This window comes from Shimia biformata (genome assembly GCF_016888515.1).
Taxonomy (GTDB): domain Bacteria; phylum Pseudomonadota; class Alphaproteobacteria; order Rhodobacterales; family Rhodobacteraceae; genus Shimia_A; species Shimia_A biformata.
The window spans coordinates 54,798-111,972 of the sequence record NZ_JAFEJK010000004.1 but is presented as its reverse complement, the minus strand read 5'-3'; the positions used below and the strand labels follow the sequence as shown (position 1 = coordinate 111,972).

Genomic DNA, 57,175 nt, shown 5'->3' with positions numbered 1-57,175 from the left:
TCGGCGCTGGCACGGTGCTAACGACCGTTGAGGTCGACAAGGTCGCCGCGGCCGGGGGGCGGCTTATCGTGTCGCCCAATTGCGATCCCGAAGTGATTGGCCACACGGCCGCGCTGGGGCTGCAAAGCTGGCCCGGGGTGTTTACCCCGACCGAGGCTTTTTCCGCGCTCAAAGCTGGGGCGACAGGTCTTAAATTGTTCCCCGGCACAATGGCTGGTCCCGAGGGATTGAAAGCGATGCGGGCTGTGCTGCCCAAAACGACCGAGGTCTACGCAGTTGGTGGCGCGGGCAGCGATAATTTCGCGACGTGGATCGCCGCGGGCGCGGACGGGTTTGGCATTGGTTCGGCACTTTACAAGCCCGGCCTGTCGGTGGCTGACGTCAGCGCACGGGCAAAAGAGATTGTGACAGCTTATGATGAGGCAACGAAATGACCGAAGCGACCGTATTTGACGACCGCCGCTGCACCCTGGGCGAAGGCCCGCTTTGGCACCCCGAACGCGGGCAACTGTTCTGGTTCGACATCCTTGGCAAGAAGCTGTTGACGCGGACCGAAGAAGGCCCTGCCGAATGGTCCTTTGACGAATATGTCTCGGCAGCGGGCTGGGTTGATGCCGACACGCTGATCCTGGCCTCTGAAACCGCGTTGTGGCGGTTTTCGATCGCGGACGGGTCGCGCCAGAAGCTGGTCGATCTTGAAGCGGACAATCCTGTCACACGGTCGAACGATGGCCGGGCCGACCCGCAGGGCGGATTCTGGATCGGCACGATGGGGATCGAGGCCGAACTGAAGGCCGGCGCGATCTATCGCTATTACAAGGGCGAACTGCGGCAGTTGTTCCCCGGTATTTCGATCCCGAACGCGATCTCATTCGCGCCGGATGGCAAGACCGCCTATTTCACCGACACGCTGACGCAGCAGGTGATGCGTCAGGCGCTGGACGGCGACGGCTGGCCGATGGGAGAACCGTCGGTCTATCTGGATTTGAAGGCGGACAAGCTGTTCCCTGACGGCGCGGTCGTCGATGCGGATGGCAACATGTGGCTGGCGCAATGGGGGGCGAACCGGGTCGCGGCCTATGCGCCCGATGGCACATTTCTGCGCGCGGTCGCTATCGGCGGGCGTCACTCTTCTTGTCCGGCCTTTGGTGGAGCGGATGGCACAACCCTGTTCTGCACGACTGCCGCGGTTGACCTTTCGCCCGAAGTGCTGACGGCCGAGCCCGGCAATGGGCTGGTCTTTGCTGCACCGGATATTGCCAGGGGGCAAACCGAACACAGGGTCATTCTGTAACAGGCGCGGAAGTCTCTGCGCTGTCGCCCTGCCCTTCGGCAATCGCGTTGGCGACGGCGCGGCGGAAAAGCTGCATCAAGGGCGTGTCCGGCAGGTCCGGGCGCGTCATCAGTCCGACCGGTCCCAGCGTGATCCCGGTCTCGACCGGCAACGGCACGAGGAACCCGTCGGCAATCTCATTTGCCACCACGCCTTCGGAAATGAACCAGACGGAATCGGTGCGGCGGGTATGGACCCGGCCAAAGGCCCCTGAGACGGTCTCGATCTGGTTCGGCAGATCCCCGACGCCGTTGGCAATCAGAAATCGGTCCACAAGAGACCGGATCGCCGCGCCTTCCGGCGGGTAAATCACTGGCCAGTCTGCCAGCCGCTTTAGGTCGGGATCATCAAGCAGCGGATGCCCCGCCCGCACGATCAGGGCCACCCGCTCTTCATAGAGCTGCGTAAATGACAGGCCCTGCATCATCTCGGGCCTTCCCAGTCGCCCGATCACCAGATCAAGCCGCCCCTGGCGCAGCTGTTCGATCAGATAGGCGACTGGGCCATCAATGATCCTGAGCCGTGCCTTGGGCGCCAGCCCCGCGAATTCCCGCGCCGTATCCGGCATCAGACGCGCCGCGACCGAAGGCAGCGCACCGACCGACAGGGTTTCGGCCCCGGCATCGCCCAATTGTTCGACTCCGGCCAGACCCTGCTGCAGCGACGCCAGCGACATCTGCGCGAAATGCAGGAATACCTTTCCTTGCTCTGTCAGGCTGACCCCTGCCCGGCTGCGGTTCAACAGCTTGGCATCAAGGATTTCCTCCAACTCCTTGAGAGTTTTGGAAATTGCTGGCTGGGTCAGGAACAGTCGATCCGCCGCCTGTTTCAGGCTTTTTTCTCGGCAAATTTCGACGAAACACTGGATATGGCGGAACTTGATGCGTCGGTCGATCATATACTTTCCGTTTCCAGCAAGATATCCGCACGATATATCAATTTCATTTACCGAAACAAGCATGCATGGTCGCCGCAGGAGGAATTCCACAATGCGGACACAAGTTGCAATCATCGGTGGCGGCCCATCGGGTCTTCTGCTTAGCCAGCTTTTGCACAAACGCGGAATCGACACGATCGTCCTTGAGCGCAAGACGCGGGATTATGTGCTTGGGCGCATCCGCGCCGGGATCCTTGAAACAGGGTTCGTCGAATTGATGCGCGAGGCCGGAGTCGCCGACCGGATGGACCGGGAGTGCTTTGTCCACGATGGCACGGTGATTTCCTACGGCGACAATGAATTCCGTATTGATTTTGTCGAACACACCGGCACCCCGGTCGTGGTCTATGGCCAGACCGAGGTCACGCGCGACCTGTATGATGCGCGTGAAGCGATGGGGGGCAAGATCGTCTTTGAAACCGAGGACGTCACCATCCACGACGCCGACAGCGATGCCCCTTATGTCACATACACCACTCACGGACAGGAACACCGCATCGACTGTGACTTTGTCGCGGGCTGTGACGGGTTCCACGGGGTCAGCCGCCAGACCATCCCGCTGACAGTGCGGCGAGAGTATGAGAAGGTATATCCCTTCGGCTGGCTCGGCATCCTCTCAGAAACCCCACCCGTCCATGAAGAGCTGATTTATGCCGGGTCGGACCGTGGCTTTGCCCTGTGTTCAATGCGCAATGCCAATCTCAGCCGCTACTATATTCAGTGTTCCCTGTCCGACAGCCCCGAAGACTGGACCGACGCGGCCTTCTGGGACGAGTTGAAGCGCCGACTGCCCGCCGAACATGCCGAAAAGCTGGTCACCGGCCCGTCGATTGAGAAGTCCATTGCACCGCTCCGGTCTTTCGTGACCGAACCGATGCGCTGGGGCCGCCTGTTCCTGTGCGGGGACGCGGCGCATATCGTGCCGCCCACAGGTGCCAAGGGGCTGAACACCGCCGCCAGTGACATTCACTATCTCTATCACGGCATGGTGCAGCACTACTTGGATGGCGACGACAGCGGACTTGACGGCTATTCGGAAAAGGCGCTGGCGCGGATCTGGAAGGCCGAGCGGTTCAGCTGGTGGATGACAAACCTTCTGCACCGTTTCCCGGACCAGTCCGAGTTTGACCTCAAGATGCAGCAATCCGAGATCGATTTCCTGCGCTCCAACCGCGAGGCGCAAAGCGTGCTTTCGCAGAACTATGTCGGCCTGCCCTACTGATCGGCGATTGACCAAGAGGAAGACCAATGAGTGACCGTTTCGAAAAAGGCATGGCCGTGCGCCGCCGCATTCTTGGCGATGCGCATGTCGACCGCGCCGAGGCGGTCAAGACTGACCTTGACCAGCCTTTTCAGACCCTGATCACCGAAGGTGCCTGGGGCACCGTCTGGGCGTCGGACGGGATCAGTGACCGGGAACGCTCGATGCTGACGCTAGCGCTGCTGGCCGCGCTTGGCAATTTCGAAGAGATCGCAATGCACGTCCGCGCCACCGCCCGTACCGGGGCCAGCAAACAGGATGTGCTTGAGGCTTTCCAGCATGTCGCGATCTATGCCGGGGTTCCACGTGCGAACCAGGCGTTGAAGATCGCGCGGGAAACCTATGCGGAAATGGAACGCGAGACAGGGCCGCAAACGCGGTAGTATGCAATCAAGGGATTACGAGGAGAGGACAGCATGTCGACCCAAGGCCCCAAACCGGGCGAGTTCTATCAACGGGACCGGACCTGGCATCCACCTGCTTTCGCAAGGGATTACAAGACCAGCGTCGCGCGCTCGCCGCAGTACTCGCTGATCAGTCTTCAGAACTCGATGAGCGAAATCACCGGCCCGGTGTTTGGCCACAACGATATCGACCCCATCGACAACGACCTGATCGCGAATTACGCCAAACCCGGTGAAAGTCCCATCGGGGAACGCATCATCGTGCATGGCCGTGTTCTGGATGAAAACGGCCGCCCGGTGCCCAACACGCTGGTCGAGGTTTGGCAGGCCAATGCGGGGGGACGCTATCGCCACAAGAAAGACACCTACCTTGCGCCGATCGACCCTAACTTTGGCGGCTGCGGCCGGACCCTGACGGATGAAAACGGCTATTACTATTTCCGCACCGTGAAGCCGGGCGCTTATCCGTGGCGCAATTGGGTCAATGACTGGCGGCCGGCGCATATTCACGTTTCGGTTTTCGGTTCGGGCTTTGCTCAGCGCCTGATCACCCAGATGTATTTCGAGGGCGACCCGCTGATCGCAAGCTGCCCCATTGTCAATACCATCCCGGACAAGGCTGCCATCGGTCAGTTGATCGCCGCTTTGGACAGGAACGCCACGATCCCGCTGGACACAATTGCCTACAAGTTCGACATCGTGCTGCGAGGGCGCCGGTCCACGCTGTTTGAAAACCGGCTTGAGGGGAACTGAACATGGTCCAGAAACTCGACTATCTGAAAGAGAGCCCCAGCCAGACCGCAGGGCCTTATGTCCACATCGGACTTGCCCCCGGAGCGGCAGGTTTTGATATCTATCGTCAGGAGCTGGGTTGGGACATCGCCGGTCCCAACGCCAAGGGTGAGCGCATCCGCGTTGAGGGTATTGTCATCGACGGCACAGGCAACCCGGTCAAGGACGTGCTGCTGGAAGCATGGCAGGCCAATGCCGATGGCATCTATGCCCACCCCGAACACCCCGGAGACGTCGAAGAGGGGTTCCGTGGATGGGGGCGCGTCATCACCGATTTCGATACCGGCGAATGGGGATTTGATACCATCAAGCCGGGATCGGTCATGGGCCGCGACGGTCGCCCGATGGCCCCGCATATCAACCTGTGGATCGTTGCGCGTGGCATCAATATCGGCCTCAACACCCGGCTCTATTTCGACGACGAAGCCGAAGCCAACGCCAAGGACCCGGTGATCAACCTGATCGAGTGGGAAACACGCCGCAAGACACTGATCGCAACGCGGTCAGACCGCGACGGGGTTCCGGTCTATCGTTTTGATATCCGTTTGCAGGGCGACGGCGAGACCGTCTTTTTCGACATCTGACAACTTTGGCGGGAAACTTCCTGCGAACGATTTTCTGTAAGCGGACGCCGGGTTCTTGGCAGGAAACGGCCGGGCGCGCGAACATGCGCGCCCGCTTTTTTTGACCATATGATTTCTTCGGCAACGCGTTCGACACTCTATTCCTTGCTGCGTTGCCGAATATCCGATAGTCTCGTTGAATACTAAGGTGCATTGCACGAGACATAGATGTTCAATCTTTCGGAACTCCCAAATCTGCCACGTTCCACGAAACGCACCATCTACCTGGTCGCAGATACGCTTCTGATTCCCGTTTGCCTTGTGCTTGCCTACCTGATGCGCTTCGGCGGACTTCCACCGATTGACGGCACGTTCTGGTTGTTTCTTGCGGTGATGACCCTGGGCGGTTCCGTCCTTGTACACCTTCTGCGCGTCCCACAAATCCGGCTGCACGCATTCGAAAATCGTGCGATGGCCCAGATCGGGCTTCTGGCGTTGAGCCTGATGGGGCTGGCAATTGCTGTCGGGCTGGTGCTTGGGACATCGAACCCGGTTTCGCTGGCGCTGATTTTTGCCAACTCGTTCTTCCTGTCCTCCGTCGCGATGCGGATCATCGGGTTGTTTGTGCTGCGATTTCTCGCGCAGGACCACACCGACCGCCAGAACGTGGTGATCTATGGGGCGGGTGCGGCCGGAATCCAACTGGCGTCGGCGCTGCGACAATCACGCGAAGCCCGGCCAATAGCATTCGTCGATGACAACCAGAACCTGCGCGGCCTGATGGTTGCCGGTCTGCCGGTGCATTCGCCGCGTGACCTGCCAAAGCTCCTGCAGCGCCATCAGGTTGAACGCGTACTGCTGGCCATTCAGCAAATCCCGGAATTGCGCCGCAAGAAACTGATTTCCGACCTCACCGCGCTTGGTGTCGAGGTCCAGATCCTGCCGTCATATGTCGACATGATGGCGGGCAATGGCGCAGCCAAGGCACTTCGCACCGTGACACCAAGTGAGCTTCTGGGCCGCGACTCGGTTGATCTGGATGTGCCTGAAATGGCCCGGTCATTTGCCGGACGTGTGGTCATGGTAACCGGCGCAGGGGGCTCGATCGGAGCCGAGCTGTGCCGACAGCTGATCCACTGCAACCCCGCCGAAATCGTGCTGTTCGAGCGCAGCGAATTCAACCTTTACAAGATCGATCAGGAATTGCGCCCACTGGCAAGCGCAGCCGGCATCGTCCTGACGACCCGACTGGGTTCGGTGACCATTGCCGAAACGGTGCGCCACATCATCGAGGACCGCAAGGTCGACATCGTTCTGCACGCTGCGGCCTACAAACACGTGCCGCTTGTTGAGCATAACGAACTGGAAGGCGCGCGGAACAATGTGCTTGGCACACGGGTCGTGGCCGAGGCCGCGTTGGCCGCCGGGATTGAACGCTTCATCCTGATTTCGTCGGACAAGGCCGTGCGCCCGACGTCGATCATGGGCGCGACCAAGCGCATGGCTGAGCTGGTGATCCAGGACCTTCAGACCCGCAGCGACAAGACCAAGTTTGCCATGGTCCGTTTCGGCAACGTGCTGGGATCCTCCGGCTCGGTCCTGCCGCTGTTTCAGAAACAGATCGAGGCCGGCGGCCCGGTCACCGTAACCCATCGCGAAATCACCCGTTTCTTCATGACTATCCCCGAGGCGGTCCGGCTGGTATTGCTGGCAGGCGCCTATGCACGTGGCGGCGACGTCTTTGTTCTGGACATGGGTGAACCGCAGAAAATTATCGACATTGCTCACAGCATGATCCGACTCGCCGGTCGTACGGTCAAAGACCCGCAAACCGGCAGGGGCGACATTGCGATCAAGATCATCGGGCTGCGCCCCGGCGAAAAACTGTTCGAAGAGCTTTTGATCGACCGCGGCCAGATGACCGGAACGGCGCACCCGAAGATCTTGCAAGCTGAAGAAAACATGCTCTCCGAGATCGAGGTCGCGGCCATGCTGAAAGAACTTCAGGCGTGCCTGCGAGACTGCGACACCGAGCGGCTGCGCCAGCTGGTGATGACGCGGGTCGAAGGGTTCCGCCCTCAGGCCAACCGCGCACCGATTGCCGGCTGACCCCCCAGTATCCCAAAAAATTCAAAGCCCGCATCACTGGATGCGGGCCGTTTTTGCTACGAATTGTGACGCGGGATGGATTACGTCCAGTGGACAAGCCGCGCTTCAGGGAAAGTGGCAATGCTGGCCTCGGCCGCGCCGCGCTCCAAGAGGCAACAGGCGGTCGACAGACCATCTGCAACAGCCGCTGACGGCGCCGCCACCGAGACGACACGCGCCGCATCGACATGCCCCCCGATAGGAGACAGGATATGCAGCAGCCCATTACCCCCCATCCGCATGCCCGACGGAGATGACGTCGCCAACGCCTGATCGGACAGCGCAACACGGGCCACAACCTGACCACCCTGCCCGGCTATTCCCACTGTCCAGTCACGCTGCGGCCCAGCCTGCCCGAGGGCAACAATCTCGCCCATGTCGACCAGAACATTTCTCAGCCCGTGCCCGCGCAACAGTCCGGCGATCCGGTCAGAGACATACCCTTGAGCGATCCCGTTCAGCGTCAGCGCCCCACCCTTGCGACCCAGGTTTATCCGGGCCGGCGAAATCTCAACCTGGTCCCAGCCGACTCGCGCCCTGGCTTCTGCGATGTTGCCGCCGGTGGCATGGGCCTGCCACAAGGGTTGCACGCTGGGGTCAAAAGCGCCGCCAGATGCAGCATGGATCCGGTCCGCAAGCGACAGAATCTCGACCATCTCAAGGGATGGCGCATCCAGATACCCGTCCCGGTTCAGGCGCGAAAGTTCAGACGTGTCACGATAAAGGCTGAACACGTTTTCCAGCCGCGAAAGCTCGGTTTCGACTGTGGCAAACAGGGGCCCAGCGTCCACTTGCGCCATGCCAACAATTTCCATCCGCGCAGACGCGCCCAGCGCAACTCCGCGCCAATGGGCGCTTTCAGATGCGGCGTTGGCGGGGGTCGAGCCAACAGCGGCGACTGCGGCTGAAATCGTCAGGAAGCGGCGGCGGCTCAAGGACAAGGTCATGCGGGCGTCTCCAGTTCTTCTTCAAGGTCGACAGGGCCAATGGCCGCGTCGTCCGGTATCTGTTCCAGAGTCAGCACGTCACCGCCATATTGCGCCACAAAGGCGTCTGCCCCGGCTTGGCTGGCAAAGGGCACGATCTCGGGCGCGCCCATGCCGCCCTTGACGCCGGCTCCGACTACAAAGACCGCTGCGTTGGCGTCGGTCCAGTTTTCGATGCCGGGCGCGTCCCAACTGGGAGCGACGCCCATGTCGCTGACATAGATCGCGGTGATCTCGGCGTCGCGCTCGGGGCTTTTCAGATAGGCGACCAGATCGCGCACCTGCGCAAAGAACAGGGGCGCTGGCATGCCATCAAGGTGGATCTGCCCCTTGGGGCCACCATGTTCGGCCACGCCCATCTGACAGAAGTAACTCAACGCCTCTTCGGTCAGCGCCACGGGCTGTGGCGGGGCTTCGGCCACATCTTCCTTGCAGGCGGCAAGGGAAGTGGCTGCGATGAGGGCGATCAGGGCAAGACGGTTCATGGCTCTACCCTGCGGAATGCGGCCCGGGCCAGAAGGAAACCCGCCACCGGCCAGATCACAAGCGACAGGGGCGCGGCCCAGCCCGGCAAGGCGCTGGCTGCGCCCGCCATGCCACTGGTGATCGCAACCGAATCCGAGGCGGCGATGTTCCATACACGGAACGCGTCAGCCGGGTTTGCAACCATGGCCCAAGGGAAGATCTTTTGCGTGAAAACACCCCCGGCGTCCATGACCACGGCCCCGAGAAGCCCAAGATCATAAAGCACGACGAAGACCAGCCACAAACCCGCCGACAAGCCCGCCGCGCCGGTGGCGCTGCCCGACAGCGCCGACAGCGCATAGCCCAGCACAAGGAACACCGCGCCCAGAAGGACAGAGGTGCCGATCAGCCGCAACAGCGACACCAGGCTTTCCGCCCCGGCCCCACCGTAATAGGCCGCGACCGCCCCGGCGGTGCCAAAGCCGATGGTCATGGCAAAGCCCAGCGCGGCGAGATGGGCCAGGAACTTGCCAAACAGCAACTCCCCGCGTCCCGCCGGATAGGACAGGATCAGGGACAGCGACCCCCGGTCACGGTCGCCAGCAACGGCATCAAAGCTCATCATCAGCGCCAGAAGCGGGGCCAGATAGACCGACAACGTGGTCATCGACGCAACCGACACGGTCAGCATGTCGACACCCAGCGACCCTGTCGGCGCAGAGCCCGCGAAGGTCAGCGCCAGCGCGAACAGAACCATGATCAGCGTGGCCATGAACAGCCAGCGGTTGCGACGCAGGATCAGCATCTCGGCGCGGGCAATGGCAAAGGAACGAGGCGTCATCATACCCGGCCCTCCTTGGCGTAATGGCGATAAAGGTCTTCAAGACGTGGCGGCGTCATCTCGATATCCGCCACCGTGTCGCCCATCGCGGCGATGCGGCGCAGTTCGTCCATCTTCTGGTCGGGGCCGCAGGTGATTTCGACCGACACACCATTGACGCGGGCACCGCCGGTTTCGGCGGCGATCTGGTCGGCACAGCCGCTTTTGGCAACGACGCGCAGTTTGGTGGGAAGCCCGGCAGCGGCCGAGAGATTGGCCAGCGTGTCATCAGCCACTTTCACCCCCTTGCGTAGGATGGCGATACGGTCGGTGCGCGCCTCGACCTCGGTCAGCGCGTGGGACGCGATTAGGACGGCGGTGCCATTGGCGGCCAGTTCGTCGATGATAGCATAGAGATCCTGGCGTGAAATCGGGTCAAGCCCGCTGGTCGGTTCGTCCAGCAGCGCCACCTTGGGACGGCCCAGAAGAACCTGCGCCAGTCCCAGCCGCTGCCGCATCCCCTTGGAATAGGCGCCGACGCGGCGGTCGATGGCATCACCCAGCCCGACACGGTCCAACAAACCCGCAATATCGGCGCGTTTCTCACCCGAAAGACGGGCGAACATGGTCAAAAGCTCACGCCCCGTCAAAGCAGGATGAAAGCTGACGGCTTCGGGCAAGAAAGCGGTCGCCTTGCGCGCGGCGGCACTGCCCGGTTTTGCGCCGTCGATGCGGATCTCGCCACCGCTCATCGGTGTGAGTCCGAGGATCAGTTTCATCAGCGTGGATTTCCCCGCGCCGTTGTGCCCCAGAAGGGCCACACGCTCGCCCGCGGCGACGTCAAGGTCGACGTCACACAGGGTCTGCGTCTTGCCGCGCAACTTGGATGCGCCGCGAATGGTGAGGACTTTATCCGTCATGGGTGAACCTTCTCATATGCGTCAGGTTTGACGGGTTGCATCAAGGGATTGCTGTCGATCACGCCGCCCGGCAACAGGGCCGGGAACGCCGATTGCGACCAGCGCACCAGCTGCACGGCAGGTGAACCGAGCAACAGTTTGGCCGAAGGTTGTGTCCAAAGCACGTGATCCATGCTGTCGTTGGGACGATAGGCGCTGTCGGCGATACCATTGCCGTCAACGTCGAAGGCAGCGAAATCCGACCAGAAATTGCCGCTGCCGTTTTCGGACCATTCATGCCAGCGGGTCGAGACCAGCTTGACCTGGGTCCGGTTGCCGATGAAGGCATTGCCGACGATCCGGTTGTTGTCCGAACCGGTGAAATGGATGCCGATGCCACAGCCCTCGAACCAGTTGCCGGAAAAATCGTTCTTGTGGCTGTTATAAAGGAACGTGCATTTCTCCTTGGCTCCGCGCACGACGTTTCCCGTGATCTCGGAGTTGTTGGCATAGTTCAGCATCACGCCATGTTCGCGGTCGTCGATCGAGACATTGTCCGCGACGCGCACGAATTTCGAAAACATCACCGCATAGCCAAGATCGTTGCCGATCGAAACGTTGCCGGTGACTTCCGAGTTGTTGGCATACATGTAATGCACTGCGAAGCGCAGGTCGCGGAACAGGTTGTCCCGAAAGATGTTTTTCTTGGACGAGTTGACGAAGATCCCGTCGCGGCCCCAGCGGATGTCGTTCTTTTCCACCAGCGCGCCGGGCGCGTTCCACAGGTAAACCCCGTTGCCGCGGTCATTCATACGGTGATCGGTGCGGCCTTCGATGACATTCTCGGCGACCAGCGCATCCCGCGCGCCATGAATATCCACGCCGTAGAGGTTGCCCTTCAGCACATTGCCGATGACCTGCGGACGGTCCGCCGTCTTGGTCAGCTTGATGCCCGAGTCGATGTCTTCATGGTCCGAGCCAGAGCCGATCACCGTCAACCCGCGAAGAATGACATCATCGCCGGTGACGGTGATCACACTGCCCCTGCCCCCGCCATCGATCGTCGCCTTGCCCGCCCCCTCCAGAGTGACGGACCGGTCCACAATGACGGTTTCACGGTAGGTCCCGGCCCCAAGGCGCAGCGTGTCGCCGTCCTTGGCCCGGGCCAGGGTCTCGGAAATGGCCCCGTCGCGCACCGGCACGTCCCAGTCGGCCGCGTGAAGCGGCACGGCAAGGGCCGCCAGCAGGATCGGAAGGGACCATTTCATCTTGTCACACTCCTTACGAGGCGCGCGGTTCAACGAACATCCGGCCGCGCATTTCCATGTGCAGCGCGTGGCAGAACCACTGGCAATAGAACCAGTGAACGCCCGGACGTTCGGCCACGAAGGTCACCGATGCGGTCGCCTGCGGCCCGATCTCCATGGCGATACCATAATTCGCCATGCAGAAGCCGTGGGTCACGTCATCGACATCATCCATGTTGGTCACATAGACGGTCACCTCGTCACCCTGCTTGACCGTGAATTTCTCCATCGAGAATTCCGGCGCCACCGAGGACAGGTAAACACGGACCTTGTTGCCATCGCGGATCACCTCGTCGTGACCCCAGTCCAGATCGACGCCATCGGCCTCGGCCTGCTTGCGCGCATCTTCCCACAGCGGGTCGTTGCGGTCATAGACGTTGACCGGGTTGACGATGTCGCGGCGGACGATGATCGAGTCATGTGGCTCGGCGAAGGTCGGGCCGTCATGGACCACCTTCATCTTGTCACCCGAAATATCGATCAGCTGCTCGTTCTCAGGCTTCAGCGGGCCAACGTTCAGGAAGCGGTCCTTCGAGAACTTGTTCATCGAGACAAGCCACTTGCCGTCCGCTTCCGCGGTTTCACCCATCGAGGTCGAGTTGTGACCGGGCTGATACTGCACGTCCACCTTGTCGAGGATCGGATCAACATCCGCACCGGCATAGGCTTCGATCGCCTTGGCGATGTCCCATTTCACGACCTGGCTGTCCAGGAACAGCGTGGTGTAGGCGTTGCCCTTGTTGTCGAACGCGGTGTGAAGCGGGCCAAGACCCAGCTGCGGTTCGGCAACGATGGCCGAGCGCGGATCGGCGCCACCGAAGACCTCGGGCAGTTTTTCGACGTCGATCACCGAGACGGTGGGCGACAGCTTGCCGTTGATCATGATGTGCTTCTTGTCCGGCGCCGCGTTCACGCCATGCGGAGAGTTCGGGATCGGGATGTACTTGGTCACATTGAGCGACGAGCCCTTGCGGCCATCGACAACCTTGACGCCTTTCAGCTCTTGATAGTCACCGTTCGCGACAGCGGCTTCGATCGCCTTCAGGTCGAAGACAACGACGTGGTCCATCTCGGACTCGGTCATCTCGGCCAGGTTCATACCCATTTCCGAGTTGTACGAGGTCGAGAACGCATAGTTGCCCTGATAGTCGCAGTCGGTGTTGTCGAGGTTGCCCGACACCATTACCTGCCATGCGATTTCCATCGTGTCACCGTCGATGGCAGTGAAGATGTTCACATACTCATCGGGGTTGTCGAGGATCTTGCCATCGTTGACCAGCGGTGCTTCGTGTTCGCCGTTGGCAAAGACGTAACCGGTGCGCGGGTATTTCTGCGGACGCAGGCCGTGGATGTCATGCGCGTTCGGGATCTCGATGATCTTGTCGCATTTCATGATGTCGCAGCGGACACGGGCAACGCGGGTGTTGGCCTTGTCGTTCATGAACAGGAAGCGGCCGTCATAGGTGCCGTCAGTGAACGACATATGCGGGTGGTGCAGGTCGCCGTTGTCATAGGTGACCTTGCCGTTTGCCGCGAGGAATTCCTTGGTTTCGGGCAGCAGGCCTTCGGTCAGGATCTTCAGCGACTCGTTGGTCTGGCCCCAGCCGGTGGCCGAGCAGCGGTTGAAGACCGGCACGCGCATCAGTTCGCGCATGGACGGCACGCCAAGGATACGAAGTTCCCCGGTCTGGCCCGAGGACCAGAAGCCATAATAATCGTCCAGCTCACCGGGGGCGAGATGGGCGGTGCCTGCTTCGGCCTTTGCGGGCGTGGCCGACATCAGTGTCGAGCCGATCCCGGTCGTGGCCGCAACAGCGCCGGTGGCCGAGGCCGCCAGCATGCCGCGCCGCGACATGGCAAGTTTCTTGAATGCTTCTGACATGGTTCCCTCCTTCAGGAAGCGGTTGAAGTCTGTTTGGCGTTCGGATGGTTCGCCGGTGGACGTCCGGGCACGGTGCCGGTCTTCTCGCGCCGCTTGAGCTGGCGGATAACAACCGGGCATTTTGCGTCGGACTGATAAAGCACCTGACAATGCAGGCAGTTCACGCATTCGTTGGGGTTGATCTCACCCGTCGGGTGGATCGCCTGAACGGGACATTCATTCGCGCAGGTCTGACACGGGCTGCCGCATTCCTTGTAGCGTTTCAGCCAGTCGAACATCCGCATCCGCGCAGGGATCGCCAGCGCCCCACCCAGCGGGCAGAGGTAGCGGCAATAGAAGCGCTCGATGAACAGGCCAGCCGTCAAAAGGAGCAGCGCGAAGACAACGAAAGGCCAGTCGCGAATGAATTTCAGGATGATCGCCGTCTTGAACGGTTCGATCTCGGCATAGGTTTCCGCCATCGGGATCGACACGAAAGAAAGACCGAAGAGTCCAAGGAAGATCATGTATTTGGCGGGCCAGAGCCGTTCATGCAGGCCCCAGGGCAGTTCCCATTGCGGGACCTTGAAGAAGCGGGCGACCTGGTTGGTCAGTTCCTGCAGCGCACCGAAGGGGCAAAGCCAGCCGCAATAGGCCCCCCGGCCCCAGAACAACAGTGCGGCAGCGACGGCGAACCATTGGATAAAGACCAGCGGGTCCATCAGGAAGGCGTCCCAGCTGAACCCGGTGCGCAGGCTGCCGGCAAGCGCCATCAGGTTCACCACCGAAAGCTGCGCATTGGCATACCAGCCGATGAAGACCAGGGTCATGGTCAGGTAACCGATACGGAACCAGTAAAACGCGCGCTGATGCCGGGTGAACTGCATCTGGAAGAAGAAGACACCCGTCAGCACCAGAAGCATCACCCCCAGCACCGCGATCTCGACCGTGCGGTCCTTCCAGATCCGTTTCCAAAGTGCGGCCTTGGCTGCGGCCTCTGCCTCGACATCGTTTTCGACGACCGGTTGCACTTGAGGTAGCAGGAAACGCTCGGGCAGCTTGTAGCCTAGATCGAAGGTCAGGAAGGTCTTTTCGACCGCCCCGATCGCCCGCTGAACCAGAAGCTGCATGCGGAAGGGTTCGGCCGGATCAAACTCGGCATCGGCGGGGATCTTGAAGATGTCCAGCTCGGAAAAGCTAGGGCTGTCCAAGGTTGCGAGGTCCCCAAGGCGGCGTTGCTGCTTATCGAAAAAGCGGACCGACGTGTCGCCCTGGATCAGTTGAATCCGGTCAAAAATGCCCCCGCGCACATAGCCCGAGCCCTTGAAGGAATAGGCACCGCGCCCAAGGACCAGAACCGCATGTTCGCCTTCGTCCAGCCACTTGGTCAGGTTCTCGTATTCATGGTCGCCCAGCAGCGTGCGCCCGATCGACGGCACCGACACCAGCGCCATGTGCATGTCGATAAACGTGTCCTCTGGCGCGCCCGGTTCGGGCCGCTTGATCGCGCGGGCGTCGCCGGTCGCCTCGAAGGCGGCGTTAACCTGACCGATATCCAGCGTCAGCCGCCGGACCGAGCCGTCGCCGGACAAGGTCTGCCAATCGCTGACGTCGGACTTGGCATAGTCGATTTCTCGTTTCGGGCCGGTCTCGACCACGGAAAGCCCGCCCAGCCCCAGCGCGCGCGCCACCTTGATCCCGGCCCGCACGAGGCTGTCGTCGATGACCATGATCGTCACCGTCGCGCCCGAGATGATCTCAAGATCATGGCCCTCGCCACCCGTGGCGGCCTCTACCTTGAGGTCCAGCCCGGCATAGCTTTCGGTCAGCGCAACCATTTTCGAGTTGGGGATACCGATCAGGACGATCGGTTCGGAATGTTTGACCAGTTTCACACCGGTCAGCACGGCATCCGTGTCAATCGCGGCGACCACGTGGATCGGTTTGCCGGAATAACCGGTCGTGCCGACAAAATCAGAAGTCAGGAACGCATATGCGACAGTTTCGCCGCCCTTCAGCACCGGCGCGACGGTCACATCATCACGGATCGGACCGAAGGCATCTGCGCCCTCGACCAGATCACCGGGCGCAAGGTCCGACAGGAAGCTGGCAAGCGAGTCGGCCCTTGCCGCGCCCGGGAGCGCCGTGACCACTGCCAGAATCATCACCATAAGTGCGGGCAGGAATTCTGCTGCGATGCGCCTTACCACGTCGGCGCCCTCCTATTTTCTTTGTTGTTCAATGGTGGCCCACGTGACTGTCGCCAATATTGCGCCGCGGCCGGGAGGCCGGCCTGCTGCGATAGGTGAAATCGCAACGGGCGCTGTTTCGGCGCGGCAACCGACACCTCCTGCGGCAGGATCGACGCGGCAGCGGCGGCACAGAACAGACAGTCGCCGCAATCGGGGCACGCGCCCGAGTCGCCGCCGGGGGTAACACCGTCGATCCGCACTATCTCGGCACCGTTTTCGCCGCAAATCTCGATCCAGTCGCCGCCCCCCATTTGGGTCATGGCAAAGGATTGAGTTGCCAGAATCAGAATCACCACGATCGCCGGAATCAATCGCACAACCGCATGCAGGCGGTCGCTGAGATGCTGATTTTCATGGCGATTGGGGATCAAGGTCTTTGTCCGAACTGGCATTTGCAGGACAGAACCTAGGCGCCCCTCAGGGTCGGCACCTTGACTTATGTCATCTGTCCGAACGATCTGTGAAAAGCCGTATTTCCGGGGTGCCTTTGGTAGAAAAACACGTTAGATTCGGCACAATTGGGGAAGCGCCGAAGGGGAAAACTCCTGCATGGCTTATGAAAAACACAAGGCGGTCGCGCGATCGTCCCTGTTCATGCGTTCCTTGCCTGAACAGCATGTCGAACGCCTGCTCAGCCGTTCGACATTCAAACACTATGAGCGGGGCGAATCTCTGTTCATCCAGGACGAACCGGCCTCGGTCATCCACATCGTTCTGGATGGCTGGGTCAAACTCTACCGCATGGCCCCGAACGGGTCCGAAGCGGTGGTCAGCGTCTTTGCCCGGGGCGAAAGCTTTGGCGAGGCGGTGGCGCTGCGCGGTGTGAACTATCCGGTCTCGGCCGAAGCCGTGACAGCTTGCGAACTGGCGCTTTTGCCCGCCTCTGCGTTGATCTCGCTCATGAAAGAAGACCCGATGATCAGCGTGTCGGTCCTGGCCTCGACATTCACGCACCTTCATTCGCTTGTGGCGCAGCTTGAGCAGTTGAAGGCGCAGACCGGTGCCCAGCGCGTGGCCGAGTTCCTTCTGGACCTGTGCGACAATGAAAGCGGTGCCGCAACCGTCACGCTGCCCTACGACAAGGTCCTGATTGCGGGACGTCTGGGTATGAAGCCCGAAAGCCTTTCGCGGGCCTTTGGGCGGCTCAAGTCGGCCGGTGTCCTGATCAAGAAGAACCACGCTGAAATCAAGGATATCGACATGCTGCGAGACTATGCCGAAGTCGATCCTGCCATTGCCTGGAACAAGAACTGATGTCGAAGCTTGAGACCGTGATTGCCGCCATTGACGCGGCCAATGAAAAGGACCCGCGACTGGACGAGGGCCAGCCCGAGGCACTGCTTTATGGCCAGCGCATGACGTCCGAGGCGACGCGGCTGTTCCCCGATGCGTCCGATGCCTTGCAGATCGCGGCACGCGGCCAGCATATCGAACGCTGGGTTCTGAAACGGGCGGACTATCCCGAGGGGCGTGTCGGCTACCTGAAATGGCGGCGCGACCTTGCGCTCCACCACGCGACGCGCGTCACGGGCATGATGGAAGAGGCCGGTTATGATGCCGACACCATCGACACGGTCGGGCGGATGCTGCGCAAGGAAGGCATTAAGCGCGACACGGATGTGCAGGCGCTTGAGGACGTGATCTGTTTCACCTTTCTCAAGTGGTATTTCGCGCCTTTCGCGGCCAAGCACGCGCCGGAGAAGGTGCAGGACATCGTTGAAAAGACCGCGCGCAAGATGTCACCCGAGGCGCGGGCCCGCGTGCTGGACGAGTTTGACCTGCCCGAAAACCTTGCGGCCGCTTTCCGCGTCTAGGCGCCAGCGACCAGAAACAGCCCCAAGAGAAGCCCGCCGAAGATCCACAGGGTCAGCGTGAAGCCGCGCAACCAGCTGGGCGCTGCGGCCAGATCCAGGTAACGCGCCAGAATCACCCGCGACTTCATCAGGGCCAGCACCAGAATCGCCGTGCCGATCAGGCGGCGGTCAACGCCCTGTCCCGCCAATTCCGCGACAAGAGCCGAGGCCCCCGACAGCGCCAGTAGCGTCAGCCAGGCGCGGCGCAGCGGATCGGGGTTTTTGACGGGTTCATTCATAACTCAGGCCAACAGGTAGATCACCGGGAACAACAGCACCCAGACCAGGTCGACCATGTGCCAGAAGGCTCCGGCGACCTCGATGTTCTTGGCGGCATCCTTCCATGCCACCAGCATCAGGATCACCACGCCAGCGACCACGTGGGCGGCATGGAACCCGGTCAGAAGGTAATAGAAGGTAAAGAAGGGATGCGTGTCCCACGCGATCCCCTGTGCGGCTTTGCCCGCATATTCCGCGCCTTTGATGACCAGAAACACCACGCCCAGCGCCGCCGCCCCGACCAGCGCCAGACGTGCCTTCCTGCGGGCTCCACCCTCGCGCCAGCGCAGCGCCAGCGCCGCAAGGAAGCCGCTTGTCACCAGGACAATCGTGTTCAGCGCCGCGCCGGTTCGGTGAAGATGGTCCTGCGCTTCGGCAAAGCCTGCTGGGTCGGTCAGCCGCACGCCCAGAAACGCGGCCAGTCCCATGCCGAACACCAGAAGCTCGGATACAATCAGCACCCACATCAGAAGTTCGCCGGGCAATTCGTCCAGCGCGGTGGCCTCGCTCATGCGCCGACCAGTTGCCGATAGATCTGCGGCAAGGCGAAGATCAGCTTCTCGGGCTCGGGGATGACGGCGAACCCGCCCTGCCCGAACATGCGCGGGAACCAGCTTTTGCCGGTCTTGTCGATGGTGACACCAAAAACCGAATGCCCGGCCCGGCGTGCTTCCCGCACGGCCATGGCTGTGTCCTCGATCCCGTGGCGGCCCTCGTAATGGTCAAGGTCATTGGGTTTGCCATCAGTGATCACCAACAACAATCGACGCTTGCGGGTCTGGTCGGACAGGTCCGCCGACATGTGCCGGATCGCGGCCCCAAGGCGGGTATAGAAACCGGGGCGCAATGAGCCGATCCGTTCCTCGACAAGGCTGCCCATCGGTTCGTCGAATCCCTTGCACTTCTGGATGTAGACCCGGTGCCGCTTGAGCGACGAAAACGCGTGGATCGCAAAATCGTCGCCACAGGCGTTCAAACCCCAGGCCAGCGCGTCGATCGCCTCGCGTTCGACATCAATCACCGCACGCCCCCCGCCAACCGCGCTTTCGGTCGAGCGGCTGACATCGAGGAGGATCGAAACGGCAAGGTCACGCGCCTCGGGGCGGGACTGCATCCAGACCCGTTCGTTGCCCTCGCCGCTGGCCATGCGGTCGACCTGCGCACGCACGGCGGCCTCGATGTCCAGCACGTCGCCATCCAGATGCCCGCGGGTCATCACGCGCCCCGGGCGCAGCGCCTCGAACTGACGTTTCACTGCGCGGATGCGGCGTTTGGCGCCGGGGTCCTGCGCATAGGCGTCGGCGTTTTCTTTGATCTCGGCATCCGAAGTCAGGACGCTGACGTGGTCAGGCAGATACTGGTTCGTGCGCACGTCCCATTCGGGATACATGATCTTGCCCGACGCCTTCTCGCGGTCGACATCCTCGGGTGCGAGGTCAAGGTGCAGCTTCAGCTTGGTCGGCGGCGCCTTGGAAATCTGGCCCAGCCCGATTTCATCCTGATCGTCGGCGGCTTTCTTGGCGTTCTCCGGGTCGTCATCATCGACGCGGCGGTTCAGGTTCAGGAACTCGGTCCAGCTGAGGATCGCCTCGAACTTGTGCAGGATGAAACTGTCGCTGCGCTCGGCCTGATCGGATTTCCGGCGGCGCGCACGGTGGGTTTTCTTGCTATCGCTCTGGTCGGTATCGCCCTCGGTCTCGGGGTTTTCAACCTCGTGACCTTCGGAAAACATCACGGGCCGCAATTCAGGCCACAACGCCACGGGGCGATAGGGTTGATAATTGCGCGGGGCCAACAGGGCCTCGACGTCGCCCGCGAGCATCGCTTCCCACAGGGGCTGGGCCTCGGCAGGAAGATCCTCGCCCAACATATGACGGACCACCGCTTCGATCTGCGCCTCGACAGGCGGCAGTTTCGGCACGGGGCGATAGTGCAGAATCCCCTCACGGAGCGTCGCGTAAAGCTCTCTCAGTCCAGGGGCCTGGGCAAGTGTCAGCTCAACCATCTCATGGGCGGCTTTTAGCGCGCGCAGGTCGGCGCGCAGTGGATCGGCGTCGTCGATGCGGTCGGGGGCATGGGCGGCAGCCGCCGCCAGCCAGATATAAAGCGCGGCATTGGCTTCGCGGGACGGGAACACTGCCAGTCGCGCGGGAAGCCGCAGGATTTCACCGTCGAACGAGGTGCGCGGCACGGCCTCGACCTCGGTTCCCAAGCGGCGCAGCCAGCTCAGGCGGTGATGGGACACCTCGTCAGAGACGGGGCGCAGCTCGATGCTCGCGCTGCCCCCCAACCCCCTGAAAAGGACTGCCAGCCGCCCGCCGACCTCTTCGAGGTCGACGCCGGCTCCTTCATGCGCCTCGGGCGCATCCAGGCGGCTGGCAAAGTTGTGCCACAGTTTCCCGACGGTTTCTTCGGGTTCCCATGGCTCAAAGTCGATCTTGACCATGGCTGGCCTCACCCAAAGACAGCAGTGACAAGATCGAGGAGCCCGCGTTTGACGTCCTCGTCATCCGTCAGCGGCTCAATCATGGCCGCGCGGATTGCACGATCGACATTCATTCCCTGAGCGATCAGGGTTGCGGCATAGACCACGAGGCGGGTCGAGACCCCCTCTTCTAGGTCCTGCCCCTTGAGGCCGCGAAGCTTGTTCGCCAGCCGCACCAGCGGCTTGACGCGTTCTTCGGACAGCCCGCTTTCCTCGGCAACGACCTTGATTTCCAGCTCAGGCGCAGGGAAATCGAACTCGACCGAGATGAAACGCTGCCGCGTCGACGGCTTGAGCGTTTTCAGGATGTTCTGGTAGCCCGGATTATACGAGGCCACGAGCATGAAGCCGGGTGCTGCCTCAAGCTCTTCCCCCGTCCGGTCGATCGGCAGGATACGCCGGTCATCCGTCAGGGGGTGCAGAACGACGGTCACGTCCTTGCGGGCTTCCACCACCTCGTCGAGATAGCAGATCGCCCCTTCCCGCACGGCGCGGGTCAGGGGACCGTCAACCCAGACCGTTTCGCCACCTTTCAGAAGGTAGCGCCCGATCAGGTCCGCCGCCGCCAGATCGTCATGGCAGGCAACGGTATAGAGGGGGCGACCCAGCTTTTGTGCCATGTGAGCCACAAACCGGGTCTTCCCGCAGCCTGTCGGACCTTTCAGAAGGACCGGCAGACCATTTTCATGCGCGGCTTGGAACACCTCGCACTCGTCACCCTGGGCGAGGTAGAAGGGGGCATTTGCCGCCCCCTCCGTGATGAGAGTGGATCCGTCCATGTTGCTCACTCCGCTGCGACTTTGTCAGCTGCGCCGGGCTCGATCACCTCTTTGCGAGGCACCCAGATGGCGTAGAGGAACAACAGAACGCCCAGGATCACCACCACACCGGCGCCGAAACGCATCCAGTAGAAGATGGCTATCTGGTCCTGCACGTCCATGAAGTAGTCGCCAAGAACCCGTTGCAGGTGGGTCTGGACCGTGCCGGCGAAGGTCAGGACGAAGGTCATGAAGACCATGCCGGACGTCATCAGCCAGAACGAAGCCATGTTCAGCACCTGGTTATAGGGATCGCGGTTGCGCAGGATCGGCATTGCGTAGCTGAAGATCGCAATGTTCAGGCAGACATAGGCACCAAAGAAGGCAAGGTGACCGTGGGCCGCGGTGATCTGCGTGCCGTGGGTATAGTAGTTCACCCCGTGCAGCGTATGCAGGAAGCCCCAGACACCCGCGCCAAAGAAGGCCAGTGTCGCACAGCCCAGGGACCACAGAAGTGCGGCCTTGTTCGGGTGGTCACGACGTCCTTTCCAGACCATGACGAAGGCAAATGCCATCATGGCGAAGAAGGGGATGACTTCCAGCGACGAGAAGATCGAGCCGATCCACTGCCAGTAACCGGGCGTGCCGATCCAATAGTAGTGGTGGCCGGTACCGAGGATGCCCGAGAACAGGGCGGCGGCAACGATGACGTAAAGCCATTTCTCGACGATCTCGCGGTCAACACCGGTCAGTTTCAGCATCAGGTAGGCCAGGATCGAGGCCATGATCAGTTCCCAGACGCCTTCCACCCAAAGGTGAACGATGTACCACCAGTACTGTTTGTCCAGTGCCAGGTTGCCAGGATTGTAGAAGCTGAACAGGAACAAAAGCGCCAGACCCCAAAGACCCAGAAGCAGGATGTTGGTGATCGCGGTTTTCTTGCCCTTCAGCACCGTCATGGTGATGTTGTAAAGGAAGATCAGCGCCGCAACGACGATGCCTGCCTTGACCCATTTGGGCTGTTCGATGAACTCGCGCCCTTCCTTGCCCAGAAGCCAGTTGCCCTGGAACAGGTCGAACGTATAGGTCACCACAACACCCAGCGTGCCAAGCACGAGGATGGCCAGCTGGATATAGGCCAGCGTGGGCGAGTGGATTTCGCGTTCCGCCTCTTCCGGGATCAGGAAGTAGGCCGCGCCGAAGAAACCGAGGATCAGCCACACGACAAGCGAGTTGGTGTGAAGCATCCGCACGATGTTGAAAGGCAGGACCTCGGACAGCGTGTTGGGCGACACATAGATCCAGCCGGCGAGCAATCCGCCCAGCACCTGGACCGCGAACAATGCCATGGCTACCGCAAAGTAGACAAAGGCGATTTTTTGGGTTTCGTATTTCATGGGTGTAACCCTCCTTAACCGGCTTCGTTCGGCGGCCAGCCTTGCGTGTCAATCGTGCCTGTCCACAGGAAGAAATTGGCAAGATCGCGGATCTCTTCTTCGGACAGGTTGAATTGCGGCATCTGACGGCGGCCTTCGATGCCGGTCGGTTGCGACTCCATCCAGGCCGCCAGCGCTTCGACAGCGCCTTCCGGGTCATCCTGGACGCCCCAACGTTCCATGACGTTGCCGACTTCGGGCGCAAAGTATGCGCCTTCGCCGAGGAGCGAGTGGCAGTTGATGCAGGCGTGCTTTTCCCAAACGTGTTTGCCTGCAACCACGCTTTCGGTCAGCGTTTCCACATTTGTCGATGTGGTCACGATATAACGGTGTGAATGGAACGAAAGTCCCAGGAAGATAATGATGAAGAACAGTGACCCGCCATAAAAGATATTGCGGGCCATGCTTTTGGTCATGACTTCGCGCATTGCGCTCTCCTTTGCGCCGCGTTGATGGTCTGGTCGTTATCGGCGGAGGTCCGCCGACCTTCCTTAACCAAAGTCAAGATTCTGACGGGAACTGTCGGGAACCTCGCAATATCTGGGGGTTAGCACCGAAAAAGAGCGCCCGTTTGGGACGCTCTTTTTCATGGAACAGATGGATTTCCGGGGGGTCAACCGTCCTGTGCCCCGAGTCGCGGCCCCGTCAGTGCAGGCCAGAGCGCGACTAGAAACAGGGCAAAAACCAGCGCCCAGGTCAGGCTGGCGGCTATCATCATCGGATAATAGAGCCCCTCGCCCGCCTCTGCGCCAAGCCAGCGCAGAAAGGCGGCAAGCGGGATCAGTACGTATCCCAGCGCAACGGGTTTTGGCGCCACCAGTGGCCGCCCGGAATGACCCAGTGAGGCGCGGCTCATAACGGCAAGTGTCATGCCGCCGACACAACCGATTCCCAACAGATGCAGCGCCGCGATTTCCTGACCCAGCCCCAGCGCCGCCGCGCCCCAGGCCAGCATGCCCAGTCCCAGCATCACGATACCCAGATGCAGCGCGATCAGAATCGGCTGCCGCAAGGCCCAGCGCCATCCCCATTTCGACACGCGCAACAATTGCAGCACACCGAAGACCACGGCAATGGCGCCGGAAATCGGCGCCGGCAGTCCGAAAAGAACGGTCAGCGGCAGGGCCAGCGCCAGAACAACCGTAGGCTTCTCGATCTTCGCGACAGAGACAGGCCAGACAGTTTCAGGTGCGCCGGCGCGGTTCATTGCGTTGCGTGTGAAGGCGGGCGTGATGCGGCCGCCCAGAATGGCGATCATGGCACAGAGGGCAAACAGTCCGGTGCGCAGCCCCGCGCCCGCGTCTCCGCCCGGAAGGTCCATCCAATCGAGATGCATGCGCAGATTGCCGGCCCAATAAAGAGCAAGGATTCCAAGGAACATGACATTCTGCGGCTTGGGACGCTTCACCAGCTGGCTGGCGATCTTGGAGCCAAGGATGGGCACGAAAAGAAGATCAATCGCCGCGACCGCCCCAAGCGGCATTGTGCCCGAATACCACAGGACCAACCGCCCCGCCGCCCATGCCAGCGCCGCGACCGCCAGAAAGGCAGACCGCGCCGATGGGGTGTCGGTCCAGTTCGGAACCGCAGTCAAAAAGAACCCGCCCAGCGCAGCGGCGCCATAGCCGAAGACCATTTCATGCGCATGCCAAAGGGTTGGAGTCATGGCTGCAGAGCTGGCGACGGAACTGCCTTCGCCAGCCTGCCCCATCAGCCACAGCGCCCAGATCGCGCCGGTCAGGACACCAAAAACCCCGGCAGCAAGAAAGAAGACCCTGAACCCCTGGCTGAAAACCCGCCTGATACCCGCCAACATGCCACGCTCCTGTCAAATGATTCCGCTGCAACGCAGCTTTGCTCAAACCCTATGGGCGCGGATCAGCGTCAGACTTAACCAAAATCAATTTCGACTGCGAAAGACCGGCGTTCGGCCCCCGCCAAGCCCCACGGCCTGCGGCGCCTTGTCCCGCCGATCACGAAAACGCGAGTTCCGTTGACTTTGGTCAAGGTTCGACTCGGGCCCCCGGCGCAGGTTCGCCCTGCCTCACCGAGCAAATGGAGAGTGATCATGTCACTTGGAATCACCTACAAGAAATCAAGCCGCGCCCTCGGGGTCGGCTTCGCGATGCTGCTTGGCACTGTAGCAGCACCCGCATTCGCCGAGGGCCCGACCCTAAGCGAGGAGAAATTCGAAGCGTCGAAGCAACTGTATTTCGAGCAATGCGCCGGTTGCCACGGCGTTCTGCGCAAAGGCGCCACCGGCAAGAACCTTGAACCCAGCTGGAAAAAGACCGCCAAGGACGGCACCGTCACTGAAGGCGGTACGCTGAAACTGGGCCAGGAACGGCTTGAGAAAATCATCGCCTGGGGCACCGAGGGCGGCATGAACAACTTCTCGGACATCATGACCGAAGAAGAGATCAAGGACATGGCGACCTACATTATGATGGACCCGCCGAAGCCGCCGGAGATGTCGCTTGCCCAGATGAAAGAGACCCGCAAGATCTATGTCGAAGAAGCCGACTACCCGACCGAGCCGCTGCATGGCCGGAACTGGGAAAACTTCTTTGTCGTGATCGAGCGTGACGTTGGCAAAGTGGCCGTGATCGACGGCGACACCAAAGAGGTGCTGACCCACATCCCGACCGGCTACGCCGTACACGTGATCAAGGCCTCCGAACACCATTCGATCTCGGAACCGGAAAACCCGGGCCGCTTCTGGTACACCATGGGCCGCGACGGGAAGATGACCAAGATCGACCTCTGGCAGACGCCGGACAAGATGCTGGTTTCCGAAGTCAAGATTGCCTACGACGCGCGTGACGTGGCCATCTCGGGCGATGGCAAATACGTGATCGGTGGGGGCTACTGGCCGCCGCACTTCGCGATCGTCGACGCGATGACCATGGAGCCGCTGAAAGTCGTTTCGACCCGCGGCGTGAACGTGGACGGGGACTATGTGGAAGAAAGCCGCGTGGCCGCCATCTACACCACCCCGCACGAGCCGACCTGGATCGTTGCCGTGAAAGAATTGGGCCAACTGTGGCAGGTCGACTATTCCGACCTCGACAACCTGCGGATCGACAAGATCAACTCGGCCAAGTTCCTGCACGACGGGTTCTTCGATCCGACCGGCCGCTACTTCCAGATCGCCGCAAACGCGTCGAACAAGATGGTTGTCGTCGACACCAAAGAGCGCAAGCTTGAAGCGATGATCGACACCGCCCCGCTGCCGCACCCCGGCCCGGGCGCCAACTGGAACGACCCGAACTGTGGCCCGGTTGCCGGCACGACCCACCTGGGCGAAGGCACCGTGACCGTCTGGGGCAACGACCCCGAGGGTCACCCGGATCAGGCCTGGAAAACCTGCTATGAGGTTGAAACCGACGGCGCGGGCCTGTTCATCCGGACCCACCCGAACTCGGACTACTACTGGGCTGACCAGACCAAGCACCCCGAGCCTGAAGTTCAGCAGTCGGTGCAGGTCATCTCGAAAGAGACCGGAGAGATCGTGAAAACGATCCAGATCACCGAGGAAGAAGGCTCTGCCGCGGTCCACTTCGAGTTCAACCAGGACGGCACCGAGGTCTGGGTCTCCAAGTGGAACCTGTCGACTTCGAAAGAGCCGAACGGCGAGATCGTGATCTTCGACGCCAAGACGCTGGAAGAGAAAGCGCGCGTGAAGGGTCTCTATGCCCCGACCGGTAAGTTCAACGTCTACAACCGTTCGAACCACGTCACCTGATCGTGACCGGATAGGTGAACCGAAAGGGCGGGCCTCGCGCCCGCCCTTTCTCACATTCGCAGACGGGATCGTGACAGCCGGGGGGCATCCCCCAACACACCGCCCAGGCACCCAGTACGCCCGACCAAGTACGCCTGGCCGCCCCCCGCCCCTTGCGATCCAAGAAACAGCCAATCGGTCCGACCTAACCGGACCAGAACAAGAAAGCCAAACGGAGCCTGGACATGACACAACCCAGCCAACCGGAAGAAAAGAAACCTATTTGGCGGAGGTATTTCATCCTTGGAATGCCCCTTGCCGGAATTGCCGCTGCTTTCATTGCCGGCATCGTTTTCTGGGGTGGTTTCAACACCGCCATGGAAGCCACCAACACCATGCCCTTCTGCATCTCGTGCCACGAGATGGAGGACAACGTCTATGCCGAATACAAGGGCACGATCCACGACGTGAACCGTTCGGGTGTGGGCGCGGTCTGTTCCGACTGCCACGTGCCCAAGGACTGGACCCACAAGATGATCCGCAAGGTGAAAGCCTCGAAAGAACTGTGGGGTAAGATGATGGGCACCATCAACACCCGCGAAAAGTTCGAAGCCAAGCGCCTGCATCTGGCGATGAATGAATGGGAGCGGATGAAAAAGACCGACAGCCGCGAATGCCGCAACTGTCACGACTTTGAGTCGATGATGCCCGAGTTCCAGAAACCCCGCGCCCGTCAGCAGCACCTGAACGCGATGGAGGTCGGCCAGACCTGTATCGACTGCCACAAGGGGATTGCCCACTCGAGCGCGCGTGAGGAAGCAGAAGAGGAATACCTGGCCAAGCTGGAAGCGCCGAACCCGAAATTCAAGCGCGAGATCCCGCAGGAATACATCGACTCGCTGGCCCGCATCGAAGCCAAGGAAGCAGCCGAGGCAGAAGCCGCCGCAGCCGCAGCCAAGGCCGAGAAAGAGGCCATCGCCGCCAAGATCGCCGCAGCCGTCGAAGCCGCGCGCGAGGAAGAACGCGCAATTGCGGCAGGCACGGCCAAGGAAGCCTCGGCCGCCGGTGGCGCGGACGTGGCGCCCAACATCAACTGGGACAATGTCGCTGCGTCCAACCTGACACTGTTCTACCCGGGCCAGGTCTCGTTCGAGTTTGTCCAGAACGGCAAGCAGCACGGCGGCGCGCGTCCCCTGACAAAGGGTGGCGACCAATGCTCGACCTGCCACGCCAAAGAGCTTGAGACCATCGGCAACAAGCTGGTCAAGGGCACTGAGGAATCCGAAGCGATGCCGATCCCCGGCAAGCGCGGCACCATTCCCGCCACGATCCAGGCGGCCCATGACGGCGAGAATGTCTATTTCCGCCTGCAATGGGACGACGCGGGCCACACCCCCGTGCCCTTCGTCGATGGCGGCAAGATGGACCCCGAGAACCAGATCAAGGTCGCCATGATGATCACCGGCACCGGTATCGAGCTGGGTGAACAGGCGGGTTGCTGGGCCACGTGCCACGCTGACAATGCCTATATGCCCGCAGCGCCCTCTGCCGACGACATCGCCGCCAGCGGTTCAGTCGCTGAGCAGATCCAGGCCAAGGAATTCGTCTCGAAATACCTGAGCGAAAGCCGCACGGATATCGAGATCAAGGGCCGTCGGGCACCGCAAGGTGGCTGGGACAAGGTGAAATCCGCAGAAGAGATCGAGCAATATCTCAAGGATGGCACATTCATGGACCTGATGCGCGTCTACGCGGATGGTTCGGCGACCAACGGCTACCTGCTGGAGCGTCGTGTGCAGAACGAAGGCCAGATCGCGGCCTCAGCTGCGATGGATGCCGCCGGCACCTGGACCGTTGTCTTCACCCGCCCGCTGAACACGGGTGCGGCAGGCGACATCGCGCTGGAGCCGGGCAAGACCTATACGGTCGGCTTTGCGATCCACGACGACTATGCCGATGCCCGCTTCCATCACGTGACGCTGAACACGTCGCTTGCTCTGGATGACGACAGCGTCAACATCAACGTCGTCGGGCAATAAACCCCCAGTGGCGGCCGGGTCATCCGGCCGCCACGTTTCTCATGCAGGAGGATATCAAATGTTTCAAACCCATCCCCTGACCCGCGCCGCGCTTGTCGCGGTTTTTGCGTCTTTTGCCTTTGCGCCTGCCGCCTTTGCCGGTGACGACGACACCGCCGCGATCTGTGCCGAGGCGGAAGAACGCTATCAAAAGATTTTCGGCGCGCCGTCGTCCGAGGTTTCTGGCGCGACTGTGGTCCTGATGTATGACTACAATTTCTGTCCCGCCCAGATTTCCGTTCCAGTGGGCACGACAGTGCGCTGGGTGAACGTGGACAAACGAACCTCGCATTCGGTGCTGGTCAAGGATTCGGGCCAGCCCGAATCCGACCGCGCCTTCCCGGAAGAGGTGATCGAGTTCACCTTTCTCGAACCGGGTCCGCAGGACTATCTGTGCGGACCACATTGGGAAACACAGAACATGATCGGCATGGTCACGGTGACACCCGAATAGGGCCGAATTCACCCCCGCGACAATTCGCTTCCGCCGAAGGCCCGTGCAACCGCGCGGGCCTTGCCTTTTGTCAAGGAGAGGCCCCGGCAAAACCGCCATCTTGGCTGCATGAAACGCACGCGACCGCCAGTTCTGCCCCTGATTTGCGTCCCCCGATTCGTGTCGGGTGGGAACAGGCTGGCGGGCGCGCCCTCACCCAGGTCACCCAATACACCAGAAACGCGAGGTCTCAGATGAGCGGCAAGGTCTTTCTCATTGGTGCAGGTCCCGGCGATCCCGAACTGTTGACCCTGCGCGCGCTGCGCCTGATCCGCGAGGCGGATGTCGTGGTCTATGACCGGTTGGTCAGCCCCGAGATCATGGCGCTGGTGCCGGACGGGATCGCGCTGATCCCTGTCGGCAAAGCGCCCAAATGCCATCCCGTTACTCAAGATCGGATCAACGACATTCTGGTCGAACAGGCCCGTCTGGGCCGCCGTGTTGCCCGATTGAAGGGCGGCGACCCGATGATCTTTGGCCGCGGTTCGGAAGAGGCCGCTTACCTGATCGAACGCGGGATCGAGGTCGAATACGCCCCCGGCATCACCGCCGCACAGGGCGCCAGCAGCGCCACCGGCGTACCGCTTACCCATCGCGGGCTTGCAACAGGTGTTCAATACGTGACCGGCCACCGCCAGGCGGACAAGGCTCTGGACCTTGACTGGAAACGGCTGGCGGACCCGAACACGACCCTGGTTGTCTATATGGGGGTCGCCAATATCGGTCAGATTGCCGTTGGCCTGATGACCGAAGGCCTGCCGGGATCGACCCCGGTGATGGCCGTTGGCCGCGCCACAACGCCGGATGAGACCCGAATGGTATCGCGGCTCGACAAATTGGCAGGGGACGTGCGCAACGCCGGGTTGAAAGCCCCGACCCTGTTCATCATCGGCCGGGTCGTCACGCTTTATGCGCAGATGCCGGACGCGGACCTTGCGCGAGAGCTGGTTCAGGTGCAGGCCAATGGTTAACCGGAGAAAAAATACGCCCGGCACCGCCGGGCAGCGCCCGACCGCCCCCCCAGGCGGGCGTTTCACGCCCCCCCGCGGCCGGTCGCTGCCCTCCGTTCTCATGGCCATGCTGATCGCCACCCCTGCCCTCGCCAACGACGCCCCGGACCTCGTGGAACTGAAACGGCTTGTCCATCAGGATTGTGGCTCGTGCCACGGTCTGACGCTGAAGGGCGGGCTGGGCCCGGACATCCGTCCGCAAACCATCGAACACTATGACCCCGACGTCCTGACAGGCGTCATCCTCGACGGCATCGAGGGCACCGCCATGCCCCCATGGAGACCCCTGATCACCGAAGAAGAGGCCATCTGGATCGCCGATTACCTACTCAAAGGGGAATGAACCCATGAAAGCCCTCACCCACGGCCTTCTCACCTCAGTTTTCCTGACCGCCGCCACCCTGACCCCGGTTGGTTCAATGGCTGAACCAACGGCCACCGGCGATCTTGGTCTTGTCATTGAACGCGCCATCGGCTCGGTTCTGCTGGTCGATCAGTCCGACCGCGCCGCATTGGCGCGGATCGAAGGGCTGGGCGACCTGTCCCATGCCTCGCTGGTCTATTCGCCCGACGAACGATTTGCCTATGTGTTTGGCCGCGACGGAGGGCTGACCAAGGTCGATATCGTCAAGCGCGAGATCGCGAACCGTGTCGTGCAAGCCGGCAATGCCATCGGCGGTGCGATCTCGGATGATGGCACACTGGTCGCTGTTTCGAATTACGAACCCGGCGGCGTGCGGATCTTCGATTCCGTCACGCTGGAAATGGTGCTGGACATCCCCACAGACAGCAAGACCATCGGCCTTGTCGACGCGCCGGGACGCCGTTTCGTCTTTACCATGTGGGACACGGGCGAGACCTGGATAGCCGACCTGTCCGGCGATGACCCCAAGATCACCAAGATCAAGGACATGGGCGAAAACCCCTATGACGCGCTGATCACCGCCAATGGCCGCACTTACATCACCGGCCTGTTCGGAGAGGACGGGTTGACCGCGCTGGACCTGTGGTCCGACAATCCCGAACCAATCCGCGTCCTACCGGGATACGGGCGCGGCCAACAGGAAATGCCGGTCTACAAGATGCCCCACCTCGAAGGCTGGGCGCATACTGGTGACGAATTTGTCCTTCCCGCCGTTGGACATCACGAGATCCTCTGGGTCGACGCCAAATCACTCACGGAAACCGGGCGCACCAAGACCTATGGTCAGCCCGTCTTTGCCATGGCGCGGCCCGATGGACGTCAGGTCTGGGTAAATTTCGCGCACCCGCTGAACGACACGATCCAGGTCGTGGACACGGTCACGAAAGAGATCATCCATGAATTCAAACCGGGTCCGGCCGTGCTGCACATGGAGTTCACCCCGCGCGGCCACGAAGTCTGGATCAGCGTCCGCGACGCCGGGAAGGTCATGATTTATGACACCCATACCTTCGAGAAACTGCACGAGATCGAAGCCGACAGCCCGTCGGGCATCTTCTTCACCGCGCGCGCACATCGGACGGGGCTTTGAGGAATGAAAATTATCTCCGACCCCATCGACCGCCGCCTTCTGGATGACTGGCAACGCGGGTTTCCGATCACCCCGCGCCCATTCGCTGTTCTGGCAGACACGCTGGACCTGACTGAGGAAGAGGTCATTGCGCGGCTGACCCGGATGAAGAACGCTGGCCGCGTCACCCGCGTCGGCGCGACCTGCGCGCCCAATGCGGTTTCGGCCTCGACCCTGGCCGCTGTCGCCGCCCCGCCCGAACGCCTGGACGAGGTTGCCGCGATGATCGGCGCAGAACCCGGCGTCAACCACAATTACCATCGCGAGGACCGCTGGAACCTGTGGTTCGTCGCCACCGGGCCCGACCGCGCCCATGTCGACGCGACCTTGGCCCGGATCGAGGCGCGCACCGAGTTGCAGGTGCTGGATCTGCGGCTGGTGTGCCCCTTCAACGTCGATTTGGGCTTCCGCATGACAGGCGGCAGCCGCGAAGTGCCTGCGCCGCGTGGCGATATCGACGTGAACGTGCTGCGCGATGGCGACCGTGAGATCCTGCAAAGCCTGACACAGGGAATGACCATCTGCGCCGCGCCCTTCGCCGCGCTGGGGGCCGGTCTGAACCGCAGCGAGGCCGACATTCTCCAGCGCATCTCGGCGCTGTCGGACGCCGGCATCATAAGCCGCCTTGGGGTGATCGTGCGCCATCGGGCGCTTGGGTGGTCCGCCAACGCGATGGTGGTCTGGGACATGCCTGTCGATCAGGTGTCTGCCGCTGGCCCGGCCCTTGCCGCGCTGGACGGGGTGACCCTGTGCTACGAACGCCGCCCCGTGGCAGGTATCTGGCCCTATCGACTCTACAACATGATCCATGCCCGCAGCCGGTCCGAGGCCCTTGAAGTGCTGGACCGCGCACTGGCCCTTCCCGAAACGCAAGGGGCGCGCCACAAGGTCCTGTTCTCGACCCGGTGTTTCAAACAGACCGGCGCATTGATTTCGGACCGGAAAGAGGTGGCGGCATGATGCTTGACGCAACCGACCGGGCGATCCTTAACCGGGTTCAGGATGACATCCCGTTGACCCCTCATCCCTTCGCCGATCTCGCCGCCGAACTGGACCTCACCGAGGCCGACCTTCTGGCGCGGATCGAGCGGATGAAAGCGGACCGCATCATCACCCGTTTCGGCCCTTTCTTCGACGCTGCCGCCATGGGCGGTGATTTCTGCCTTTGCGCCATGGCGGTTCCGGCAGGCGAATTCGAATCCGTCCTGACCAAAGTCAATGAACATGCAGAAGTCGCACATAATTATGAGCGCACGCACCGGCTGAACATGTGGTTCGTTCTGGCAACCGAAACGCCCGAGGGGATCACCGCTACAGCCGATGCAATCGAGACGGAAACCGGCATAACCGTGCATCGGTTTCCGAAACTGCAAGAGTTCTTTATCGGCTTCAAGGTTGCGGCATGAGCACGATTGACGACACTGACAGACAGATCATCACCGCCCTGCAAGGCGGGCTTCCGCTTGTGCCCGCTCCCTATGCTACGGTTGCGGGTGAACTTGGGATCGCCGAGGCCGACCTGATCGACCGCATTTCGGCGATGAAGCAAAGCGGCGTGATCCGCCGTGTGGCTGCCGCTGCCAATCACTACAAGCTGGGCATGACCGCCAATGGCATGACCGTCTGGGACGTGGCCGATGACCAGATCACGGAACTGGGCGCGCAGATTGGTGCCCTGCCCTTCGTGACCCATTGCTACGAACGGCCGCGGGCGCGACCCGACTGGCCCTACAACCTGTTTGCCATGGTGCATGGTGAAACCAATGACGAGGTGGAAGAGAAACGCGCGCAGATCGCCGCGATCCTTGGCGAGGCATGTGTCCAAAGCGACATTCTCTATTCCACGCGGATACTGAAAAAGACGGGGCTGCGGCTTCGTCGGAAGGGATAAGCGCGATGTTCCGACTGACTGAATACATGCAGCAACTGGTGGACCCGAAACCGGTGCGTCCCCGTCGCCCCGGCCCGGTGAAACCTGTGGTGATCTGGAACCTGACCCGCCGCTGCAACCTGAAATGCCGCCATTGCTATACCGTTTCGGCGGATGTGAATTTTCCCGGCGAACTGACCCATGAACAGGCGATGGCGACGCTGGAAGACCTCGGCGAATTCAAGGTGCCGGCCCTGATCCTGTCAGGCGGCGAGCCACTGGACCGGTTCGACATCTTTGAACTGGCACAGCGGGCGCGGAAACTGGTGCGCGTGCTGGCGCTTTCAACCAACGGCACCAAGATCCACGGTGAAACCGCCGACCGCGTGGCCGAGATCGGCTTTAACTATGTCGGCATTTCGATCGACGGTATCGGGGCCACGAATGACTGGTTCCGGGGCGTCGACGGCGCCTTTGATGATGCCGTGCGCGGTGTGCGCGAATTGAAGAAACGCGGTGTCAAGGTAGGCCTGCGCTTTTGCCTGACCGAAGGCACGCAACACCACCTGCCAGACCTGTTGAAGCTGTGCGATGACGAGGGGGTGGACAAATTCTATCTCTCGCACCTCGTCTATGCGGGGCGCGGCGACAAGAACCGCGGCGAGGACGCTGAACACCTGCCCACGCGGCGCGGCATGGACCTGCTGCTGGAACGCGCGTGGGAATCCGTCTCGGGCGGGCGCTATCTGGATATCGTGACCGGCAACAATGACGCCGACGCGGGGTATTTCCTGCGTTGGGCGACAGAGCGGTTCGACGAGGCCACCGTCGCCAATATGCGCGAGCATCTGGTCCAATGGGGCGGTAACTCATCCGGGCTGGGGGTCGCCAATATCGACTTCCTCGGCAAGGTTCACCCGGACACCTATTGGTCCGACTACACTGTCGGGAACGTCAAAACGTCGACGTTTTCTGAGCTTTGGACCGGCGACGACAAGATGCTGGCAATGTTGCGCACCCGACCGCGCCCGCTGAAAGGGCGTTGCGGGGCCTGTGCGCTGAAGGATGTCTGTGGCGGCAACACCCGCATCCGCGCCTTGCAACTGACCGGTGACCCATGGGCCGAAGACCCGGCCTGCTACCTCAGCGACGAAGAGATCGGCGTGACGGCGGACGGCGAACGGCTGACAGTCACCCCTTTCCGTGGCAAGCGCCACGACCCCGAACACGTCTTTTACTGAAAGGAATACACCCATGTCACGGGCAGACGCCTCCGGCGGGAGTATTTGGACAAAGATGAAGCTGGCGGCCGTCGGCCTGCTGCTGGCGGGCGTGGCGACAGCGGACCCAAAAGCCGACTATGCCGAATATTGTGCCGAGTGCCACGGCGCCGAGCGGATCGGCGCAATTGGTCCGGCCCTGACGCCGACCACGCTGAAACGGATGCGCGGGGCCAGCCTGACGGATGTGATCCGCGATGGCCGTCCGGCAACCCAGATGCCCGGATTCGGCGCGTTTCTGGACGCGCCCGCCATCGACGAACTGGCCGCGTTCCTCAAGACCGAACCCGATCATATTCCCGAATGGCGCGAAGCCGCGATCACTGCCAGCCGCACATTGGACGAAGATTATGTCGCGGCGGATGCGCCCATCTGGGACGCCGACCCGATGAACATCACCATCGTCGTGGAAACCGGCGATCACCATGTCAGCGTGCTGAATGGCGACACGTTTGAAGTTCTGGACCGTTTCGAGACCCCGTTTGCCGTACATGGCGGGCCAAAGTACAGCCCCGATGGGCGCTATATCTTCGTGATGTCTCGTGACGGCTGGGTTCAGAAATACGACATCTGGTCGTTGAAACAGGTCGGTCGCGTGCGCGCGGGGCTTAACAGCCGCAACATCGCCATGAGCGGCGACGGCAAATGGCTGGCGGTGGCGAATTACCTGCCGAACACCCTAACGATCCTCGCAACCGACGATCTGAGCGTCGCCAAGGTGATCGAGGTCGAAGGCAAGGGCGGCGTTCCCAGCCGGGTGTCCGCCGTCTACCAGGCGCCGCCGCGTGAAAGCTTTGTACTGGCGCTGAAGGACGTACCCGAGATCTGGGAGGTCTTCTATGGTTCCAACCCGCCGCATTATGGCTTTGCCCACGACTGGCGGATCGAAGGCCCGGCCAAGAACAAGGACCCCTTCCCGGTGCGCAGGATCACGACCAAAGATTTCATCGACGATTTCTTCTTCGACCAGTCTTATGAATACCTGATCGGCGCCAGCCGGGACGGGAAGTCGGGACAGGTGGTGGACCTTGTCATTGGTCACAAGATCGCTGACCTGCCGCTGGCCGGCATGCCGCACCTCTCGTCCGGCATCACTTGGAAACGCGGCGACACCACGATCATGGCAACCCCGCATATCACGGAAGGTTTGGTCACGGTGATCGACATGGCGACCTGGCAACCGATCAAAGAGATCAGGACCGAAGGCCCCGGCTTCTTCATGCGCAGCCATGAAAACTCGCCTTATGTCTGGGTCGACGTTTTCTTTGGTGAAAACAAGGACGTGATGCATGTGATCGACAAGCAGAGCCTTGAGATCGTCAAGACGCTGCGCCCCGCGCCGGGCAAGACCGTGGCCCATGTCGAATTCACCAAGGACGGAAAATTTGCACTGGTTTCAATCTGGGAGGATGACGGCGCCGTAATCGTCTATGATGCGCTCACTTTCGAAGAGGTGCGGCGCCTTCCGATGCGAAAACCGTCAGGGAAGTACAATGTCTGGAACAAGATCACCTTTTCCGAAGGCACAAGCCACTGATCCCGGCCCCCGTTCCGCGCTGATCGTGGCGCATGGCCAACCCTCGCGCCCCGGCCCGCCGGAACAGGCACTGGCGCGGCTGGCGGTCGAGGTGCAAGAACGGGTGCCGGGCTGGACCATCCGCTCGGCGACGATGGCCGCGCCGGGCGCGCTTGAAGCCGCGCTTGCGGACTTGCCAGACGGCGCCACCATCTATCCCCTGTTCATGTCCAAGGGCTGGTTCGTGTCCCATGCGCTTCGGGCGCGATTGGGGACGCGCGACCTTGTGTTGACCGATCCCCTTGGGCTTGATCCGGCCCTACCTGACCTTGGCGCACAGGCGATCATGGCCGAGGCGATGCGGCGGAACTGGCCAATAGGCGAGGTGCGCGTCGTGCTGGCAGCCCACGGGTCAGGGCGCAGCGACAAGGCCGCCGAAGCCGCCTATCGCTTCCGCGACCAGCTTGCCGCGATTATCGAATGCCATTCGATCGACGTCGGGTTTGTTGAACAGGCGCCTTCGATTGCCGAAGCCGCGACCGACATGGGCCGCACGGCCTTGTGCCTGCCGCTGTTCGCCTGCGACGGCGACCACGTACAGGATGACATCCCGTCCGCCTTGGAAAGCGCAGGCTTCATGGGGCACTTGATGCCGGTCATCGGCCACCACCCATCCGTCCCGGAACTGATCGCGGCATCGCTGCGGGATACCCTGCACCAAAGGAACGCGGCATGAGCGACACAAGCGGAGCAATCTCGATGAGCAATTCGGACGGACGCTGGCCGGTCTGGAAACTGGCGCTGATGCTTTATCCTTTCACCGCCGCGACAGTGGCAATCAACCTGTTCCTTCTGGGTCTCATCAGCCATGCCATCGGCTGGCCCGAAATCACGCCGGTCACCGCGTTGGTCTGGTCGATCCCGCTTGGCGTTCCCGCCACGTGGCTTGCTGGCCGCTGGGTGCGGTCGCTGATGGATGAAGCCGAGGACTGACTCCAAAAACGATCAAACCATAGGCAGTTCGCACAGTTTTTCATCAATAGCGCTGCACCGCAGCAATCAGATTCACCTGAACCGCTCTGTTTCTGGAGCCACGGCAAACCAGTGACTATCGACGTGGTGAACCAGCCACCCTGAGCCAGTTGTGCCCGACCGCCTGACCATCATCCTTGTCGAAGAAGACACGGCGCGCGCCGACGCAATCCGCGCCTCGTTGACGGACTCTGGCCAACATGACGTGCATGTGCTGACGGGTGAAAGCGGGCTGGCGCGCTCGATCGCGGAGTTGAACCCGGATGTGGTTCTGGTCGACCTCGCCAACCCGTCGCGCGACGTGCTTGAGGAATTAACACTGGCTTCGGGGCCCTTGGACCGCCCTGTGGCGATGTTCGTCGACAAAAGCGATGATCGCCTGATGCGAGCGGCAATCGAGGCGGGTGTATCGGCCTATGTGGTGGACGGGTTGCGCCCGGATCGGGTCAAGCCGGTGCTGGATGCGGCCATCGCGCGGTTCCATGTGTTTCAGCGCATGCGCTCGGAACTGGAAACCACAAGGCGCGCACTGGAGGAACGCAAGATCATCGACCGCGCCAAGGGCATCCTGATGCGCGCCCGCGGCATTGGCGAGGACGAAGCCTATGCGCTGCTGCGCAAGGCGGCGATGGATCAGGGCAAGAAACTGGCCGATGTCGCGCAGGCGCTGGTCACCGCGTCAGAGTTGCTGTCATGACGCGGCCGGTGATCTCTGCCGGGTTCATCCCGCTGGTCGATGCCGCACCCTTGATTGTCGCGCATGAAATGGGTTTTACCGAAGAGGAAGGCATCCGGCTGGCGCTGGAACCTTCGCCCAGCTGGTCGACCCTGCGCGACAAGCTCACGCTTGGGCAGATTGAAGCGGCACATATGCTGTCGCCCGTGCCAGTGGCCATGGCGCTGGGGCTGGGCGGCATCGGCGACCGGATCGACGCGCTGTCGGTTCTTTCGGTCAATGGCAACGTCTTTGGCGTCACAGAGGCATTGGCCGACGCGATGATTGCCACGGGATTCACGCCGGACTTTGCCACGCCCGAGGCTGTTGGCGACGCACTGGCCGCTTCGGGACTGGACCTGCGGATCGGTGTCCCCTTCCCTTTCTCGATGCATACCGAATTGCTGCACCGCTGGCTGGGCACCGGCCCAAACGCGGCGCAGCTGACCGTTCACACCGTTCCTCCGCCGCTGATGGCCGAAGCGATCAAAAAGGGCGAGATCAACGCCTTCTGTGTAGGTGAACCCTGGGGCTCGACCATTGTGGACGCCGGGCTGGGTGCATTGCTGCTGCCGGGTCGTGCGATCTGGGCCTTCGCCCCGGAAAAAGTGCTGGCCGCCCGCCATGACTGGGTCGAGGCGCAACCTGACCTGACCGGACGGCTGATGCGCGCGGTCTGGAAGGCGGGGCGATGGCTTGGCGATACTGACAAGCTGGGGCCAGCCGCTGATATTCTTGCCCGGCCAGAATACCTGGGTCTGCCCTCGGGTCTGATCGAACGATCGCTGACCGGCCGCATGGTGATCGCACCCGATGGTCCGGCGCGGCGGGTTGAGAACATGATTACCTTTTTCGATGGTGCCGCGACTTTCCCGTGGAAATCACAGGCGGCGTGGATCGGCCGCCAGCTGGCTGCGCGCTATGGGTTGAACCCACATGAGGCCGCAAGCAAGGCGGCAGATGTCTTCCGCTCGGACCTTTACCGCCTGCACCTTGGCCCCGCGGGGGCCGACATGCCCGGCGCGTCAGAGAAACTGGAAGGCGCGCTGAGTGTCGAAACGCCGGTGGCATCCGAGTCGGGCACACTGATTCTGGGGCCCGACCAGTTCTTTGATGGTCAGATTTTCGACCCATCCCTAGGCAAGTGATGCTTTTTTGTGCAGTTGCAGCGAGATCATGCGGCAATGCAGCAAATTCCCCTCACACGACTTGCCCGACAGCCACACCAGGTGCCTAATACCAACAAGCCGAGGCAATGGCGTCTCGCAACCGACCCTCCCAATGACGTGGGACGCTGAGCAAAGCCGCTCGACCCTCTGCACCGCGCAGAGTGAGTCAGCGGCTTCTTTTTTGTTTGCCCCGATCCTCCTCCCAGGGGCCCAACCAGAGGAACTGGACATGAAGAAACTCTTTTCCGCACTGGCCGCCACGACCATGCTGGTCACCCCGGCAATGGCCGAGCTTGAGCTTGAAAAGGACGAACTGACCTTCGGATTCATCAAGCTCACTGACATGGCGCCACTGGCGGTCGCCTATGAGCAGGGCTTTTTCGATGACGAAGGGCTGTTCGTGACGCTGGAAGCGCAGGCCAACTGGAAAGTGCTTCTGGACGGCGTGATCGACGGGCAGCTTGACGGCGCGCATATGCTGGCCGGTCAGCCGCTGGCAGCCACGATCGGCTTCGGCACCGAGGCACATATCGTCACCCCCTTCTCGATGGACCTGAACGGCAACGGCATCACCGTGTCGAACCAGATCTGGGAAGAGATGAAGCCGCATATCCCGCATGACGACGCGGGCAAGCCGATCCACCCGATTTCGGCAGCCGCGCTGAAGCCGGTGGTCGAGAAGTACAAGTCCGAAGGCAAGCCCTTCAACATGGGCATGGTCTTCCCGGTGTCGACCCACAATTACGAACTGCGCTACTGGCTGGCCGCAGGTGGTCTTGAGCCCGGTTTCTATAGCCCGGAAAACATCACCGGGCAGATCGGCGCGGACGTGCTTCTGTCCGTGACCCCGCCGCCGCAGATGCCCGCAACGATGGAAGCCGGCACGATCTATGGCTACTGCGTTGGTGAGCCGTGGAACCAGCAGGCCGTGTTCAAAGGCATCGGCGTTCCGGTCATCACCGATTACGAACTGTGGAAGAACAACCCCGAGAAGGTCTTTGGCATCACCGCCGAGTTTGCCGAGGAAAACCCGAACACCACGCTTGCCATCGTCAAGGCGCTGATCCGTGCGGCGATGTGGCTGGACGAAAACGACAACGCCAACCGCATGGAAGCGGTCGAGATGCTGAGCCAGCCGGAATATGTCGGTGCGGATGCAGAAGTGATCGCGGCATCGATGACCGGCACTTTCGAATACGAAAAAGGCGACAAGCGCGAAGTACCTGATTTCAATGTCTTCTTCCGCTACAACGCCACCTACCCCTATTACTCGGACGCGGTCTGGTACCTGACCCAGATGCGCCGCTGGGGGCAGATCGCGGAAGCCAAGCCGGACAGCTGGTATGACGAGGTCGCCAAATCGGTCTACAAGCCCGAGATTTATCTCGAAGCGGCCCGCCTTCTGGTCGACGAAGGCCTTGCCAACGAAGCCGACTTCCCCTGGGACAGCGATGGCTACAAGGCCCCGACCCCGGCCGAGGACATCATCGACGGCATCGCCTATGACGGCAAAGCCCCGAACGCCTATCTCGACAGCCTGCCAATCGGTCTGAAAGGCGACCAGAAGGTCGTCGGAACCGAAGTGCAAGGCTGACGCGACCCGGGGATGGCGCGCTCCCCTGCGCCATCCCCCTTCCCACATTCTCTGACCCACGGGTTAAGCCCAACCCCATGAGGACCCGAACATGACAACCGTTGACCCCGATTTCGCAGCCGAGGCCGCCCGCGAGGAACGCCGCGCCCGACTGTTCACCCGTATCAACAAGGCCGATGCCTGGTTCCAGGTGCTTGGCCTTTCGTGGATCACCCCGATCCTGAAGGCCGCCGCAGGCGACAACCCCAAGGCCCAGATGAAGGAAATCTGGCGGCTGCTGGGTGTGCCGGTTCTGGCGATTGTCGGCTTTCTTGCCCTCTGGGGCACGCTGGCACCAACCGTCCAGACCTCGCTTGGTGCGGTTCCGGGGCCGTCGGAAGTCTGGACCGAGGCGGTGAACCTGCATCAGGACGCCATCGCCAAGGCCGAAAAGGAACAGAAATTCTATGACCGCGTCGACGCGCGCAACCAGAAGTTCATCGCCAATGGCCAGCCCGAAAAGGTCAAGGACATCGCCTATACCGGCGCGCCCAGCTATTACGACCAGATCTGGACCTCGATCAAGACGGTGTTCTTCGGCTTCCTGATCGGATCGGCCATCGCCATTCCGCTGGGCATCCTTGCTGGCCTGTCGCTTTATGCCAATGCCGCGATCAACCCGCTGATCCAGATCTTCAAGCCGGTCTCGCCGCTGGCATGGCTGCCGATCGTGACCATGGTCGTCTCGGCAACCTACACCGTGGATGACGGGCTGTTTTCGAAATCCTTCCTGACCTCGGCGATTACCGTGACGCTGTGTTCGCTGTGGCCGACACTGATCAACACCTCGCTGGGTGTGGCGTCGATCGACAAGGACCTTGTGAACGTCTCGAAGGTCTTGAAAATGAACACCTGGACCAAGATCACCAAGCTGGTCCTGCCCTCGGCCCTACCGCTGATCTTTACCGGCCTGCGCCTGTCGCTGGGTGTCGGCTGGATGGTGCTGATCGCAGCCGAGATGCTGGCCCAGAACCCCGGACTTGGCAAATTCGTCTGGGATGAGTTCCAGAACGGATCGTCCTCGTCGCTGGCGAAAATCATGGTCGCGGTCTTTACCATCGGCATCATCGGCTTCCTGCTGGACCGGCTGATGTTCGCGATCCAATCCCTGTTCACCTTCACTTCGAACCGGTGATCGCCATGAGTTTCCTTAAATTCGACAACGTATCCAAGAGCTTCGGTGAAGGCACAGCCAAGACCGATGTCTTGCGGAACATCGACCTCGACGTCAAGGAAGGTGAGTTTCTGGTGATCCTCGGCTTCTCGGGCACCGGCAAGACGACGCTGATCAACCTGATGGCCGGCCTTGAAATGCCGACCAAGGGCACCGTCACCTTCAAGGGCAAGCCGATCACCGGCCCCGGCCCGGAACGCGGCGTGATCTTCCAGAGCTATTCGCTGATGCCCTGGCTGACGGTGACCGGCAATGTGCGCCTTGCACTCGACTCGGTTCACCCGAACATGCCCAAGGCAGAGAAAGCGGCGACAGTGGCGAAATATGTCGACATGGTCGGCCTGTCCCATGCCGCTGGGCGCCGCCCTGCGGAACTGTCGGGCGGGATGCGCCAACGGGTGAACGTCGCCCGTGCGCTGGCGATGAACCCCGAAGTTCTGCTGCTGGACGAACCCCTGTCTGCCCTCGACGCCCTCACCCGCGCCAACCTCGCCGATGAGATCGAGGCAATCTGGGACGCCGACAAGAAAACCTGCGTCCTGATCACCAATGACGTGGACGAGGCGATCATCCTCGCTGACCGCATCATCGCGCTGAACCCTGATGGCTCGCTTGGTCAGGAATTCGAAGTCACCATCCCGCGTCCCCGCGACCGGATGGAAATGAACCACCACGACGGCTTCAAGAAGCTGCGCGCCGAGGTCACGAACTACCTGATGGATGTCGGGATCGAGGCCAAGGTTGAATCCAGCCGCGAACTGCCGAACGTCACCGCGATCCACAACCTGCCCAAGGCGCAGGCGGATGTGAAGGCGACGCAATCGCTGCGGACCGACCGCTATCTTGAATTCTCGCAACTGCACAAGGTTTACCCCACCCCCAAGGGGCCGCTGACCGTGGTCGAGGATTTCAACCTGAAGCTCGACAAGGGCGAGTTCATCTCGCTGATCGGGCATTCGGGCTGCGGCAAATCGACGGTTCTGACCATGGCTGCCGGGCTGAACGAGATCTCGAAAGGGGTCATCAACCTGGACGGTCGCGGTGTGATCGGGGCCGACCCGGAGCGCGCCGTGGTGTTCCAGTCGCCGAACCTTTTTCCCTGGCTGACCGCCAAGGAAAACGTCGCGATTGGTGTGGACAAGGTCTATCCCAAGGCAAGCCAAGCCGAGCGTCAGGACGTCGTGGAATACTACCTTGAACGGGTTGGACTTGGCGACGCGATGGACCGCCCCGCGCATTCCATGTCGAACGGCATGAAACAGCGGGTCGGCATTGCCCGGGCCTTTGCACTCTCGCCGAAACTCCTGCTTCTGGACGAACCCTTCGGCATGCTCGACAGCCTCACCCGCTGGGAATTGCAGGAAGTGCTGATGGAAGTCTGGGACCGTACCAAGGTCACCGCGATCTGCGTCACCCATGACGTTGACGAAGCGATCCTCTTGGCCGACCGCGTTGTGATGATGACCAACGGACCGCAGGCGACCATCGGCAAGATCGTCGATGTCGACCTGCCCCGTCCGCGGTCACGCAAGGCGCTGCTGGAACATCCCGACTACTACAAGTTCCGCCAGGAAGTGCTGGATTTCCTTGAGGAATACGAGCACGGCGCCAAGCCCAAACCCAAATCTCCGGCCCCTGCGCCGATTGCAGCGGAGTGAACTCCATGAAACAGAAACTCGTCATCATTGGTGCTGGCATGGCCTCGGGCCGCGCGCTTGAGCACCTGTTCGACACTGCGCCTGACGCCTATGACGTCACCCTTTTCAACGCCGAACCGCGCGGCAACTATAACCGCATCATGCTGTCGCCGGTCCTGTCAGGCGAAAAGACCTTCGAAGAGATCGTGACCCATGACACCGACTGGTATGAAGCCCATGGCGTGACCTGCCGCTTCGGCGAGCATGTGGTCAGGATCGACCCCGAGATGAAGGTGGTCGAAGGCGAAAACGGCCATGTGCCCTATGACAAGCTGGTCATCGCCACGGGATCGGCTCCGTTCATCATCCCGGTGCCCGGCAAGGACCTGCCCGGCGTCATCACCTATCGCGACCTCGACGACACCAACGCCATGATCGAGGCCGCCAAGAAACCCGGCGCAAAAGCCGTGGTGATCGGCGGTGGCCTTCTCGGGCTTGAGGCCGCCGCCGGTCTGAAATTGCGTGGCATGGATGTCACCGTGCTGCACCTGATGGGCCACCTGATGGAACGGCAACTGGACGAAGCCGCCGGATACCTGTTGCGCCGCGCGCTTGAGGACAAGGGCATCGAGATCAAGTGCCAGGCATCGACCGCCGCCATCCTCGGCGACGACAAGGTCGAGGGCGTGCTGCTGCAGGACAAGACCATGATCCCCGCCGATCTGGTGGTGATGGCCGTCGGCATCCGCCCTGAAACACGGCTTGCCAATGATGCCGGGATCGAGGTGGAACGCGGCATCGTCGTTGATGACGCGCTTGTCACCTCGAACCCTGACATCCTTGCCCTTGGCGAATGTGTCGAGCATCGCGGCCAGCTGTTCGGCCTTGTCGCCCCGCTTTACGATCAGGCCAAGGTTCTTGCCAAAACACTCACGGACGAAGCATCCGCCTTTGAACCCAAAGAAGTGGCGACCAAACTCAAGGTCACAGGTTGCGACCTGTTCAGCGCCGGTGACTTCGCCGAAGGCGAAGGCCGCGAGGACATCGTGTTCCGCGACCCGGCCCGCGGCGTCTACAAGCGCCTCGTGATCGAAGACAACCGCGTGATCGGCGCGGTCATGTATGGTGACACAGACGACGGCAACTGGTTCTTCGGCCTGATCAAGGACAAGACCGACATTTCCGAGATGCGCGAGACGCTGATCTTTGGGCCTGCCTATCAGGGGGGGGCCGCCGTGGACCCTATGGCGGCCGTTGCAGCCTTACCGGATGACGCGGAAATCTGCGGCTGCAACGGCGTATGCAAGGGTCAGATCGTCGAGGCGATCAATGCGGGCTCTCATGACCTGGGCGCAATCCGCGCCACGACCAAGGCCAGCGCGTCCTGCGGGACCTGCACCAGCCTTGTCGAACAGGTTCTGGCGGTCACGCTGGGTGATGAGTTTGTCATGCCCGCCAATGCTGCGGTCTGCGGCTGCACCGATCTCAGCCACGAGGACGTGCGCCGCCTGATCAAGGCGAAAGAGCTGAAGTCCCAGGCCGCTGTCTGGCAGGAACTGGGCTGGACAACACCAAACGGCTGTCACGTCTGCCGCCCGGCGATCAACTACTACCTGCTGGCCGATTGGCCGGTCGAGTATCAGGACGATCCGCAAAGCCGTTTCGTCAACGAACGCCGCCACGCCAATATCCAGAAAGACGGCACCTATTCGGTGGTGCCGCGCATGTGGGGCGGGTTGACCACCCCGGACGAATTGCGCGCCATTGCCGATGCCGCCGAGAAATACAACGTCCCCACCGTCAAGGTGACCGGCGGCCAGCGTATCGACCTTCTGGGTGTGCGGCGCGAAGACCTGCCGGCCATGTGGTTCGATCTGAACCAGGCCGGTCTGGTGTCGGGCCATGCCTATTCCAAGGGCCTGCGCACGGTGAAAACCTGTGTCGGATCAGAGCATTGCCGCTTTGGGACGCAGGACTCGACAGGTCTGGGGGTGAAGCTGGAAAAACACCTCTGGGGGTCGTGGACACCGCACAAGCTGAAACTGGGCGTATCGGGCTGCCCGCGCAACTGTGCCGAGGCCACCTGCAAGGACATCGGCGTGGTCTGCGTCGACTCCGGCTATGAAATCTCGGTCGCGGGTGCTGCTGGGATGGAAGTGAAGGAAACCGAGCTTCTGGCCAAGGTCGCCACCGAGGAAGAGGCGATCGAGATCATCTCAGCCTTCACCCAGCTTTATCGCGAAAACGCCAAGTATCTCGACCGGGTGTTCAAATGGGTCGCCAAGGTTGGCCTTGACTGGTGCAAGGAACAGGTCGTCGACGACCTCGAAAACCGCGCCGCACTGGTTGCCCGGTTCGACCTTTCACAAAGCGTCTATCGCAAGGACCCGTGGGCGGAACTCGCCGCCCCCGAGGAAGCGCGGCAATTCCAGCCGCTGGCAGACCTGACACTGGAGGCCGCAGAATGAGCTGGCTTGATATCGGTTCCATCGACGACATCCCCCTGCGCGGCGCGCGCATCGTGAAAACCGTTCATGGCTGTGTCGCCGTGTTCCGCACCGCCGAGGACGAGGTCTTTGCTTCGTCCGACCGCTGCCCGCACAAGGGCGGTCCGCTGTCGGAAGGCATCGTGCATGGGAAATCCGTCACCTGCCCGCTGCACAACTGGGTGTTCAGCCTTGAAACAGGCGAGGCGCAGGGCGCGGATGAAGGTCAGATCGCGACCTATCCCACCAAGCTTGAGGGCGGGCGCATCCTTCTGGATGCCACTTTGCTCAAGAACCCGGTGGCCGCGTGATGGACGGGGCCGGACTGCCAGAGGCCGCGACCGGGGCCGAGGCTCCGGTCACTACGGCCACGACCTGCGCCTATTGCGGTGTCGGCTGCGGCGTCCTTGCGACGCCCGCCGCCGACGGGTCAGTTGCCATCAAGGGCGACCCGGACCACCCCGCCAACCTGGGGCGGCTTTGCGTCAAGGGATCGGCCCTTGGCGAAACCCTGTCAACCGAGGGGCGCCTTCTTGCCCCCCGCATCAACGGACAGGACGCCGACTGGGACACCGCGCTTGACCTTGTCGCGGACAAGTTCCACAAGGCCATCGACACGCACGGCCCCGACAGCGTGGCCTTTTATGTCTCGGGTCAGCTTCTGACCGAGGATTACTATGTCGCCAACAAGCTGATGAAAGGCTTTATCGGTTCGGCGAATATCGACACGAATTCACGGCTTTGCATGGCGTCCTCGGTGGCAGGACACAAGCGTGCCTTTGGCACCGACACGGTGCCCGGCACCTATGAGGACATAGAACAGGCCGATCTGGTGGTTCTGGTGGGCTCGAACCTGGCGTGGTGCCATCCCGTGCTTTACCAGCGCCTTGCCGCCGCAAAGGCCGCGAACCCGCGCCTGAAAGTGGTCAACATCGACCCGCGCCGGACCGCGACCAGCGACCTGGCTGATCTGCATCTGGCCATCGCGCCGGGCAGCGACGTCGCCCTGTTCAACGCGCTTCTGGTTCATATCCACGAGATGGGCGCGGTCGACAGCCGCTTCGTCGCCGACCATGTAGACGGGTTCGACGGCGCCCTTGCCGCCGCCAGCAGCGACGATCCGGCCAGGACCGGGCTGACCGAGGCCGAAATCTCGCGCTTCCTGTCCCTGTGGACCGCGCGTGAAAAGGTCGTCACGATCTATTCGCAAGGGGTGAACCAGTCCTCGTCCGGGGCCGACAAGGTGAACGCGATCCTCAATTGTCACCTTGCCACCGGACGGATCGGCAAGCCCGGCATGGGTCCGTTTTCCGTCACCGGCCAGCCCAACGCCATGGGCGGGCGCGAGGTTGGCGGGCTGGCGAACATGCTGGCCAATCACCTTGACCTTGAAAACGCAGACCATCGCGACGCGGTGCAGGGGTTCTGGGCATCGCCAACCATGGCCGACAAGCCGGGCCTGAAGGCGGTCGATATGTTCAAGGCAGTGAAATCGGGGCAGATCAAGGCGCTATGGGTGATGTGTACAAACCCGGTCGTGTCGATGCCCGATGCCGATTATGTCCGCAAGGCCATTGCGGGGTGCGAATTTGTCGCCGTGTCGGACATGTACGGCTCTACCGACACCGCGCAACTGGCCCATGTTGCCCTGCCCGCCACAGGCTGGGGCGAAAAGGATGGCACAGTCACCAATTCCGAACGCGTGATCTCGCGTCAGCGCCCGTTCCGCCAGCCGCCCGGACAGGCCCGCCACGACTGGGCGATCATCGCAGATGTCGGGCGGCGCATGGGCTGGGAGGAGGCGTTTGCTTTCTCCAGCCCCGCCGAGGTATTTGACGAATACGCACGGCTTTCGACGGTCACCCGCAGCTTTGGCCGCGATTTCGACATTTCCGGTCTAAGTGGGTTGTCCGTGACCGACTACGACAACCTGTCCCCAACCCGCTGGCCTGTCACGTCAGGCAAAACCGGAGGCCGGTTCTTTGGCGACGGCGGTTTCTTCACCGCCTCGGGACGCGCCAACATGCTGGCCCTGCGCAGCAAAGCTGTGGCACAGGCCCCTGACTCTGACCTGCCCTTTGTCCTGAACACGGGACGCGTGCGCGACCAGTGGCACACGATGACACGCACCGGACAGGCGGCGCGGCTGTCGCAGCACACAGGCGAACCTTATCTGGAAATCCACCCCGAGGACGCCGCCAAGCTGGGACTGGAACCCGCCACGCTTGCGCGGCTCGCGAACCCGCACGGCAGCGCGGTCCTGCGGGTCAAACACTCGGACAACATGCGCCGGGGTGAGGTTTTTGCCCCAATGCACTGGACCGGGCAGACGGCTGTCACAGGTCGGATTAATGCGCTTGTCGCCCCTGTCACGGACCCGGTTTCCGGCCAGCCGGAAAGCAAGGCCGCAACCGTGGCAGTTGCGCCCTATGCACCCGCTTATTACGGCTTTGCCGTCAGCCTGTCCGAGTTCCACCCACAGACGGGATACTGGGCGCGGGCACGCGTTGCCAATGGCTGGCAGGCAGAGTTTGCCGACATCACCGCGCCCGAGGACTGGCTTGCCTTTGCCCAGACATTGTTCGGGATCGAAGGGGCCGACGTGACCAGCCTGATCGACGACGCCACGGGCATTGCGCGCGTCGCTCTGTACAAGGATGGCAAACTGGTAGCCGCCCTGTTTGCCAGCCGAGACCCCGTCGCCGTGGCACGCGGCTTTGTCGCCGGGCAATTGGGCACCTGTGGCCGCGCGGTTCTGGCCGGACAACCCGGTGCCGATCAGCCCGATCCTGGCCCCACCGTCTGCGCCTGTTTCAATGTCGGCATCAACACCATCCTGCGCGGCATCGACGAGATGGGGCTGACATCGGTTGACGCCATTGGCGAAGCGCTGGATGCGGGCACCAATTGCGGAAGTTGCCGACCGGAGTTGTCGGCCTTGCTGAACACGCGCAAACAGGCGGCAGAGTAGGCCATGAAGTCGTTTCCACTGTTCCTGAACCTACAAGATCGGACGGTTGCCGTGGTTGGCGGTGGCGAGCAGGCCGCACAGAAGGTACGGTTGATGTTAAAGACGCAGGCGCGGATCGTGGTGATCGCGCCTGTACTGGACCCGGAACTGGCCGGACTCGCCGATGTCCGGCGGATCGACCATGTCGCCGATACGTCCCGCCCGGACGTGTTCCGCGATGTGGCACTGGTCTTTATCGCAACCGAAGATGGCGAAGACGTCATCGCCATCCGCGACATGGCAAAATCCGCAGGTGCGCTGGTCAATGTCGTCGATCAGCCTGACCTGTGCGATGTCACCACACCCTCGATCGTCGACCGCGACCCGGTAGTGGTGGCAATCGGGACCGAAGGCACCGCGCCCGTCCTTGCGCGCCAGATCAAGACACGAGTGGAACAGATGCTGGCCCCGAATCTGGGGAGCTTTGCCGCGCTTGCGGGCCGTCTGCGTGGGGCCGTGGCAGACGCGATCCCTGATGGCGGCGACCGTCGCCGGTTTTGGCGTGACGCCTTTACCGGGGCGGCATGGGCCGCGCACAAGCGTGGCTCGGAACGGCAGGCGGCAACGCTTCTGAAAGCGGCGATTTCTGATGCGGGCAAGGCCCCTGCACGCCAGGGTACAATCAGCCTGATCGGCGCAGGCCCCGGCGCACGCGACCTTTTGACCCTGCGCGCGGTCGAACGGCTGCAAGAGGCCGACATCATCTTCTATGACCGGCTGGTGGACCCGGATGTCCTTGAACTGGCGCGCCGCGACGCGGAACGGGTCTGTGTCGGCAAGGCGGTGGGCGCCAACCAATGGCCGCAGGAGCGTATCACCGCGCTGGTCATATCCGCCGCCCGGCAAGGGAAATCCGTGGTGCGTCTGAAATCCGGCGACCCATGTGTCTTTGGCCGTGCCGGGGAAGAGGCCGAAGCCGCCCGCGCCGCCGATATCCCGGTCGAGATCGTGCCCGGCATCACCGCCGCCAGCGCCGCTGTCGCTGGCATGGGGCAGGCGCTGACGCAACGCGGCAGAACCCATCATGTGACATTGGCGACCGGCACCTCTCGTCCCGGCGCCGAAGACCCGAATTGGGGTGACATGCTGCGGCCCGGCGGCACGCTCGCGCTCTACATGGCCGTGGCAAACGCGGGCAAGGTTCAGAAATCGCTTCTGACCCGCGGCGTCCCTACGACCCTGCCCGTGCATATCGTCGAGAACGCCAGCACTTCGCGCGAACGCCACCTGACCACCAGCCTCGGCGAACTGAGCGACACCGTCACCCGCGACGCGGTTCAGAACCCTGCGATCCTGTTGATCGAATGGCCAGAAAACGTCGCCGCCGCGCTGTGCATTCCGGCCTGAGACCCAGCTTTTACCGTTTTTCCAGAAACGCGCCGATCCGGTCCACCGCGCGGCGGATGTTTTCCTGACTGTTGGCATAGCTGAGGCGGATATAGCCCTCGCCCAGAATACCGAAGTCGGGGCCGCCGATTGTGGCGACACCCGCCTCTTCCAACAGCGCAGATGCCAGCGGTTTCGCCTTGAACCCGGTCTCCGAGATGTTCGGGAAGGCATAGAACGCGCCCTTGGGCGTGATGCAGCTGACGCCCGGCAGGTCGTTCAGCAAATCCACGACCAGCTTCCGCCGCGCATCGAATTCCGCCACCATCTGCGCGACCGCGTCCTGCGGTCCGGTCAACGCTTCAAGCGCGGCAAATTGCGCGGGCGTATTCACACAGGACCACGCGTTGACGGCCAGCTTGCGCACCTTGTCGATCAACCCGTCCGGCCAGACCGAATAGCCCAGCCGCCAGCCGGTCATGGCATAGGTCTTGGACCAGCCATTCAAAAGGATCAGCCGGTCGCGGATCGACGGATAGTCCAACAGCGTGACATGTTCCTCACCGTCATAGACCATCTGGTCATAGATCTCGTCCGACATGACCGCCACGTCCGGGTGCGCCTCAAGTCCCTTCACCAGCTTGTCGATCTCGGCGCGTGGGGTGACCCCGCCGCAGGGGTTCGCGGGTGAGTTCAAAATCAACAGCCGAGTCTTGTCATTGATCAGCGACAGTGTTTCCTCAGCCGAAATGCCAAAGCCGTTTTCCTCGCGGATCGGCACCGGGATCGGGGTCGCGCCGGTGAACTCGATCATCGAGCGGTAGATCGGGAAACCGGGATCGGGATACAGGATTTCGGCCCCCGGTTCACCGAACATCAATATGGCCGAAAACATGGTGACCTTGCCGCCGGGCACGATGATGACGTTATCCGGGTTCACCTCGGCCTGAAAACGGCGATGCAGGTCGGCGGCGACCGCCTCGCGCAGGGGCGCGATGCCGGTTGCGGGGGTATAGCCATGCTGCCCGTCGCGCAGCGCCTTGACCGCCGCTTCGACGATGTTTTCCGGCGTAGCGAAATCAGGCTGGCCGATGCCAAGGTTGATAATGTCCTTGCCTTGTGCCGCCAGCACACCTGCGCGCGCGAGCACGGCAAAAGCGTTTTCCTCGCCGATCCGGTCAAATCCCGCGATAGTCTTCATTTTGGTCCCCGTTACCGTTAACGGCGCGACTTTAGCAATCGCGACGCGGGATGCACGGGAAATCTTAGCGTTTCACCATCTCGCGCAGGTCGGTCTTTACAACCTTGCCGTAATTGTTCTTCGGCAGGTCGGGCAGGAACACGTACTTCTTGGGCCGCTTGAAACGGGCGATATTGTCGGTGCATAGCCTGTCCAGCGCGGTGGGGTCGATCTGACGTCCCGCCTCGGCCACGATGCAGGCCACCACTTCCTCGCCCCACTCGGGATGGGGGCGCCCCACGATCGCGGCCTCGGCGACATCCGGGTGGGTCAGCAGAACCTCTTCCACCTCGCGGGGATAGATGTTCGATCCGCCCGAGATGATCATGTCCTTTGACCGATCATGCATGGTGACAAACCCATCGGCATCCATCGACCCCATGTCGCCGGTCCAGAGCCAGCCATCACGCAGCGTTCCGGCGGTCGAATCCGGGTTCTGCCAATACCCCTTCATCACCGCCGGGCCGCGCACGACGATCTCTCCGACGGTGCCCGCCGAAACAGGACAGCCGTCACCGTCGACGATCCGCACCTGACTGACAGATTGCTCGTAACCAACGGAATTCAAGCGATCTTTCCACCGGGGGTGGGTTCTGTCGCTGACCATTTCCTTGGGCAGGACAGTGATTGCCATCGGGCATTCCCCCTGCCCGTAAATCTGGGCAAACCGGTCACCCAACACCTCGACCGCTTCGACGATATCGGCGAAATACATCGGCCCGCCGGCATAGATCACCGTATCCAGCCCCTCGCCCGTGTCGCCCGTCGCCTTGGCGACATCGATCATGCGGCGCACCATGGTTGGGGCCGCAAACATCGAGACATGGCCGAAGTGCCGCGCGAGGTCGAAAATCTCGGCCGGGTCGAACCCGCCCGAAGCCGGGCAGACATGCCGCCCGCCCGCCATCACGAACATGAAATTGTAGATCCCCGCGCCGTGGCTCATCGGGGCGGCATAGATCGTGGCATCTTTCGCGGAGTGGCTGCCGATCCCGTCCAGATACCCCGCCACCATTGCGGCCATGTTCTGAGCCGTGATCATCACCCCTTTGGGCCGCCCCGTCGTGCCGGACGTATAGAATAGCCAGATCATGTCATCGCGGTCGACATCGGCAGGGGCTGCCATCGGGTCGGCATCGTAAAGCGCGGCGAATTCCGGCGTGCCCGCGCAGAGGGTCATCTCCAGACAGTCGGGGGCAACAGGCGCGAGTTCGGCAGCGTTTTCGGAGGAGGCAAACAACAACCGCGTTCCCGAGTTTTCAAGGATGAACGCCGCCTCTTTGCCGTGCAGTTTGGCATTGATCGGCACCGCGCAGGCGCCGGCCCACCAGATGCCATAGAGGGTCTCAAGGTATTCGGGCCGGTTCTTCATCAGGATACCGACGCGGTCGCCCTTGCCGATGCCGCGCGCCTGCAATGCCCCCGCGATCGCGGCGGCGCGTGCCGCGAAGACATGATAGCTGGCGACGCATTCCGTCCCAAGAAAAAGCGCCGCGGCGTTCGGCGTCAGTTTCGCAGTCCGCAAAAGCCAATTGGCCGGATTCATTCCGATCCCCCCTCTTAGACGGACAAAGTCTAGCCCGAGGGTTCGCGCCCTGCCAGAGGGTGGAAATACCTACGCAACAGCACCCGGTTTCTGCCCCGTTCCCGCGACATAGGTCTGCACCACGGCACGGTCATCGCCCAGCATCATCAGGACAAACAGCTCTTCGGCCAGCGTTTCTGCCGCCTGCATCCGCAGCGCCATGGCATGCGTCGCGGCACTGTCCAGAACCACCACATCTGCAGACGTTCCCGCATCCAGCGTGCCGATCTCGTCCTGCATCCCCATCGCCACCGCGTTGCCACGCGTGATCCAATGGAACGCGCGGAAAGGATGCAGCGCCTGCCCCTGCAATTGCAGCACCTTGTAGCCCTCGTTCAGGGTTTGCAGCATGGAGTAACTTGTGCCCGCGCCGACATCCGTCGCAATGGCATTGGCGATCCCGCGCCCGCGCAGCCCGGCATCGTCAAACAGGCCCGAGCCCAGGAACAGGTTTGAAGTCGGACAGAAGACAGGGCGCGATCCGGTATCCGCCAAAAGGTCGATCTCGCGCGGTTCCAGATGGATGGCGTGGCCAAGAAAGGTCTTTGGTCCAAGAAGGCCATAGCGTTCATAAACCCCGAGGTAATCCAGCGCTTCCGGGAAAAGCTCTTTGGTAAAGGCGATCTCGGCATGATTTTCGCTCAGATGGGTCTGGACGAAACAGCCGGGATGCTCCGCCACTAGATTGCCTGCGATCTCAAGCTGCGCCCGGGTCGAAGTGATGGCAAAACGCGGCGTGATCGCATATCGCGCCCGCCCAACCCCGTGCCACTTGTCGATCATTGCCTTGGTGTCCTCATAGGAGGATTGCGGCGTGTCGGTCAGCCCTTTGGGGGCGTTCCGATCCATCATCACCTTGCCGCCGACCATCGCCATGTTGCGCCGCGCGGCCTCGGAGAAATAGGCATCGACCGATTGGGTATGGACGCTACAGAACGCCATCGCCGTGGTGGTTCCATGCCCGGTCAGAAGATCAAAAAACGCCCGCGCCATGGTGTCGGCATGATTCTGATCGGCAAAGGCGATTTCTGCCGGAAAGGTATAGTTGTTCAGCCAGTCCAGAAGCTGCGCGCCCCAGCTGGCAATCACCTGCACCTGTGGAAAATGGATGTGCGTGTCGATGAATCCCGGCATCAGAAGATGCGGTCGGTGGTCGATGACCTGTGCCTCGTGATGCGACAGGTCCGACCAATCGCCCAAAGCTTCGATCCGGCCTGCATCGATCAGGATCGCGCCGTCTTCTAGGTAGGTGAAAGCGCCCGTGTCGTCGGGGGATTGCGGTTCGGCGTGGAAGGTCAGGATGCGGCCACGCAACAGGGTCTTGGTCATCGTCTTTTCTCTGTCATTGAAATGCGCGGGCCGGGGTTGTGGCCCGCGCGGTTTGGTTACTCGGCAGGGGTGACGGGCGCCTCGTCCACCACGACATTGGCGTTTTCCATATCCCCTTCGCGGTGGACCATCGGGTAGAGGAACAGGAACCCCGCAGCGATCAGATAGCCCACGGTCACACCATCCAGCGTCGGCAGGTGCAGCGCGGCGGAATGCACGATGCCGATTGACGACATCGCCGCGCCCGCCAGAGCAAAGCCAAAGGCATTGCGGAACCGTCCGTCAATCACGCTGGCAACAATCGCCCCCCAGACCAGACCGGTGATGATCGCGCCCTGGCTTAACGCAAGATGCCCCTGGAAATGCGCGCCCTGCTGCAACAGGGCCACCGTCAGCGCCTCATCCCCCAGACGCGGCAGGCCCTCGACCCCGGTGGCGCCCAGCGCGTTCATCAACGATACCCATTTCACCATCAGGAAGGCCGAGACATGCGGCATCATCGCGATGGTGACGGCAGCCATATGCGCGGGTTTGACCGAATGGGCGGTATTGGTGATCAGGCTGAGCGCCACGAAAACCAGCACCGGCGCGGCGGCGGCAACGGGGATCAGGTTGTTGAGGAAGGCCAGCAGCCCAAGGAAGGCCGCCACCGGGATCACAACACCAACAGCGATGATATAGCCCGAATGCGCCCCCATGCGCTTATAGGCGGGGTGTCCGATATAGGCCGTGGTCGGGAAGGGCGAGCCAAAAAGCGCCCCGATCATCGTCCCGGCCCCGTCGATCACCTGCGCGGTGCCAACCGGGTAGTGATCCCCTGCGGCCTCGGCGCTTTCGACGTTATTCATGGTCTCGATGAAGTTGTAGATCTGCACCGGCACCAGAACGAGGAACAGTTCGGGGTTGGCAAACAGGTGCTGGATACCCGCCATCAGGTCGCCAAGATAGGGCATCGGCAGATAGATCGCGACGCCTTCGATGCTGACCGAGGCCTTGCCCGCGATCAGAGCAACCACCGTCCCGACGATCAGCGCCAGCAAACCTGCCGGGATGTTGAACGGCAGGCGGAACCGCCCGACCAGCCCCCAGAGAATAATGATCATCGAGGCAAAGCCGATATAGGGGTCTTCGAACACGGTCGCCAAAGGCACGGTGCCGATGAACACAAGCGCGATGCCGCACAGCGTGCCCAGCATGCCCGCGCGCGGTGTGACCCGCTTCAGCCAGGGACCGACCAGCGCGCCACAGGCGGCGACGATCCCGCCCATGAACCCGGCTCCAATGCCGACCTGCCAGGCAAGAACAGGATCGTTCGTTGCCCAGTAAATCGGGCCGATCACGCCAAAAAGATAAACGAACATCACGGGCGTCGAGATGCCATAAGGCAGCGCTGTCACATCGCGGCCCGCCTGTTTCGCCGCCCGCTTCGCCAGCCAGACATAGGCCGCGATCCCGGCCATGATCGCCACGGCAGCACCCGGCACGATGCGGCCAAAGACGATCTCGGCTGGCATGCCAAAAACGAACTGGCAAACGCCTGCCAGCACCATCAGGTTGATCAGGTTGTCGGTGAACAGCGCCCAGAACGCGCTAAAATCGCTGCGGTGAAACAGCTTGTATTGGTAACCTTGTCCGCTCATCGCGGGTCTCCTCCGTTTTGAATGGGCGCACCCCCGCCGACCCTCCTCAAGCCATGAGGCGGGGGCAGCCCGTCTACATCCTCTGACCGTCGGGTCAGAAACGTGCCTTCACAGGCGAAACTGCGGCAGTTTCAGAGGTCAGTGCCGTGATCACCTCAGCCACCACGGTGGCGGCGATCACGGGCGGCCGCTTGTCGCGGCTACCGCTTGCCCCGATGGGGCAGACAAGCGCATCCGTCGAAAGAGGCCCGCATTGCTTGCGGACGAAGCTTTCGAAAGAGGCGCGTTTCGTGGCCGAGCCGATCATGCCGACATAGGCCGCGTCCCTCCGGGCGAGAGCCTCGGAAGTCAGCAGAAAATCAAGCGCGTGGTCATGGGTCAGGACCACAAAGGCGCTGCGCGGGGGCGCACTGCAAATGACCGCTTCAGGCAGAGCGGTCAGCACCGTTTCGACCTGCGCCGTGTTCAGTTGCAACTCTTCGGCGCGGGGATCGACCAGCACACAAGCCACCGGAAGATGCTGGAACAGATCCGCCATGGCGCGGCCCGTATGACCGGCCCCGAAGACATAGACATGGGGCAGCGCGTCGGTTTCGGCCTGCGCCTTTTCAACCGCTGCTACCTTGTCCGCATCATCCATCAGGGTCAGCGCAATCTCGACACGCCCGCCGCAACATTGCCCGATCTCGGGGCCAAGCGGTACGTCCATCTCCGCGCCTTTACCCGACGATTTCAACAGCTTGCGCGCCTCATCCAGCGCCATGTACTCCAACTGACCACCGCCGATCGTTCCCAGAAGCCCAGTCTGCGTCACGAACATCGTCGCCCCGACCTCA

General features: G+C 61.9%; 52 protein-coding genes (2 of these 52 only partly in view). 31 read left to right on the top strand and 21 right to left on the bottom strand.

What is annotated here, in order from left to right; translation table 11 throughout:
* Positions 1–434: the 3' portion of a 2-dehydro-3-deoxy-6-phosphogalactonate aldolase gene (locus JQ863_RS18885; RefSeq protein ID WP_204115896.1), read on the top strand. Its footprint begins 172 nt before the window's first position; the window shows 434 of its 606 coding nt (coding positions 173–606); the start codon falls outside the window, past its left edge; the stop codon is at positions 432–434.
* Positions 431–1,294, top strand: coding sequence for an SMP-30/gluconolactonase/LRE family protein (locus JQ863_RS18880; protein WP_204115895.1), 864 nt, complete (start codon positions 431–433; stop codon positions 1,292–1,294). Before JQ863_RS18885 ends, JQ863_RS18880 begins: the two co-directional genes overlap by 4 nt.
* On the opposite strand, the gene pcaQ is transcribed toward JQ863_RS18880, so the two are convergent.
* Positions 1,284–2,231, bottom strand: coding sequence for a pca operon transcription factor PcaQ (pcaQ, locus tag JQ863_RS18875; protein ID WP_204115894.1), 948 nt, complete (start codon positions 2,229–2,231; stop codon positions 1,284–1,286). The genes JQ863_RS18880 and pcaQ overlap by 11 nt on opposite strands.
* Before the next feature lie 91 nt (positions 2,232–2,322).
* Between pcaQ and pobA the strand changes: the two genes are divergently transcribed.
* The 5 genes from pobA (at position 2,323) to JQ863_RS18850 (ending at position 7,399) form a co-directional block, all read left to right on the top strand.
* Positions 2,323–3,492, top strand: a complete 1,170-nt coding sequence (gene pobA, locus JQ863_RS18870) for a 4-hydroxybenzoate 3-monooxygenase (RefSeq protein WP_204115893.1) — start codon at positions 2,323–2,325, stop codon at positions 3,490–3,492.
* A gap of 26 nt (positions 3,493–3,518) precedes the next feature.
* Positions 3,519–3,914 carry a 4-carboxymuconolactone decarboxylase gene (gene pcaC / locus JQ863_RS18865; protein ID WP_204115892.1) on the top strand — a complete coding sequence of 132 codons (396 nt, stop codon included), beginning with the start codon at positions 3,519–3,521 and terminating at the stop codon, positions 3,912–3,914.
* A 33-nt stretch (positions 3,915–3,947) separates the two neighbouring features.
* Complete coding sequence (pcaH, locus tag JQ863_RS18860; protein ID WP_204115891.1) at positions 3,948–4,688, top strand: protocatechuate 3,4-dioxygenase subunit beta; 741 nt, start codon at positions 3,948–3,950, stop codon at positions 4,686–4,688.
* 2 nt (positions 4,689–4,690) lie between these two features.
* Complete coding sequence (pcaG, locus tag JQ863_RS18855) at positions 4,691–5,311, top strand: protocatechuate 3,4-dioxygenase subunit alpha (protein ID WP_204115890.1); 621 nt, start codon at positions 4,691–4,693, stop codon at positions 5,309–5,311.
* A gap of 207 nt (positions 5,312–5,518) precedes the next feature.
* Complete coding sequence (locus tag JQ863_RS18850) at positions 5,519–7,399, top strand: polysaccharide biosynthesis protein (RefSeq protein ID WP_204115889.1); 1,881 nt, start codon at positions 5,519–5,521, stop codon at positions 7,397–7,399.
* Positions 7,400–7,479: 80 nt separating this feature from the next.
* Here JQ863_RS18850 and JQ863_RS18845 read toward each other — a convergent pair whose 3' ends face one another.
* Genes JQ863_RS18845 through JQ863_RS18810 form a run of 8 tightly spaced genes read right to left on the bottom strand, consistent with a single transcriptional unit; the run spans position 7,480 to position 16,399 of the window.
* Complete coding sequence (locus JQ863_RS18845) at positions 7,480–8,385, bottom strand: FAD:protein FMN transferase (RefSeq protein WP_239113621.1); 906 nt, start codon at positions 8,383–8,385, stop codon at positions 7,480–7,482.
* Positions 8,382–8,909: a nitrous oxide reductase accessory protein NosL gene (locus JQ863_RS18840; RefSeq protein ID WP_204115888.1), complete on the bottom strand. Its 528-nt coding sequence runs from the start codon at positions 8,907–8,909 to the stop codon at positions 8,382–8,384. Before JQ863_RS18840 ends, JQ863_RS18845 begins: the two co-directional genes overlap by 4 nt.
* On the bottom strand, positions 8,906–9,730 hold the full coding sequence (locus JQ863_RS18835; RefSeq protein ID WP_204115906.1) for an ABC transporter permease: 825 nt from the start codon (positions 9,728–9,730) through the stop codon (positions 8,906–8,908). The genes JQ863_RS18840 and JQ863_RS18835 overlap by 4 nt, the downstream gene beginning before the upstream one ends.
* The gene (locus tag JQ863_RS18830; protein ID WP_204115887.1) at positions 9,730–10,629 is read right to left on the bottom strand and encodes an ABC transporter ATP-binding protein; all 900 of its coding nucleotides are present in this window, start codon (positions 10,627–10,629) and stop codon (positions 9,730–9,732) included. Before JQ863_RS18830 ends, JQ863_RS18835 begins: the two co-directional genes overlap by 1 nt.
* Positions 10,626–11,876 (bottom strand): nitrous oxide reductase family maturation protein NosD, encoded by a 1,251-nt coding sequence (locus JQ863_RS18825; protein ID WP_204115886.1) that lies wholly within the window; start codon positions 11,874–11,876, stop codon positions 10,626–10,628. The genes JQ863_RS18830 and JQ863_RS18825 overlap by 4 nt, the downstream gene beginning before the upstream one ends.
* Positions 11,877–11,889: 13 nt before the next feature.
* Entirely contained in the window at positions 11,890–13,797 is a 1,908-nt protein-coding gene (gene nosZ / locus JQ863_RS18820; protein ID WP_204115885.1) for a TAT-dependent nitrous-oxide reductase, read from the bottom strand.
* A gap of 11 nt (positions 13,798–13,808) precedes the next feature.
* Complete coding sequence (locus tag JQ863_RS18815; protein WP_204115905.1) at positions 13,809–15,947, bottom strand: 4Fe-4S binding protein; 2,139 nt, start codon at positions 15,945–15,947, stop codon at positions 13,809–13,811.
* A gap of 32 nt (positions 15,948–15,979) precedes the next feature.
* The gene (locus tag JQ863_RS18810) at positions 15,980–16,399 is read right to left on the bottom strand and encodes a DUF2946 family protein (RefSeq protein ID WP_204115884.1); all 420 of its coding nucleotides are present in this window, start codon (positions 16,397–16,399) and stop codon (positions 15,980–15,982) included.
* Positions 16,400–16,577: 178 nt separating this feature from the next.
* Between JQ863_RS18810 and JQ863_RS18805 the strand changes: the two genes are divergently transcribed.
* Together JQ863_RS18805 and JQ863_RS18800 are read left to right on the top strand one after the other, a co-directional pair.
* Positions 16,578–17,282 carry a Crp/Fnr family transcriptional regulator gene (locus tag JQ863_RS18805; protein ID WP_204115883.1) on the top strand — a complete coding sequence of 235 codons (705 nt, stop codon included), beginning with the start codon at positions 16,578–16,580 and terminating at the stop codon, positions 17,280–17,282.
* Positions 17,282–17,842, top strand: coding sequence for a DUF4202 domain-containing protein (locus JQ863_RS18800; protein ID WP_420826287.1), 561 nt, complete (start codon positions 17,282–17,284; stop codon positions 17,840–17,842). The genes JQ863_RS18805 and JQ863_RS18800 overlap by 1 nt, the downstream gene beginning before the upstream one ends.
* On the opposite strand, the gene JQ863_RS18795 is transcribed toward JQ863_RS18800, so the two are convergent.
* The 7 genes from JQ863_RS18795 to JQ863_RS18765 all read right to left on the bottom strand — a co-directional run bounded on the left by JQ863_RS18795 (position 17,839) and on the right by JQ863_RS18765 (position 24,655).
* The gene (locus JQ863_RS18795; protein ID WP_204115882.1) at positions 17,839–18,120 is read right to left on the bottom strand and encodes a cytochrome C oxidase subunit IV family protein; all 282 of its coding nucleotides are present in this window, start codon (positions 18,118–18,120) and stop codon (positions 17,839–17,841) included. The genes JQ863_RS18800 and JQ863_RS18795 overlap by 4 nt on opposite strands.
* A 3-nt stretch (positions 18,121–18,123) precedes the next feature.
* Entirely contained in the window at positions 18,124–18,672 is a 549-nt protein-coding gene (locus JQ863_RS18790; RefSeq protein ID WP_204115881.1) for a cytochrome c oxidase subunit 3, read from the bottom strand.
* Positions 18,669–20,606 (bottom strand): nitric oxide reductase activation protein NorD, encoded by a 1,938-nt coding sequence (locus JQ863_RS18785; protein WP_204115880.1) that lies wholly within the window; start codon positions 20,604–20,606, stop codon positions 18,669–18,671. The genes JQ863_RS18790 and JQ863_RS18785 overlap by 4 nt, the downstream gene beginning before the upstream one ends.
* An 8-nt stretch (positions 20,607–20,614) precedes the next feature.
* The gene (locus tag JQ863_RS18780) at positions 20,615–21,424 is read right to left on the bottom strand and encodes a CbbQ/NirQ/NorQ/GpvN family protein (RefSeq protein WP_204115879.1); all 810 of its coding nucleotides are present in this window, start codon (positions 21,422–21,424) and stop codon (positions 20,615–20,617) included.
* 5 nt (positions 21,425–21,429) lie between these two features.
* Positions 21,430–22,800, bottom strand: coding sequence for a cbb3-type cytochrome c oxidase subunit I (locus JQ863_RS18775; RefSeq protein WP_204115878.1), 1,371 nt, complete (start codon positions 22,798–22,800; stop codon positions 21,430–21,432).
* 14 nt (positions 22,801–22,814) lie between these two features.
* Positions 22,815–23,267, bottom strand: coding sequence for a c-type cytochrome (locus JQ863_RS18770; protein ID WP_204115877.1), 453 nt, complete (start codon positions 23,265–23,267; stop codon positions 22,815–22,817).
* Positions 23,268–23,452: 185 nt separating this feature from the next.
* Positions 23,453–24,655, bottom strand: a complete 1,203-nt coding sequence (locus tag JQ863_RS18765; RefSeq protein WP_204115876.1) for an NnrS family protein — start codon at positions 24,653–24,655, stop codon at positions 23,453–23,455.
* A 252-nt stretch (positions 24,656–24,907) separates the two neighbouring features.
* On the opposite strand from JQ863_RS18765, the gene JQ863_RS18760 reads away from it, so the two are divergent.
* The 22 genes from JQ863_RS18760 (at position 24,908) to cysG (ending at position 50,566) form a co-directional block, all read left to right on the top strand.
* A complete protein-coding gene (locus JQ863_RS18760) occupies positions 24,908–26,584 on the top strand; it encodes a cytochrome D1 domain-containing protein (protein WP_204115875.1) in 1,677 nt (558 codons plus the stop codon).
* A gap of 224 nt (positions 26,585–26,808) precedes the next feature.
* Positions 26,809–28,602 carry a NapC/NirT family cytochrome c gene (locus tag JQ863_RS18755; protein WP_204115874.1) on the top strand — a complete coding sequence of 598 codons (1,794 nt, stop codon included), beginning with the start codon at positions 26,809–26,811 and terminating at the stop codon, positions 28,600–28,602.
* 58 nt (positions 28,603–28,660) lie between these two features.
* Entirely contained in the window at positions 28,661–29,095 is a 435-nt protein-coding gene (locus JQ863_RS18750; protein ID WP_204115873.1) for a plastocyanin/azurin family copper-binding protein, read from the top strand.
* 233 nt (positions 29,096–29,328) lie between these two features.
* Positions 29,329–30,105, top strand: coding sequence for a uroporphyrinogen-III C-methyltransferase (cobA, locus tag JQ863_RS18745; protein ID WP_204115872.1), 777 nt, complete (start codon positions 29,329–29,331; stop codon positions 30,103–30,105).
* A gap of 100 nt (positions 30,106–30,205) precedes the next feature.
* Positions 30,206–30,487, top strand: a complete 282-nt coding sequence (locus JQ863_RS18740; RefSeq protein WP_204115871.1) for a c-type cytochrome — start codon at positions 30,206–30,208, stop codon at positions 30,485–30,487.
* 76 nt (positions 30,488–30,563) lie between these two features.
* Positions 30,564–31,658 carry a cytochrome D1 domain-containing protein gene (locus JQ863_RS18735; RefSeq protein ID WP_239113630.1) on the top strand — a complete coding sequence of 365 codons (1,095 nt, stop codon included), beginning with the start codon at positions 30,564–30,566 and terminating at the stop codon, positions 31,656–31,658.
* Positions 31,659–31,661: 3 nt separating this feature from the next.
* Positions 31,662–32,657, top strand: coding sequence for a siroheme decarboxylase subunit beta (gene ahbB, locus JQ863_RS18730; RefSeq protein ID WP_204115869.1), 996 nt, complete (start codon positions 31,662–31,664; stop codon positions 32,655–32,657).
* A complete protein-coding gene (locus JQ863_RS18725) occupies positions 32,654–33,103 on the top strand; it encodes an Lrp/AsnC family transcriptional regulator (protein WP_204115868.1) in 450 nt (149 codons plus the stop codon). Before ahbB (JQ863_RS18730) ends, JQ863_RS18725 begins: the two co-directional genes overlap by 4 nt.
* The gene (gene ahbB, locus JQ863_RS18720) at positions 33,100–33,588 is read left to right on the top strand and encodes a siroheme decarboxylase subunit beta (protein ID WP_204115867.1); all 489 of its coding nucleotides are present in this window, start codon (positions 33,100–33,102) and stop codon (positions 33,586–33,588) included. The genes JQ863_RS18725 and ahbB (JQ863_RS18720) overlap by 4 nt, the downstream gene beginning before the upstream one ends.
* 5 nt (positions 33,589–33,593) lie before the next feature.
* Complete coding sequence (nirJ, locus tag JQ863_RS18715) at positions 33,594–34,808, top strand: heme d1 biosynthesis radical SAM protein NirJ (RefSeq protein ID WP_204115866.1); 1,215 nt, start codon at positions 33,594–33,596, stop codon at positions 34,806–34,808.
* A gap of 55 nt (positions 34,809–34,863) precedes the next feature.
* Positions 34,864–36,384, top strand: a complete 1,521-nt coding sequence (locus JQ863_RS18710; protein WP_204115865.1) for a nitrite reductase — start codon at positions 34,864–34,866, stop codon at positions 36,382–36,384.
* On the top strand, positions 36,341–37,099 hold the full coding sequence (locus JQ863_RS18705; RefSeq protein ID WP_204115864.1) for a sirohydrochlorin chelatase: 759 nt from the start codon (positions 36,341–36,343) through the stop codon (positions 37,097–37,099). The genes JQ863_RS18710 and JQ863_RS18705 overlap by 44 nt, the downstream gene beginning before the upstream one ends.
* Positions 37,096–37,356: a hypothetical protein gene (locus JQ863_RS18700; protein WP_239113610.1), complete on the top strand. Its 261-nt coding sequence runs from the start codon at positions 37,096–37,098 to the stop codon at positions 37,354–37,356. The genes JQ863_RS18705 and JQ863_RS18700 overlap by 4 nt, the downstream gene beginning before the upstream one ends.
* Positions 37,357–37,507: 151 nt before the next feature.
* The gene (locus JQ863_RS18695) at positions 37,508–38,092 is read left to right on the top strand and encodes an ANTAR domain-containing protein (RefSeq protein WP_204115863.1); all 585 of its coding nucleotides are present in this window, start codon (positions 37,508–37,510) and stop codon (positions 38,090–38,092) included.
* Complete coding sequence (locus tag JQ863_RS18690; RefSeq protein WP_204115862.1) at positions 38,089–39,258, top strand: CmpA/NrtA family ABC transporter substrate-binding protein; 1,170 nt, start codon at positions 38,089–38,091, stop codon at positions 39,256–39,258. Before JQ863_RS18695 ends, JQ863_RS18690 begins: the two co-directional genes overlap by 4 nt.
* A gap of 250 nt (positions 39,259–39,508) precedes the next feature.
* Positions 39,509–40,873 (top strand): CmpA/NrtA family ABC transporter substrate-binding protein, encoded by a 1,365-nt coding sequence (locus JQ863_RS18685; protein ID WP_204115861.1) that lies wholly within the window; start codon positions 39,509–39,511, stop codon positions 40,871–40,873.
* A gap of 91 nt (positions 40,874–40,964) precedes the next feature.
* Complete coding sequence (locus JQ863_RS18680; protein WP_204115860.1) at positions 40,965–42,047, top strand: ABC transporter permease; 1,083 nt, start codon at positions 40,965–40,967, stop codon at positions 42,045–42,047.
* A 5-nt stretch (positions 42,048–42,052) separates the two neighbouring features.
* Positions 42,053–43,744, top strand: a complete 1,692-nt coding sequence (locus JQ863_RS18675; RefSeq protein WP_204115859.1) for an ABC transporter ATP-binding protein — start codon at positions 42,053–42,055, stop codon at positions 43,742–43,744.
* 5 nt (positions 43,745–43,749) lie between these two features.
* Positions 43,750–46,191, top strand: coding sequence for a nitrite reductase large subunit NirB (gene nirB, locus JQ863_RS18670; protein ID WP_204115858.1), 2,442 nt, complete (start codon positions 43,750–43,752; stop codon positions 46,189–46,191).
* Positions 46,188–46,520: a nitrite reductase small subunit NirD gene (nirD, locus tag JQ863_RS18665; protein ID WP_204115857.1), complete on the top strand. Its 333-nt coding sequence runs from the start codon at positions 46,188–46,190 to the stop codon at positions 46,518–46,520. The genes nirB and nirD overlap by 4 nt, the downstream gene beginning before the upstream one ends.
* Positions 46,520–49,180: a nitrate reductase gene (locus JQ863_RS18660; RefSeq protein WP_204115856.1), complete on the top strand. Its 2,661-nt coding sequence runs from the start codon at positions 46,520–46,522 to the stop codon at positions 49,178–49,180. Before nirD ends, JQ863_RS18660 begins: the two co-directional genes overlap by 1 nt.
* Before the next feature lie 3 nt (positions 49,181–49,183).
* Positions 49,184–50,566: a siroheme synthase CysG gene (cysG, locus tag JQ863_RS18655; protein ID WP_204115855.1), complete on the top strand. Its 1,383-nt coding sequence runs from the start codon at positions 49,184–49,186 to the stop codon at positions 50,564–50,566.
* A gap of 10 nt (positions 50,567–50,576) precedes the next feature.
* Here cysG and JQ863_RS18650 read toward each other — a convergent pair whose 3' ends face one another.
* The 5 genes from JQ863_RS18650 to xdhC form a co-directional block, all read right to left on the bottom strand.
* Positions 50,577–51,746: a pyridoxal phosphate-dependent aminotransferase gene (locus JQ863_RS18650; protein ID WP_204115854.1), complete on the bottom strand. Its 1,170-nt coding sequence runs from the start codon at positions 51,744–51,746 to the stop codon at positions 50,577–50,579.
* Between the two features lie 64 nt (positions 51,747–51,810).
* Entirely contained in the window at positions 51,811–53,331 is a 1,521-nt protein-coding gene (locus JQ863_RS18645; protein WP_204115853.1) for an AMP-binding protein, read from the bottom strand.
* A 69-nt stretch (positions 53,332–53,400) separates the two neighbouring features.
* Complete coding sequence (guaD, locus tag JQ863_RS18640; protein ID WP_204115852.1) at positions 53,401–54,699, bottom strand: guanine deaminase; 1,299 nt, start codon at positions 54,697–54,699, stop codon at positions 53,401–53,403.
* Positions 54,700–54,755: 56 nt separating this feature from the next.
* On the bottom strand, positions 54,756–56,339 hold the full coding sequence (locus JQ863_RS18635; protein WP_204115851.1) for a permease family protein: 1,584 nt from the start codon (positions 56,337–56,339) through the stop codon (positions 54,756–54,758).
* A 94-nt stretch (positions 56,340–56,433) separates the two neighbouring features.
* Positions 56,434–57,175: the 3' portion of a xanthine dehydrogenase accessory protein XdhC gene (gene xdhC / locus JQ863_RS18630; protein WP_204115850.1), read on the bottom strand. Its footprint extends 86 nt past the window's final position; the window shows 742 of its 828 coding nt (coding positions 87–828); the start codon falls outside the window, past its right edge; the stop codon is at positions 56,434–56,436.

Bases quoted from the DNA above. Each gene is read 5' to 3' on its own strand.
- JQ863_RS18880 (WP_204115895.1), top strand. From the start codon at position 431: ATGACCGAAGCGACCGTATTTGACGACCGCCGCTGCACCCTGGGCGAA.
- pcaQ (WP_204115894.1), bottom strand. From the start codon at position 2,231: ATGATCGACCGACGCATCAAGTTCCGCCATATCCAGTGTTTCGTCGAA.
- pobA (WP_204115893.1), top strand. From the start codon at position 2,323: ATGCGGACACAAGTTGCAATCATCGGTGGCGGCCCATCGGGTCTTCTG.
- pcaC (WP_204115892.1), top strand. From the start codon at position 3,519: ATGAGTGACCGTTTCGAAAAAGGCATGGCCGTGCGCCGCCGCATTCTT.
- pcaH (WP_204115891.1), top strand. From the start codon at position 3,948: ATGTCGACCCAAGGCCCCAAACCGGGCGAGTTCTATCAACGGGACCGG.
- pcaG (WP_204115890.1), top strand. From the start codon at position 4,691: ATGGTCCAGAAACTCGACTATCTGAAAGAGAGCCCCAGCCAGACCGCA.
- JQ863_RS18850 (WP_204115889.1), top strand. From the start codon at position 5,519: ATGTTCAATCTTTCGGAACTCCCAAATCTGCCACGTTCCACGAAACGC.
- JQ863_RS18845 (WP_239113621.1), bottom strand. From the start codon at position 8,385: ATGACCTTGTCCTTGAGCCGCCGCCGCTTCCTGACGATTTCAGCCGCA.
- JQ863_RS18840 (WP_204115888.1), bottom strand. From the start codon at position 8,909: ATGAACCGTCTTGCCCTGATCGCCCTCATCGCAGCCACTTCCCTTGCC.
- JQ863_RS18835 (WP_204115906.1), bottom strand. From the start codon at position 9,730: ATGACGCCTCGTTCCTTTGCCATTGCCCGCGCCGAGATGCTGATCCTG.
- JQ863_RS18830 (WP_204115887.1), bottom strand. From the start codon at position 10,629: ATGACGGATAAAGTCCTCACCATTCGCGGCGCATCCAAGTTGCGCGGC.
- JQ863_RS18825 (WP_204115886.1), bottom strand. From the start codon at position 11,876: ATGAAATGGTCCCTTCCGATCCTGCTGGCGGCCCTTGCCGTGCCGCTT.
- nosZ (WP_204115885.1), bottom strand. From the start codon at position 13,797: ATGTCAGAAGCATTCAAGAAACTTGCCATGTCGCGGCGCGGCATGCTG.
- JQ863_RS18815 (WP_204115905.1), bottom strand. From the start codon at position 15,947: ATGGTGATGATTCTGGCAGTGGTCACGGCGCTCCCGGGCGCGGCAAGG.
- JQ863_RS18805 (WP_204115883.1), top strand. From the start codon at position 16,578: ATGGCTTATGAAAAACACAAGGCGGTCGCGCGATCGTCCCTGTTCATG.
- JQ863_RS18800 (WP_420826287.1), top strand. From the start codon at position 17,282: ATGTCGAAGCTTGAGACCGTGATTGCCGCCATTGACGCGGCCAATGAA.
- JQ863_RS18795 (WP_204115882.1), bottom strand. From the start codon at position 18,120: ATGAATGAACCCGTCAAAAACCCCGATCCGCTGCGCCGCGCCTGGCTG.
- JQ863_RS18790 (WP_204115881.1), bottom strand. From the start codon at position 18,672: ATGAGCGAGGCCACCGCGCTGGACGAATTGCCCGGCGAACTTCTGATG.
- JQ863_RS18785 (WP_204115880.1), bottom strand. From the start codon at position 20,606: ATGGTCAAGATCGACTTTGAGCCATGGGAACCCGAAGAAACCGTCGGG.
- JQ863_RS18780 (WP_204115879.1), bottom strand. From the start codon at position 21,424: ATGGACGGATCCACTCTCATCACGGAGGGGGCGGCAAATGCCCCCTTC.
- JQ863_RS18775 (WP_204115878.1), bottom strand. From the start codon at position 22,800: ATGAAATACGAAACCCAAAAAATCGCCTTTGTCTACTTTGCGGTAGCC.
- JQ863_RS18770 (WP_204115877.1), bottom strand. From the start codon at position 23,267: ATGCGCGAAGTCATGACCAAAAGCATGGCCCGCAATATCTTTTATGGC.
- JQ863_RS18765 (WP_204115876.1), bottom strand. From the start codon at position 24,655: ATGTTGGCGGGTATCAGGCGGGTTTTCAGCCAGGGGTTCAGGGTCTTC.
- JQ863_RS18760 (WP_204115875.1), top strand. From the start codon at position 24,908: ATGTCACTTGGAATCACCTACAAGAAATCAAGCCGCGCCCTCGGGGTC.
- JQ863_RS18755 (WP_204115874.1), top strand. From the start codon at position 26,809: ATGACACAACCCAGCCAACCGGAAGAAAAGAAACCTATTTGGCGGAGG.
- JQ863_RS18750 (WP_204115873.1), top strand. From the start codon at position 28,661: ATGTTTCAAACCCATCCCCTGACCCGCGCCGCGCTTGTCGCGGTTTTT.
- cobA (WP_204115872.1), top strand. From the start codon at position 29,329: ATGAGCGGCAAGGTCTTTCTCATTGGTGCAGGTCCCGGCGATCCCGAA.
- JQ863_RS18740 (WP_204115871.1), top strand. From the start codon at position 30,206: ATGGCCATGCTGATCGCCACCCCTGCCCTCGCCAACGACGCCCCGGAC.
- JQ863_RS18735 (WP_239113630.1), top strand. From the start codon at position 30,564: ATGGCTGAACCAACGGCCACCGGCGATCTTGGTCTTGTCATTGAACGC.
- ahbB (WP_204115869.1), top strand. From the start codon at position 31,662: ATGAAAATTATCTCCGACCCCATCGACCGCCGCCTTCTGGATGACTGG.
- JQ863_RS18725 (WP_204115868.1), top strand. From the start codon at position 32,654: ATGATGCTTGACGCAACCGACCGGGCGATCCTTAACCGGGTTCAGGAT.
- ahbB (WP_204115867.1), top strand. From the start codon at position 33,100: ATGAGCACGATTGACGACACTGACAGACAGATCATCACCGCCCTGCAA.
- nirJ (WP_204115866.1), top strand. From the start codon at position 33,594: ATGTTCCGACTGACTGAATACATGCAGCAACTGGTGGACCCGAAACCG.
- JQ863_RS18710 (WP_204115865.1), top strand. From the start codon at position 34,864: ATGAAGCTGGCGGCCGTCGGCCTGCTGCTGGCGGGCGTGGCGACAGCG.
- JQ863_RS18705 (WP_204115864.1), top strand. From the start codon at position 36,341: ATGTCTGGAACAAGATCACCTTTTCCGAAGGCACAAGCCACTGATCCC.
- JQ863_RS18700 (WP_239113610.1), top strand. From the start codon at position 37,096: ATGAGCGACACAAGCGGAGCAATCTCGATGAGCAATTCGGACGGACGC.
- JQ863_RS18690 (WP_204115862.1), top strand. From the start codon at position 38,089: ATGACGCGGCCGGTGATCTCTGCCGGGTTCATCCCGCTGGTCGATGCC.
- JQ863_RS18685 (WP_204115861.1), top strand. From the start codon at position 39,509: ATGAAGAAACTCTTTTCCGCACTGGCCGCCACGACCATGCTGGTCACC.
- JQ863_RS18680 (WP_204115860.1), top strand. From the start codon at position 40,965: ATGACAACCGTTGACCCCGATTTCGCAGCCGAGGCCGCCCGCGAGGAA.
- JQ863_RS18675 (WP_204115859.1), top strand. From the start codon at position 42,053: ATGAGTTTCCTTAAATTCGACAACGTATCCAAGAGCTTCGGTGAAGGC.
- nirB (WP_204115858.1), top strand. From the start codon at position 43,750: ATGAAACAGAAACTCGTCATCATTGGTGCTGGCATGGCCTCGGGCCGC.
- nirD (WP_204115857.1), top strand. From the start codon at position 46,188: ATGAGCTGGCTTGATATCGGTTCCATCGACGACATCCCCCTGCGCGGC.
- JQ863_RS18660 (WP_204115856.1), top strand. From the start codon at position 46,520: ATGGACGGGGCCGGACTGCCAGAGGCCGCGACCGGGGCCGAGGCTCCG.
- cysG (WP_204115855.1), top strand. From the start codon at position 49,184: ATGAAGTCGTTTCCACTGTTCCTGAACCTACAAGATCGGACGGTTGCC.
- JQ863_RS18650 (WP_204115854.1), bottom strand. From the start codon at position 51,746: ATGAAGACTATCGCGGGATTTGACCGGATCGGCGAGGAAAACGCTTTT.
- JQ863_RS18645 (WP_204115853.1), bottom strand. From the start codon at position 53,331: ATGAATCCGGCCAATTGGCTTTTGCGGACTGCGAAACTGACGCCGAAC.
- guaD (WP_204115852.1), bottom strand. From the start codon at position 54,699: ATGACCAAGACCCTGTTGCGTGGCCGCATCCTGACCTTCCACGCCGAA.
- JQ863_RS18635 (WP_204115851.1), bottom strand. From the start codon at position 56,339: ATGAGCGGACAAGGTTACCAATACAAGCTGTTTCACCGCAGCGATTTT.